The 57,671-nt window shown below is 42.2% G+C and carries 52 protein-coding genes and 1 tRNA gene (2 of these 53 running past the window's edge); 20 read left to right on the forward strand and 33 right to left on the reverse strand.

Features of this window, described 5'->3' with window-relative positions:
• The 10 genes from EWE74_RS03890 to EWE74_RS03935 form a co-directional block, all read right to left on the reverse strand.
• Positions 1 to 463, reverse strand: the 5' end (the start) of a protein-coding gene (locus tag EWE74_RS03890) for a sugar porter family MFS transporter (RefSeq protein ID WP_130140197.1). Its footprint begins 863 nt before the window's first position; 463 of the gene's 1,326 nt are visible here — the first part of the coding sequence; it begins with the start codon at positions 461 to 463; its stop codon lies off the left edge, out of view.
• A complete protein-coding gene (locus EWE74_RS03895; RefSeq protein WP_130140198.1) occupies positions 463 to 1,356 on the reverse strand; it encodes an ROK family protein in 894 nt (297 codons plus the stop codon). Before EWE74_RS03895 ends, EWE74_RS03890 begins: the two co-directional genes overlap by 1 nt.
• Positions 1,357 to 1,373: 17 nt before the next feature.
• Positions 1,374 to 2,522 (reverse strand): glycoside hydrolase family 130 protein, encoded by a 1,149-nt coding sequence (locus EWE74_RS03900; protein ID WP_130140199.1) that lies wholly within the window; start codon positions 2,520 to 2,522, stop codon positions 1,374 to 1,376.
• Between the two features lie 39 nt (positions 2,523 to 2,561).
• Entirely contained in the window at positions 2,562 to 3,983 is a 1,422-nt protein-coding gene (locus EWE74_RS03905; RefSeq protein ID WP_239018549.1) for a RagB/SusD family nutrient uptake outer membrane protein, read from the reverse strand.
• Between the two features lie 86 nt (positions 3,984 to 4,069).
• Complete coding sequence (locus EWE74_RS03910) at positions 4,070 to 7,183, reverse strand: SusC/RagA family TonB-linked outer membrane protein (protein ID WP_130140201.1); 3,114 nt, start codon at positions 7,181 to 7,183, stop codon at positions 4,070 to 4,072.
• Positions 7,184 to 7,332: 149 nt separating this feature from the next.
• The gene (locus EWE74_RS03915; protein ID WP_130140202.1) at positions 7,333 to 8,361 is read right to left on the reverse strand and encodes a LacI family DNA-binding transcriptional regulator; all 1,029 of its coding nucleotides are present in this window, start codon (positions 8,359 to 8,361) and stop codon (positions 7,333 to 7,335) included.
• A gap of 107 nt (positions 8,362 to 8,468) precedes the next feature.
• Positions 8,469 to 9,821 carry a sulfatase family protein gene (locus tag EWE74_RS03920; protein WP_130140203.1) on the reverse strand — a complete coding sequence of 451 codons (1,353 nt, stop codon included), beginning with the start codon at positions 9,819 to 9,821 and terminating at the stop codon, positions 8,469 to 8,471.
• A 127-nt stretch (positions 9,822 to 9,948) separates the two neighbouring features.
• Positions 9,949 to 10,410, reverse strand: a complete 462-nt coding sequence (gene coaD, locus EWE74_RS03925; protein ID WP_130140204.1) for a pantetheine-phosphate adenylyltransferase — start codon at positions 10,408 to 10,410, stop codon at positions 9,949 to 9,951.
• A gap of 20 nt (positions 10,411 to 10,430) precedes the next feature.
• Complete coding sequence (gene rsmD / locus EWE74_RS03930; protein WP_130140205.1) at positions 10,431 to 10,970, reverse strand: 16S rRNA (guanine(966)-N(2))-methyltransferase RsmD; 540 nt, start codon at positions 10,968 to 10,970, stop codon at positions 10,431 to 10,433.
• Positions 10,958 to 11,755: a DUF3822 family protein gene (locus EWE74_RS03935; RefSeq protein ID WP_130140206.1), complete on the reverse strand. Its 798-nt coding sequence runs from the start codon at positions 11,753 to 11,755 to the stop codon at positions 10,958 to 10,960. Before EWE74_RS03935 ends, rsmD begins: the two co-directional genes overlap by 13 nt.
• Positions 11,756 to 11,831: 76 nt before the next feature.
• On the opposite strand from EWE74_RS03935, the gene EWE74_RS03940 reads away from it, so the two are divergent.
• Together EWE74_RS03940 and EWE74_RS03945 are read left to right on the forward strand one after the other, a co-directional pair.
• Positions 11,832 to 13,256 (forward strand): ATP-dependent DNA helicase, encoded by a 1,425-nt coding sequence (locus tag EWE74_RS03940; protein ID WP_130140207.1) that lies wholly within the window; start codon positions 11,832 to 11,834, stop codon positions 13,254 to 13,256.
• Positions 13,246 to 13,800: a hypothetical protein gene (locus EWE74_RS03945; RefSeq protein ID WP_130140208.1), complete on the forward strand. Its 555-nt coding sequence runs from the start codon at positions 13,246 to 13,248 to the stop codon at positions 13,798 to 13,800. Before EWE74_RS03940 ends, EWE74_RS03945 begins: the two co-directional genes overlap by 11 nt.
• Here EWE74_RS03945 and ruvB read toward each other — a convergent pair.
• From ruvB to EWE74_RS03995, 10 genes are all read right to left on the reverse strand, one after another.
• On the reverse strand, positions 13,797 to 14,819 hold the full coding sequence (ruvB, locus tag EWE74_RS03950; protein ID WP_130140209.1) for a Holliday junction branch migration DNA helicase RuvB: 1,023 nt from the start codon (positions 14,817 to 14,819) through the stop codon (positions 13,797 to 13,799). The two genes, EWE74_RS03945 and ruvB, sit on opposite strands and share 4 nt — an antisense overlap.
• A gap of 16 nt (positions 14,820 to 14,835) precedes the next feature.
• On the reverse strand, positions 14,836 to 15,561 hold the full coding sequence (locus EWE74_RS03955; RefSeq protein WP_130140210.1) for a polyprenol monophosphomannose synthase: 726 nt from the start codon (positions 15,559 to 15,561) through the stop codon (positions 14,836 to 14,838).
• Positions 15,562 to 15,575: 14 nt separating this feature from the next.
• The gene (locus EWE74_RS03960) at positions 15,576 to 17,159 is read right to left on the reverse strand and encodes a peptide MFS transporter (protein WP_130140211.1); all 1,584 of its coding nucleotides are present in this window, start codon (positions 17,157 to 17,159) and stop codon (positions 15,576 to 15,578) included.
• 153 nt (positions 17,160 to 17,312) lie between these two features.
• On the reverse strand, positions 17,313 to 18,197 hold the full coding sequence (locus tag EWE74_RS03965) for a sugar phosphate isomerase/epimerase family protein (RefSeq protein WP_130140212.1): 885 nt from the start codon (positions 18,195 to 18,197) through the stop codon (positions 17,313 to 17,315).
• A 19-nt stretch (positions 18,198 to 18,216) separates the two neighbouring features.
• Complete coding sequence (locus EWE74_RS03970) at positions 18,217 to 18,945, reverse strand: (Fe-S)-binding protein (RefSeq protein WP_130140213.1); 729 nt, start codon at positions 18,943 to 18,945, stop codon at positions 18,217 to 18,219.
• Entirely contained in the window at positions 18,942 to 20,249 is a 1,308-nt protein-coding gene (locus EWE74_RS03975; protein ID WP_130140214.1) for an MFS transporter, read from the reverse strand. The genes EWE74_RS03970 and EWE74_RS03975 overlap by 4 nt, the downstream gene beginning before the upstream one ends.
• 34 nt (positions 20,250 to 20,283) lie before the next feature.
• Entirely contained in the window at positions 20,284 to 21,594 is a 1,311-nt protein-coding gene (locus EWE74_RS03980; RefSeq protein WP_130140215.1) for a D-alanyl-D-alanine carboxypeptidase/D-alanyl-D-alanine-endopeptidase, read from the reverse strand.
• Positions 21,595 to 21,614: 20 nt separating this feature from the next.
• Complete coding sequence (locus EWE74_RS03985) at positions 21,615 to 22,328, reverse strand: ThuA domain-containing protein (protein WP_130140216.1); 714 nt, start codon at positions 22,326 to 22,328, stop codon at positions 21,615 to 21,617.
• Positions 22,328 to 23,398: a 3-dehydroquinate synthase gene (gene aroB / locus EWE74_RS03990; RefSeq protein WP_130140217.1), complete on the reverse strand. Its 1,071-nt coding sequence runs from the start codon at positions 23,396 to 23,398 to the stop codon at positions 22,328 to 22,330. Before aroB ends, EWE74_RS03985 begins: the two co-directional genes overlap by 1 nt.
• Before the next feature lie 33 nt (positions 23,399 to 23,431).
• Positions 23,432 to 23,638 carry an RNA-binding S4 domain-containing protein gene (locus EWE74_RS03995; protein ID WP_130140218.1) on the reverse strand — a complete coding sequence of 69 codons (207 nt, stop codon included), beginning with the start codon at positions 23,636 to 23,638 and terminating at the stop codon, positions 23,432 to 23,434.
• Between the two features lie 180 nt (positions 23,639 to 23,818).
• On the opposite strand from EWE74_RS03995, the gene EWE74_RS04000 reads away from it, so the two are divergent.
• The gene (locus tag EWE74_RS04000) at positions 23,819 to 25,006 is read left to right on the forward strand and encodes a proline dehydrogenase family protein (RefSeq protein ID WP_130140219.1); all 1,188 of its coding nucleotides are present in this window, start codon (positions 23,819 to 23,821) and stop codon (positions 25,004 to 25,006) included.
• A gap of 9 nt (positions 25,007 to 25,015) precedes the next feature.
• On the forward strand, positions 25,016 to 25,627 hold the full coding sequence (locus tag EWE74_RS04005; RefSeq protein WP_130140220.1) for an HAD family hydrolase: 612 nt from the start codon (positions 25,016 to 25,018) through the stop codon (positions 25,625 to 25,627).
• A gap of 24 nt (positions 25,628 to 25,651) precedes the next feature.
• Here EWE74_RS04005 and EWE74_RS04010 read toward each other — a convergent pair whose 3' ends face one another.
• Both EWE74_RS04010 and EWE74_RS04015 read right to left on the reverse strand, forming a co-directional pair.
• Positions 25,652 to 26,941, reverse strand: coding sequence for a porin family protein (locus tag EWE74_RS04010; RefSeq protein WP_130140221.1), 1,290 nt, complete (start codon positions 26,939 to 26,941; stop codon positions 25,652 to 25,654).
• Positions 26,942 to 26,955: 14 nt separating this feature from the next.
• Positions 26,956 to 27,567 carry an RNA polymerase sigma factor gene (locus EWE74_RS04015; protein WP_130140222.1) on the reverse strand — a complete coding sequence of 204 codons (612 nt, stop codon included), beginning with the start codon at positions 27,565 to 27,567 and terminating at the stop codon, positions 26,956 to 26,958.
• 315 nt (positions 27,568 to 27,882) lie between these two features.
• Between EWE74_RS04015 and EWE74_RS04020 the strand changes: the two genes are divergently transcribed.
• A complete protein-coding gene (locus EWE74_RS04020) occupies positions 27,883 to 28,743 on the forward strand; it encodes a universal stress protein (RefSeq protein WP_130140223.1) in 861 nt (286 codons plus the stop codon).
• Here the strand turns inward: EWE74_RS04020 and cmk are convergent.
• The 3 genes from cmk to EWE74_RS04035 all read right to left on the reverse strand — a co-directional run bounded on the left by cmk (position 28,740) and on the right by EWE74_RS04035 (position 33,269).
• Positions 28,740 to 29,426, reverse strand: coding sequence for a (d)CMP kinase (cmk, locus tag EWE74_RS04025; RefSeq protein WP_130140224.1), 687 nt, complete (start codon positions 29,424 to 29,426; stop codon positions 28,740 to 28,742). The two genes, EWE74_RS04020 and cmk, sit on opposite strands and share 4 nt — an antisense overlap.
• A 15-nt stretch (positions 29,427 to 29,441) precedes the next feature.
• Entirely contained in the window at positions 29,442 to 31,820 is a 2,379-nt protein-coding gene (gene topA / locus EWE74_RS04030) for a type I DNA topoisomerase (protein ID WP_130140225.1), read from the reverse strand.
• A gap of 111 nt (positions 31,821 to 31,931) precedes the next feature.
• Positions 31,932 to 33,269, reverse strand: coding sequence for a PDZ domain-containing protein (locus EWE74_RS04035; RefSeq protein ID WP_130140226.1), 1,338 nt, complete (start codon positions 33,267 to 33,269; stop codon positions 31,932 to 31,934).
• Between the two features lie 222 nt (positions 33,270 to 33,491).
• Here EWE74_RS04035 and EWE74_RS04040 point away from each other — a divergent pair, with 222 nt between their 5' ends.
• Positions 33,492 to 34,526: a L,D-transpeptidase gene (locus tag EWE74_RS04040; RefSeq protein WP_130140227.1), complete on the forward strand. Its 1,035-nt coding sequence runs from the start codon at positions 33,492 to 33,494 to the stop codon at positions 34,524 to 34,526.
• Positions 34,527 to 34,601: 75 nt separating this feature from the next.
• Positions 34,602 to 35,375, forward strand: coding sequence for a murein L,D-transpeptidase catalytic domain family protein (locus tag EWE74_RS04045; protein ID WP_239018550.1), 774 nt, complete (start codon positions 34,602 to 34,604; stop codon positions 35,373 to 35,375).
• A 56-nt stretch (positions 35,376 to 35,431) separates the two neighbouring features.
• On the opposite strand, the gene EWE74_RS04050 is transcribed toward EWE74_RS04045, so the two are convergent.
• The 6 genes from EWE74_RS04050 to EWE74_RS04075 form a co-directional block, all read right to left on the reverse strand.
• Entirely contained in the window at positions 35,432 to 38,572 is a 3,141-nt protein-coding gene (locus EWE74_RS04050; protein WP_130140228.1) for an error-prone DNA polymerase, read from the reverse strand.
• An 8-nt stretch (positions 38,573 to 38,580) separates the two neighbouring features.
• Complete coding sequence (locus EWE74_RS04055; RefSeq protein ID WP_130140229.1) at positions 38,581 to 40,083, reverse strand: Y-family DNA polymerase; 1,503 nt, start codon at positions 40,081 to 40,083, stop codon at positions 38,581 to 38,583.
• A 2-nt stretch (positions 40,084 to 40,085) separates the two neighbouring features.
• Complete coding sequence (locus EWE74_RS04060) at positions 40,086 to 40,823, reverse strand: ImuA family protein (protein ID WP_130140230.1); 738 nt, start codon at positions 40,821 to 40,823, stop codon at positions 40,086 to 40,088.
• Positions 40,824 to 40,886: 63 nt separating this feature from the next.
• The gene (locus tag EWE74_RS04065; RefSeq protein WP_130140231.1) at positions 40,887 to 41,585 is read right to left on the reverse strand and encodes a porin family protein; all 699 of its coding nucleotides are present in this window, start codon (positions 41,583 to 41,585) and stop codon (positions 40,887 to 40,889) included.
• 115 nt (positions 41,586 to 41,700) lie between these two features.
• Positions 41,701 to 43,146, reverse strand: a complete 1,446-nt coding sequence (locus EWE74_RS04070) for a dicarboxylate/amino acid:cation symporter (RefSeq protein WP_130140232.1) — start codon at positions 43,144 to 43,146, stop codon at positions 41,701 to 41,703.
• A 124-nt stretch (positions 43,147 to 43,270) separates the two neighbouring features.
• The gene (locus EWE74_RS04075) at positions 43,271 to 43,621 is read right to left on the reverse strand and encodes a 4Fe-4S dicluster domain-containing protein (protein WP_130140233.1); all 351 of its coding nucleotides are present in this window, start codon (positions 43,619 to 43,621) and stop codon (positions 43,271 to 43,273) included.
• Between the two features lie 134 nt (positions 43,622 to 43,755).
• Between EWE74_RS04075 and EWE74_RS04080 the strand changes: the two genes are divergently transcribed.
• From EWE74_RS04080 to EWE74_RS04115, 8 genes are all read left to right on the forward strand, one after another.
• Positions 43,756 to 44,769: an acyl-CoA reductase gene (locus tag EWE74_RS04080; protein WP_130140234.1), complete on the forward strand. Its 1,014-nt coding sequence runs from the start codon at positions 43,756 to 43,758 to the stop codon at positions 44,767 to 44,769.
• Positions 44,770 to 44,782: 13 nt separating this feature from the next.
• Positions 44,783 to 44,986: a fructose-6-phosphate aldolase gene (locus tag EWE74_RS04085; protein ID WP_130141123.1), complete on the forward strand. Its 204-nt coding sequence runs from the start codon at positions 44,783 to 44,785 to the stop codon at positions 44,984 to 44,986.
• Between the two features lie 5 nt (positions 44,987 to 44,991).
• Complete coding sequence (locus EWE74_RS04090) at positions 44,992 to 45,678, forward strand: cell division ATP-binding protein FtsE (protein ID WP_130140235.1); 687 nt, start codon at positions 44,992 to 44,994, stop codon at positions 45,676 to 45,678.
• Positions 45,679 to 45,819: 141 nt separating this feature from the next.
• Positions 45,820 to 46,362, forward strand: a complete 543-nt coding sequence (locus EWE74_RS04095) for a nucleotide exchange factor GrpE (RefSeq protein WP_394343213.1) — start codon at positions 45,820 to 45,822, stop codon at positions 46,360 to 46,362.
• 4 nt (positions 46,363 to 46,366) lie between these two features.
• On the forward strand, positions 46,367 to 47,515 hold the full coding sequence (gene dnaJ, locus EWE74_RS04100; protein WP_130140236.1) for a molecular chaperone DnaJ: 1,149 nt from the start codon (positions 46,367 to 46,369) through the stop codon (positions 47,513 to 47,515).
• Positions 47,516 to 47,641: 126 nt separating this feature from the next.
• On the forward strand, positions 47,642 to 48,385 hold the full coding sequence (locus EWE74_RS04105; RefSeq protein ID WP_130140237.1) for a nucleotidyltransferase: 744 nt from the start codon (positions 47,642 to 47,644) through the stop codon (positions 48,383 to 48,385).
• Between the two features lie 4 nt (positions 48,386 to 48,389).
• Positions 48,390 to 49,124 (forward strand): metallophosphoesterase family protein, encoded by a 735-nt coding sequence (locus EWE74_RS04110; protein WP_130140238.1) that lies wholly within the window; start codon positions 48,390 to 48,392, stop codon positions 49,122 to 49,124.
• 266 nt (positions 49,125 to 49,390) lie between these two features.
• A complete protein-coding gene (locus EWE74_RS04115; protein ID WP_130140239.1) occupies positions 49,391 to 49,975 on the forward strand; it encodes an outer membrane beta-barrel protein in 585 nt (194 codons plus the stop codon).
• A gap of 91 nt (positions 49,976 to 50,066) precedes the next feature.
• Here the strand turns inward: EWE74_RS04115 and EWE74_RS04120 are convergent, their stop codons facing one another.
• Complete coding sequence (locus tag EWE74_RS04120) at positions 50,067 to 52,283, reverse strand: NADP-dependent isocitrate dehydrogenase (protein ID WP_130140240.1); 2,217 nt, start codon at positions 52,281 to 52,283, stop codon at positions 50,067 to 50,069.
• A 211-nt stretch (positions 52,284 to 52,494) separates the two neighbouring features.
• Between EWE74_RS04120 and EWE74_RS04125 the strand changes: the two genes are divergently transcribed.
• The 5 genes from EWE74_RS04125 to EWE74_RS04145 all read left to right on the forward strand — a co-directional run bounded on the left by EWE74_RS04125 (position 52,495) and on the right by EWE74_RS04145 (position 55,846).
• Positions 52,495 to 53,433 (forward strand): ABC transporter ATP-binding protein, encoded by a 939-nt coding sequence (locus EWE74_RS04125; protein WP_130140241.1) that lies wholly within the window; start codon positions 52,495 to 52,497, stop codon positions 53,431 to 53,433.
• Positions 53,426 to 54,745: an ABC transporter permease gene (locus tag EWE74_RS04130; protein WP_130140242.1), complete on the forward strand. Its 1,320-nt coding sequence runs from the start codon at positions 53,426 to 53,428 to the stop codon at positions 54,743 to 54,745. Before EWE74_RS04125 ends, EWE74_RS04130 begins: the two co-directional genes overlap by 8 nt.
• A gap of 69 nt (positions 54,746 to 54,814) precedes the next feature.
• Entirely contained in the window at positions 54,815 to 55,222 is a 408-nt protein-coding gene (locus tag EWE74_RS04135; RefSeq protein WP_130140243.1) for a hypothetical protein, read from the forward strand.
• A 132-nt stretch (positions 55,223 to 55,354) separates the two neighbouring features.
• A tRNA-His gene (locus EWE74_RS04140) sits at positions 55,355 to 55,428 on the forward strand.
• 166 nt (positions 55,429 to 55,594) lie between these two features.
• Positions 55,595 to 55,846 carry a hypothetical protein gene (locus tag EWE74_RS04145; protein ID WP_206365130.1) on the forward strand — a complete coding sequence of 84 codons (252 nt, stop codon included), beginning with the start codon at positions 55,595 to 55,597 and terminating at the stop codon, positions 55,844 to 55,846.
• Between the two features lie 157 nt (positions 55,847 to 56,003).
• Here EWE74_RS04145 and EWE74_RS04150 read toward each other — a convergent pair whose 3' ends face one another.
• Positions 56,004 to 57,671: the 3' portion of a glycoside hydrolase family 32 protein gene (locus tag EWE74_RS04150; protein WP_130140244.1), read on the reverse strand. The gene runs 6 nt beyond the window's last position; only the last 1,668 of its 1,674 coding nucleotides appear in the window; the start codon falls outside the window, past its right edge — the gene reads right to left on this strand; it ends in the stop codon at positions 56,004 to 56,006.

Consider the following 57,671-nt stretch of genomic DNA (forward strand, 5'->3'; position numbering starts at 1 on the left):
AAGCAATAAAAATGCCCAGTACAATCATGAATTGAAAAGAGCTCGTTAAACGACCCCGGATATTTGCAGGTGCGATCTCGGAGATATAGATCGGACCAACCACAGACGACATACCTACGGCGAGACCGCCGATAAAACGCGATAAAATAAATAACGACCAATTACTGGACAACGCACAGCCAACTGCAGAGCATAAATAAGCCAATGCGATCACAATCAATACTTTCTTACGTCCAAATTTTTGTGCCGGTATACTGGCCACCAATGCGCCAATAACCGTTCCTATAAGACTTGAAGAAACAGTAAACCCTTGCCAGAATGAATTAAGTGCCCAAAGTTGCTGAATATTCTTCTCGGCACCGGAGATTACTGCTGTTTCAAACCCAAAAAGAAACCCGCCCAGAGATGCGATAAGTGCGCACCGGATGGCAAAACCACGTTTAGAATTAGATATTGAATCCATTATGAATTCATTTTTTTAAATTTAATAAATGAAGCAGCACCCAACATAGCGGCCTGCTCTCCCATTGCAGCAACTTTCGCTGGAATACGGATACCATAATCCTCTAAAATGTGTGAAACCTGAGGTAAAAAAAGCGCCTGTGCCTTGCTGATGTTTCCGCCGACAATAATTATATCTGGATTTAATTCCGGTATATGTTCCAGAAGAAAATCTGCTAGCCAAATCGCCAGCTGTTGCATGGCCTCCGCTGCCCTGCCGTCCTCACCTGCCCCTTTTACGAGTGTCTTGACATCTGTTGTGTCTTTTCCTCCAAGAGCGCGATAATAGGCCAGAATACCGCGGCTGGAAATATAATCTTCCGCCATACCGCTCAAATATGGTGATGAACCAAGGTTCAAGTCCCTTACCTCATCCTGTTGAAAGAATGCGGAACCTAACCCCGTTCCAAGGGTCAATCCCAAAACTCTTTTGAAATACTTATTACTGTCTTGGCACATCTCGCCGCGTAAAAACGCTTCCGCATCATTCATGAACCAAATACGATCCATCGGGAGCGCCATTCTATCGGCAAACTCCCGCTTAATATCCATTCCGAACAGCGCATCGTATTTATCCATATCCTTGATTAACGAAATACCTCTTTCGTAATCGAAAGGTCCGGGCATCGATACGGCTAGGCAATCGCATTTGTTTCCCCAGATTTCTTGGGCAGCGACCAATGTCGCTGTCCAAGTTGCCAAAATGACCTCGGCGGTAGCATGCGCATCAATTTTTTGGCGGACGATGGTGTCGGAAATCACCGTTTGGCTCGTGCCATTAACTACTGCCGCTGTGATATGCGAACCTCCGATGTCCGCACACAGAATACCTTCTTCTATAAAGCTATTAACCATTACTATACAAACAGCTTTTATGGCAATGGATCTGGGTGCGCCGGGTTGCTCGGATCATATACGGCTACCGCTACTTCGGAATCAGCACATCCATAATATAAAAACCATTTGTTATGGAAATATACCAGTCCTTCTATAAAAACAGTTCCATCTCTATATTGACCGCTTTTTTCAAAATCTTCCATAGGTCTTAAAAACGGTACATCCAAGCGACCGATCACTTTCGTGGGATCATCTGCATCGAATAAGACCTGGCCTGCACTGTATGTTCCCCTGTTGAATCGCTTATCTCCGTGCTGTGGATTATTTTTACCATTGTATAGCAACAGGATACCATGTTCCGTCAATATAGCCGGTGGACCGCATTCTGTTAGATCGCTATCAAAGAATCCTTTTCGCGGCGAGATAAAGGCCTTTATCTTTCGGTTTTCGTCTACTACAGGCTCCCAATCGATTAGGTTATCCGAAGTAGCACCATATACACCATGTTCTCCCCAATACATCCAATATTTACCATTCACTTTCGTAATCACCTGCTTTCCATCTTTTACCTGTGTAACGATAGAAGCAGACTTATGGAATTTATCGAAGATAAGATCGGCATTTTTAGCTTTCGCAAAAATTTGCCCATGTTTTTCCCAGTTTATCAAATCTTTCGAAGTGGCTACGCCCAACCTAGCAGTCTTCCTGTTCCATTGGGTGTAAAACATGACGTAAAGACCATCTTCTGTCACAGCTATACGAGGATCCTCCGTTCCTCCAGGCCATTCAAAATCTTTCTGTGCGTCATCGGCCGGATAAAAAACAGGCTTTTCTTTACGCGTAAAGGAAATACCATCATCGCTCAGTGCATAACCTAAGCGTGACGTACGGTGACCTATGCCTACACCCGACTTATCTTCCGCTCGATACAGCACAACAATTTTACCGTCCTTTACCGTAGCCGCAGGATTGAATGTATCGTTGGATTCCCAGGCGACTTTTTTACCGCTCATCGGATCCATAAACTGGGTATGTTCCAAAGGGGATATAACCGGATTTACCCCCTGTGGTCTGACAAAACCACCAAATGCCCATTCCGGCAGTTTATTCGTTTGCTTCTGCGCCTGAACTGTTCCTACAGCCGTGACTAACAAAAAAAGTATCTTTAACAACTGATTATTCATGTTTTAAAATTTAAATAATTAGAAAATATATACGTTTTATTAATAATCCGGATTCTGGGTAAGCGATCCTCCCGATAAATCAATCTCCCGTTGAGGTATCGGATATAGATAATGATGGGGCCTAAAACTTTTTCCCATGTTTCGCAATACCTCGGCAGCGACTTTCCACCTCCTTAAATCACTAAATCGGTGGCTTTCGAAACCCAATTCCGAGCGTCTTTCCTGCATGAGCCAAGTTTTGATGACACTCGGATCCGATTCCTGTACATTCCGGTCCGGAAGTGTACCTGTCGGCGCTTTGCCACCATCTACCTTAACCGTGTTACGGGCACGATTTCGTACCTTGTTAATCAGGCCAATGGCTTGCGGATAATTTCCTGTTTCCAGATAAGCTTCCGCTTTCCAGAGGAGTACATCTGCCCACCGTATCAAGATTTTATTTGCCGGTGAATCACCATTTCCACGGTTAGCCGCATTTAAGTCGCCCATTAGCTTATAGACCAACCTGTCACCTACATTAACGGTATATTCCAACCGAGGGTCGTTCTCTTCAAACGAAGCTAAAAAATCATCTGTAGGTGCCAGGAAACCCCACCCCAGCAGAGCTCCAATACTATTCCCATTCTTAGGCAACGTCCCTTGCGTATGGTTGTAAGCGAAAATCACCTCTTGATCTTTAAACTTTTTGCTATTGCTGAAACTGTCAAAATAGTTATCATTCAAAGAAAAATAACCCTTTTGTTCCAATGCTTCCACTTTACTGATTACCTGTTCCCATTTTTCTGCAAATAAAGCTACCTTGGCCTCCAGGGCTAATACCGCCGCGGCAGAAACCCGCCAAGGTTCCGTATCCACGGGATGCTTAGCATCCGGTAATAATTGTAAGGCTTGCTGTAAGTCCGTATTTATCTGCTGCCAGATTTGATCCTGCGGAACTCTTTTGGCCACTTCATACGCTTCCTCAAAGCTCGTCAGCGGTTTGGTGAGTAGCGCTACATCGCCAAAATTCGTAACGAGCTCGATGTAATAATACGCACGCAAAAACAGCACTTCTCCCAGCATCCTTTCTGCAAGGGCTGTTGGGATGCCAGCCTGTTCGATGGTCGCTGGATTGCCGAGCTTGTCAATTGCTAAATTCGCGCGGGAGACCCCTTCGTATGCATAGGTCCAAATTCCATTAAACGCGGGATTTTCCGATGTAAACGAAAAACGGCTCACCTCATCTATCCAAGCTTGATCCCCATCGGAAACCCATTTTTTATTCATATCACCTCCGGCGATATCCTCTATCACAAAATCTGGCCGAATATACAATCCTTGCGCCCATGCTCCGCTTCCAAGAAAACCGTTGGTATTTCGCAGTGGTTCATAAGCACTGTTTACGGCAGATTTCAACGTCGATTCCGACGGACTTTCATTAATTTGATCTGGAGTAAGCAATCCAATCGGATCCTTCTCCATATTGCAGCTAGTCATTACGAAAAGTAGGCTGCATACACTGCTAAAAATCGATAGTCTCATTTCTATATATTTTTTCACACACGTAATTAAAAAGTAACATTGACACCAAACAGGAATGTTCTGGACGAAGGATATGTCCCCATATCAATCAAATCCGTCGATTCGGGATCGAGCCCCTTATAATTTGTGAGCGTTAACAAATTTTGGCCAGAGACATAAACGCGCATATTTTTCAACACATTCGTTTTTTTAACCAACGAGCCAAAGGAATAACCCAGTTCCAAATTTTTTAGACGAGCATAGGAAGCATCCTCAAGCACGATGGTCGAAATCCGGCTACTTCCATTATCGTTAAAAGTTACCCGCGGAATGCTGTTGCTGCTCCCTTCACCGTTCCAGGCGTCTAGTACATCCGTCGTATAGTTAAATGGCCGGGTATCAAAATCCAGAATCTTCCGTCCGTCGTTAAAACGGTCAACTCCTTGAACACCTTGAATTAAGACCGCAAAATCAAAGCCTTTATAAGCTGCCGAAAGATTTAGGCCATACGTTAATTTCGGAATCGGGCTCCCCATAAAATTCCGATCCTGATCGTTGATTATACCATCTCCGTTGAGGTCTTTAAAGCGGATGTCTCCCGGTTTCTGCGGTGGATTTTCTACACCGAATAAATGGGAGTCGATTTCGGCCTGATTCTGGTATATTCCTTCCTGCAAATAACCGAAATAGGCATTGAGCGGATTCCCGACCTCTGTCCGTGTGGCTCTATCGCTGATATAAGGCACATTGGGATGCAGTTTTACCACCTCATTGGATAGGGTTGCCAAATTTCCATTTATACCATACCGGAAGCCGCCTTCTGTTGTCCGGCGGTAGCCCAACGAAAATTCAAAACCTTTATTTTTTACCCGACCGGCGTTGACAATGGTTGGCTGTACATCTCCCACCAAGGCGGGCATAGAGATAGGCAATAGAATATCGCGGGTATCTTTTATAAAATAGTCTGCCGTAAAGGTTACCCTATTTTGAAAAAGAGCCATATCCAATCCCACATTATGTTGTATGGTTGTTTCCCATTTCAGATCGGGATTCCCATAGCGGTCAATCAGGTAGTTTTCTCCTGCTCTTTTCATGAGCGTCAGGAAAGCATAGTTATCAATTTCTTGATTCCCTAAAGTACCCGTACTCGCGCGCAAACGTAAATCGCTGATCCAATTAATATCTTGCATAAACTGTTCTCGGCTCATGGTCCAGCCTACCGAAACAGAAGGGAAATATCCCCATCGGTTGTTCTCTCCAAAACGTGACGATTCATCGGCCCGTAAGTTAGCCGTCACCATATATTTGCCATCAAATTCGTAGGTAGCCGACCCAAATAAACTAAACAACGCATATTCTGATCCGGATCCTCCGTTCCATAAATCTAGGAGCGTACTGCCGTAATCTAAGTACCGGAAAGTCGGCATGGTGTAATCGTAACGTCGGCGGGAACCACTTATAGCCGAAGCATTATTATTAATATACTCGGTTCCCGCTAAGGCACTGATTTGATGTAGACCAACTGTTTTTTCGTATGACAACACATTATTCCAGGTCAGTGTAAAGTCTGTTCCACGATTTTCATTCAGACCTTCCGGACGGTTTAGACGTCCCTTCCCACGATCGTTAGCACTAGCACTTCCGTCGTCATCACCATAATTTTCGGAGAATGCCTTCGTATGGTTTACATTTAGGTCTATACCTACATTTGTTCGGAATTTAAGGGACTTGTCCGCAAGAAGCGCATACTCTCCATATACATTACCAAACGTCTTAATCCGCGAAAAAACATTATCGGTAAAATACGCCGCCGCAACAGGATTCCGCGTAACCTCGTATTTACCACTTTCATAACCTCCGTTCACGGAATTGTAGCGATAAAACGGCAGGTCGGTAAAGGGATCACTTTCAGACCAAGTCGGATCTGACGGATCTTTATATACACTTAGAAGAGGAGGTCTCAACATAGCGTGCCGGATAATACCGGGGGCGTCACCTTTCGCCGAAATCTGATCACGTTTGGAATACATAAGCTGCAGGTTGGTGCCGATTTTTAAACGTTCCGTCAACGCGCTGTTTACATTTGTCCGGAAGTTTATCCGCTCATATTTATCATTGTCATAAACAACGATACCATTTTGCCGATAGTAACCGCCAGATATTAAATATTGCGTTTGCTCACTTCCGCCACTTGCCGCGAGTTCTACACTGTTGGTCTTTCCGGTTTCGAACAGTTCATCTAACCAATCCGTATTTGCGAGGTCGGTACGTGATTTATCTTTAGTATAGGGATTCTCTCCGGTATTACCCGAATTATTCCAGGAGGTTTCCAATACGTCCAGATATTGTGTCGTGTTCAGTAATTTGGGCAGGTTGTTTACTTGTTGTAAGCCACCAAAATAATTGATGTTCAGCGACGACTTACCCGCCCCGCCCTGTTTAGTCGTAATGACGACGACGCCGGCAGAAGCACGCGATCCGTAAATAGCGGCTGCGGAAGCATCCTTTAAAACCGACATGGACTCAATATCAGATGGATTCAGAAAAGTAATATCTCTTGAAGGCACCCCATCAACAACATATAGTGGATTATTGTTTCCAATGGTACCCTCTCCGCGGATCCTGACGTTGATACCATCGCCAGGAGCTCCACTGGTTTGCGTAATCTGTACACCTGCAACCTGTCCTTGTAAAGACTGTGCCACATTTGGCACCCGTCTCGTCTCTAGATCAGACATATTAACCGATGCTACAGCACCTGTTACCGAGGATCTCCGTTGTGCCGAATAACCCACAACAACGACTTCATCTAGTGCTGCTGCATCCTCCATTAAGGTGATAAGCATATTCTGTCCTGGTGTCGCTTCCACTTCCTTGGAATGGTAACCCGTATAAGAAATGGACAGTACCTGCCCTTCACTTACCGCCAGTACGAAATGTCCATTAGCATCTGTGGACGTCATTGTTTCCTGTCTCGCGACGCGGATTGTCGCGCCAGCCAAAGGCCTTCCACCTGGATCCACAACGGTTCCTTCTACATTCGTTTGCGGTATTTCCAGCATTACCTTTCCTTTTACAGGAGAGGCAATTGAAAAAGCAGGTGAAAATAGGCAAGGAAGTGCAAGCAGGTAAAATTTGAACCATAAGTTTCTCTTGTTCATCGCTCTTTTAGTTAGGTTTATAAACTATAATTTTATTAGCGTAATAATATTCCTGAAAGTAGAAAAACCGCTTTTGCAAATCATGCAAAAAAAATGATTTTTATGCTTTTCAGTTCAAAACTAAATTAAAAAAACCAGTTTAGCAACATTTATTTTAACTTTTTTTTAACACTGGATTCCCGAATGACTAATGTGGAAGGCACCGTAATATACTGGTAGGGTTCTATCGTTCCTTTGTCGATACGATTCAGTAAAATTTTAACAATCGTCGCACTTAATTGTTCCAGCGGTTGGACGATAGCTGTAATGGATGGTGAAAATAGCCGGAACAAGTCGTGTTCATCAAACGCAATAATGCCAATCTCGTCCGGTATCTTTTTACCTATTTCACGGATCGCTTCCAGACCACTTATACACAAATAGTTTGTTGCAAAAAAAACAGCATCGACATCCGGATTGTTTTGTAAGAAATGGATGATCTCGTTCCTGTAGCCTTCTCTATCGACATCATACCGCATCTGAAGCACGATGGGGGTCTGTTTTTTCTTTCGCATCGTATGGAGATAGCCATCCAGACGTTCCTGCATCTGGCTTTGAGGAGAGGCTAGCGAAATGAAGGCGATGCGCTTAAATTTTTGTTCCAGCAGATGTGCACAAGCCTCTTCTACAACTTCACGGTTATTCGTTCCCACATAATCTGTCTTCACCCCTTCCAACATCCTATCAAAAATAACGACCGGCACCTTATCGTTTATAACTTTTTTAACTCCTTCTTCCATCTTAACGGGTGGAGCGATGATAAAACCGTCGACGTGAGTATCTTTAAACAACTGCAATACGGACAGTGCATCGTTTGTATTATTTCGAGTACTACTGTAAATAATCCGATAACCACTTTTCTTCGCCCGCTCTTCGATCATCAGTGCAATCGGCCCGAAAAAAGAGTCCCCTATATTTTCTACAATCAGGCCAATACTATTGGTCTTTCCCGTCGCAAGACTTTTTGCCATATAATTCGGCTTATACCCGATTTCCTTAATGTACTCGAGCACACGCTGTTCCTGCTTTTTGCTAATTCTGTGGGCCTCGGCTTTTCCATTGATGATGAAGGATACCGTGGATTTGGCCACATTCAAGTGTTTCGCTATATCATTAATAGAAGGTTTTTTGTTTGTCATAACAGTCTAGTGTACGCTGATGTATGTTTTGTTATATTATTGTACGCTTTACTAAGGTCTTAATTTTTATCTAACTTTCCTACATTTATTATGTTAGTGCATGTTGCCTACTGTTCTTCCTGCTTTTGCCATGGAACACTCCCACCTTTTTGCATTTGTTTCATTAGCAAGCGGTGTAGTGTAACTCGTTTAGCCTCCTCGGTTTTGATAACATTATTTTGCTCTAGAGGGTCTTTCGTTAGGTCGTATAACTCAAATGGAGATGTCGGAGTGTTTTGCAATAGTTTAAAGTTATCATTTACCACTGCATTTGATATTTTTCCGCCATAACTGCCACCCTCTCGCCGAATAAAAAATATAGGACGTGGAGCCATTTTTGAACCACTATTTTTAAGTATCGATGCAAAGCTGACCCCATCAATTTTGTGGTCCACGGACAACCCCGCGAGTTCTGCTAACGTTGGATAAATATCCATCAATAACAATTTCTCTGTTGACTGTGTGCCAGGTTTTATATGCTCAGGCCAACTGATGCATGCCGGAATCCGGATGCCACCCTCATACATGGTTCCTTTACCATCGCGCACATTTCCGTTATTAGCGCCTAAATCAAGTTGGCCTCCGTTATCACTTAAAAACACAATTAAGGTATTTTTAAACTGTCCGTTGGCTTTTAGGGTGCTAATAACTTTGCCAATACCATCATCCATTTGTTCAATAAGAGCTACCAATTTAGCTCTTTTGTCAGTAATGTTAGGCTCGCGGGCTTTTACTTTAGCAAGAAATTCTGCGTCGGGTTGTATGGGCGCATGGGGAGCGGTGTAGGCAAGATAAAGGAAAAAAGGGTTTTCACTGCCAATCTGAGTATTAAGATAGTCAACAGCCCAACTCGTAAATAGATCAGTAGCGTGTCCTTCCGCAATAATTGGCTTACCATTTTCACGCAAAAAATTGATACCATTTCGGGTGTGTTTCCAATAATCATCCAGCATATCGTCTAACCAGCCATGGAAATAATCAAAGCCTTTTTGATTAGGTAAATTGGGCATATCCAAACCCAGGTTCCATTTACCCACAATCGCAGTTTTATATCCTGCTTGTTTCATTAACGCCGGCAATAATTGCGAACCCGGTGTCAAATACCCAAAAGTATCTGTTACTTGATTACGGATTAGTCCCGGCACCCCAACCATTTCCGGGTACCTGCCTGTTAGCAAAGAAGCACGGCTGGGAGAACACACAGGTGAGTTCGCATAAAAGTTATCAAAACGAATGCCCTGTCTGGCTATTTCATCAATATTTGGGGTGCGGATATCAGGGGTGTTATAATAAGAAACATCGTGATAACCTAGATCGTCAGCTAATATAATCAATACATTAGGATAAGATTTTTCTTGAGCTGATGAAAGTATAGGAAAGAGCAGAAATAATAAAATTAAATAGGTTGGTTGTCTTTTCATTGTAATAGCGTATTTCCGGAGGATAAATGTAAACATTTTTTTTATATCAGAAAATACTGTCTACTTCTACGGGCAATGTCCATGTTCTTGGCAATGTTGGTCTGCGCCGTGGTGCTGATTATTTCTATTATATATACTTCAAAACCTCCTTTGGCACCAACGCCGATACATCACCGTGGTGATGTAAAATATCCCGGACAATGGTCGACGAAATATGCGCCAACCCAGATTTTGCCATCAGAAAATACGTTTCGATCTCCGGTGCAAGCAAGAGGTTGTTTTGTGCGATGGCATTCTCAAATTCAAAATCGGCAGTATTCCGTAACCCACGAAGCAGATACTTCGCTCCTATTTCCTGGCAAAAATCAATCGTAAGACCCGAAAACTGCGTCACCTCTACCCTTTCATTCGATGCGAATAAATCCGAAATACCATTTACCCGATCATCAAAAGACATCAGCCCTTTTTTAGTACTATTTATCCCCACGGCGATGACGACCTTGTCGAATAAAGATAGTCCCCTCTCCACGATATTTTGGTGAGCATACGTAAACGGATCAAATGATCCGGCAAAAACAGCAGTGTTCATATCTGATGAGCGTTAAAGGTTTACGAATCCAATTTATAAAAGCTAAACGAAGAATAGCCATACTTCCTTGTTTCTATATAAAACGACGATTCATCCATTTTTCGTGTAGAAGGATGTTCAACCACCATCATTCCCCCCGGCTTCAATAAGCCTTTTTCAAGCATCAGGCTTGCCAATTGCGGTAAAGATGGTAGATCGTACGGTGGATCGGCAAAAATGAAATCATATTGACTTTTACACGCCGCGATAAACTTCAGGACATCCGCTTTACGGGTGCGAATAACCTCGATATGCAGTTTCTTCGTGGTATCCTTAATAAACTGCAAACATTTAAAGTGAATGTCTACAGCCTCTACCGAAAGCGCTCCCCGCGAAGCCAATTCAAAACTGATATTGCCCGTTCCGGCGAAAAGATCAAGGCAATCGCATTCATCTATTGCGATCCGATTATCCAATATATTGAACAGTGCCTCTTTGGCGATATCCGTTGTCGGGCGAACAGGTAAGTTGCTTGGTGGAGATAATCGAAGTCCGCCATATTTTCCGCCTATGATACGCATAAGGGAGCATCTGCTATGAAGTTCAACTTGCCGACTTCTTGCTGTACACCCTCATCATCGGCATGCAAATCTGTCCGGCCTTGGATAAACTCTACACGATGGGCAAAGTGGGTAAGTGCCGTGCTATAAGCATGCTGGGCATTAATGCCGGAAATCAATATCTTATGCAGTTTAATATGTAAATCAAAAGCCTGACACGTAGTCAGTACAAAATAATTTAAATCGTCTACATGCTGTATATCGAGCACATTATAAAACAGGAATTTACCATTTTTGAAAGCAAACAGTTCGACCTGCGTATTATTGAAATGTGCACCCAATACCTCGCCCTGCATGGGGATATAAGATTGTACCTCGTCTAAAAGGAGCTGAAAATCAGCCACAAATTTTGCATGGGGAAAGATAGCACGCCAGCGATTGTGCAAGAGCATATCATATTGATAACAAGCGGTGATGGCTAGGTTATCCAAGCTATGAATTTGTGTGCGGTCAACGTGGTCATCCAGTAAAAACTCCTGATATAACGGGTGGTTTTCCGATTGATACACCTCAGCGGGAATAAACACTAAACTTTGCACCGGTAAACTGATGAACACATACTGAAACGGTAATCCCAATAACTTAATGGCCTCCGTGTCGGGTTCATTTGCGGGATAACGGAACATTGCCTGAACCTGACCAGATTCATCGACAACGATTAATGTATCTTCTAAAAAATCTGCCTTTACGAACAGCTTATACTGTGGTATATAATGTAAGTGGAAATTCTTTGATGTATATTTCATACGCTGGGTTGTTGAAGTCCCTCAACAAAATTAGCTTTTCCAATCGATATGACCAACCTTTTGCATAACTTTGATTATGTATATTCAGAACCTGCTTACCCAACAGTTTGTATGGCAACCTACCTCGCAACAGCAGGAATCGTTTTTGCTTTTAGATGAGTTCTTAACGACATTTCAGCCAAGCACGTGCTTTCTGTTAAAGGGTTATGCCGGCACCGGAAAGACCACGATTATAAGCGCATTGGTGAAGATTTTGCCGACACTTCAGAAAAAGTCCGTTTTACTGGCGCCTACCGGGCGGGCCGCAAAGGTTATGCGGCACTATTCTGGGAGAAAAGCATTTACTATCCATAAAAAGATATACCGTAAAAAATCTGCCGCTACACTCGATATGGATTTTACCTTAGCGGAAAATCTACATGAAAACACCTTGTTTATTGTAGATGAGTCTTCTATGATTTCGGATGCCGGCGAGCAATTCTTTTCCCGAAGTTTACTGGATGATTTGATTCGCTATGTGCAATCAGGCGAAAACTGCTGTCTTTTATTTGTTGGAGACACCGCACAATTGCCACCTGTGGGCATGTTGGAAAGCCCAGCTCTGGATCCGAATTACCTCGAAGCGAACTACCACTTACGGGTTTTTCATTATGAGCTTCGCGAGGTTGTACGGCAGCAAAAAGCATCGGGTATACTTTATAATGCTACCAAAGTACGTAACGATATCCATTGGGAAGATCAGGGGGGCGCACTCCCTTTTCCACAATTCCATACCAAAGGGTTTACGGATATCTTTCGCATGAACGGTGATCGACTATTGGAGGGACTACACTATAGCTATGACCATTTTGATATCGAAAACACCATCGTGATCTGCCGGTCCAATAAATCTGCCAATTTATATAACCAGCATATCCGGAATCAGATTCTCTTTCGCGACGAAGAAATTACTGGAGGCGATTTGGTGATGGTCGTACGGAATAATTACTATTGGCTTCAGCAACATGACGAGAAAAACACGGGGTTCATCGCCAATGGCGATCTGGCGAAAGTTCGGAAGGTCAGTAATATACACGATCAACATGGTTTCCGCTTCGCGGATGTATCGCTGGAATTTATAGATGATGACGAGCTGGAACCCGTAGTATGCCGTGTTCTGCTCGATAGTTTACACGTAGATGCGCCCAATATGCCACGCGACCAACAGCAGCAATTATATGAGTCGATTGCACTGGACTATGAGGATATACCGACCAGAAAAGATCGCTTGGAGGCGATAAAAAAAGATCCTTATTATAATGCTTTACAGATGAAGTTTGCTTACGCGATCACCTGCCATAAAGCACAAGGTGGACAATGGCCCTGTGTGTTTGTCGATCAGGGTTATTTAAATGACGAGATGCTCAATATGGAGTTTTTACGTTGGCTTTACACCGCTATTACCCGGGCCACAACACAATTATTTTTGGTTAACTTTAACCCTAAATTTTATGGAGAATAAGGATTTTGAGCCGCAACTTGTTCAATTTCTAAAAGTCGATATCCGACAATATCCGGCAAAATCATTTAATCTGGATTTTATCCAGATACAGGGTTTCACCGTAGCCAGCCTGCTGGCGTATTCTTACCATCCCGACAACCAAGTTTCTTTTCGGGCGGCATGGTTGCTCGAACATGTTTGTATACAACAACCTGCGCTCATTGCTCCCCTATATGACACTTTCCTTATCGGATTATCAAAGCAGATGCATTGGGGAACCATACGGAGCTACACGAAAATAGCGATGCTGGCTACTGATTTTAAAACAGCCGTCCCGCAAACCCGCGATCAGGAGGAAATTTTAATAGAACAAGCATTTAATTGGTTAATCCATCGGGAGTGCCCGGTGGCGGTTCTCGTTAATTGTCTTGATATATTGTGTAATTTACGGAAGAACAATCCTTGGATCTCTACAGAATTGAAAGAACAGATTCATCACTTGCTCAAAAATCCGACTCCGGCATTAGCGAGCAGAGCAAAAAGGGTATTGAAGAAAATAGCTTAAAATAACGTATTTCCTCGATGGAAGGTGTTTCTCCCCAGGTGTTTGAACGCCAGTTCGGTACATTCACGACCGCGGGATGTACGCATCAGGTAACCTTCTTGAATCAAAAACGGTTCATATACTTCCTCTATCGTTCCTTCATCTTCTCCTACGGCTGTAGCGATCGTTTTCAGTCCGACAGGCCCACCTTTGAATTTATCGATAATGGTGGTCAGAATCCGATTATCCATCTCGTCCAGCCCATTTTCATCTACATTCAGGGCATTCAGGGCATATTGCGCGATAGCTCTATCAACGGAACCGTTGCCCTTAATCTGCGCGAAGTCCCGCGTTCGACGCAACAGGGCGTTAGCAATACGAGGTGTTCCCCGGCTTCGTCGCGCAATCTCATACGCACCTTCTTCCGTAATCGGTGTGTTTAAGATATGAGCCGACCTTAATACAATTGTAGTCAATAGCTTAGCATCATAGTATTGAAGTCGTGAGTTAATTCCAAAACGGGCGCGAAGCGGAGCTGTTAACAGTCCAGATCGGGTCGTTGCACCAATAAGCGTAAAGGGATTCAACGAAATCTGAACGGAACGGGCGTTGGGCCCGGTTTCCAACATAATGTCAATTTTGAAATCCTCCATCGCCGAATACAAGTATTCCTCGACCAGCGGACTTAAACGGTGAATTTCATCGATGAACAACACATCACCTTCTTCCAGATTCGTTAGTAAACCCGCTAAATCCCCCGGCTTATCCAATACCGGACCGGATGTGATTTTGATGTTCACGCCCATTTCATTCGCGATAATATGGGATAACGTGGTCTTACCCAAGCCAGGAGGGCCATGTAACAATACATGATCCAATGCCTCGCTGCGCAGTTTTGCAGCTCTGACAAAAATAGAGAGGTTTTCTAAAATTTTCTCCTGCCCCGTGAAATCCTCGAAGACCTGCGGACGCAATGCCCTTTCTATATCCCTATCAATGGGATTTAGTCTTTCTGGATTCGGATCAAGATATTCATTCATATATACGCGAAGTTAACTATTTATATTTCTTAAACCAACTCTCTATTTTTAGCTGGATAACCCCGAAAAATGCTTCTCTGAATATGCGCGTACTCATTTTAGAAACTCCCTCGGTGCGATCGGTAAATATAATAGGCACTTCTACTAGTTTGAAACCATATTGGATGGCGGTAAACTTCATTTCAATCTGGAAAGCATAACCGATAAACTTAATATTGTCCAATGGAATTTTTTCCAGGACGGACCGAGAAAAGCAGACAAAACCGGCTGTAGCGTCCTGGATCGGTATACGCGTGATAAGTCGCACATACGCGGATGCGAAATACGACATTAGCACACGGCTCATCGGCCAGTTCACCACATTGACGCCTTTTATGTAACGGGAGCCAATTGCCATATCTGCACCCTCCAGACACGCCTGACGTAGACGGATTAAATCCTCGGGATTGTGGCTAAAATCCGCATCCATTTCGTATATATAGCCGTAATGGCGCTGCAAAGCCCACCGAAATCCATGGATGTACGCTGTTCCCAAACCCAGCTTTCCTATCCTTTCCTCGATAAACAAGCGGCCGGGATATTCCTGTTGGATAGTTTTGACGATGGCAGCTGTACCGTCCGGTGATCCGTCGTCAACAATCAGAATATCAAAAGGAATTGGAAGCGAAAAAACCTTGCGGATGATTTTCGCTATATTCTCTTTTTCGTTATATGTCGGAATAATGACTAGACTGTCTACCACGGGTAAATTATAGGCTAATTAATACCATGCATCATTTTCTTCAGTTTCGGATTGAATAGCAATAAAAATACGGCCACCACGATCGGTATAGCAGCGATGATGTAGAAGAATACCGACATGGAGTAAGTCTGTGAGATTTTATCAATATAAGATCCCGTCATACCGGCAATAAAGTTCGCTATAGCAGAGGCCGTAAACCAAAGTCCAAATAGTAGTCCGGCTAATTTCTTCGGCGAGAGCTTGCTTACATAAGATAGCCCTACCGGCGATAAACAAAGTTCACCTGTGGTGTGGAAGAAATATGCAAGGATCAGCCAAATCATACTGACGGAAGCTGTTGTAGCTCCCTGTGGAATACTGCTCGCACCAAACGCTAGCGCTATAAAACCAATCCCCACTAACAGCAATCCCATCGCAAATTTCACCGGACCGGACGGATTCCATACTTTCTCCCACATTTTACTGAAAGAAGACGCTAAGGTAATGATGAAGAAAGAGTTTAGAATCTGGAACCAGGACACGGTCACCTCGGTTTGTTCGGCACTGAATTCGCGATATACTTTCCAGATACCCAGTCCCCATATAATGGCAAACGATAACGCAGTAAAGAAAATAGTTAACGGATACGCAGCTGCGATTCTTTTTGCCAAGCTATACAGTACCCAGGTTACGATCATAATCGGGAAAATCGTTAAAGCCGCATCAACCCATTTAAATGTTAACCCTGCATTTCCTTCTAAAACACGTTGTGTATAATCTTTGGCAAAGATAGACATCGAACCACCAGCCTGCTCAAATGCAAAAAAGAAAAATAAACTAGCAAACATCAATACCGCTACTACAATCAGCCTATCGCGTACCACATGCTTAGGTGTATCCTCGTCTGTCACTTTCTCTACATGTTCGTCTGGTTGATGTATTTTGTTGGGTTTTTCGCCAATGATACCGAAGATCTTCTGTGCAAAGAAGAACTGCAACATACCAAAAAACATAAATACACCGGCAAGACCAAAGCCATAATGCCATCCTATTTTTTCGCCAATATACCCACATAGCAACATCCCTAAAAAGGCACCGGCATTAATCCCCATATAGAAAATGGTATAACCTGCATCTTTCTTCGAGCTGGTGTCTGGATAAAGTTGACCAACCATAGAGGAAATATTCGGTTTAAATAAACCGTTCCCCAGAATCATCAAGACTAAACCCAGGTAAAAAAAACTAGTCCCAAACGTTTCAAACGCCATCGAGAGATGACCCAAGGTCATAATCAAAGCGCCTAACGTAATAGCTTGACGATATCCTGTAAGTTTATCCGCGATCATTCCTCCGATCAACGGTGTAAGATAAACTAAGCCGGTATACCAGGCATAAAGCTGCATAGCGTCCGCATTTGTCCATCCCCATCCACCTTTGGCAATTTCTGTAATGAGGAACACGGTCAATAGGGCGCGCATTCCATAATAGCTAAAACGCTCCCACATTTCTGTAAAAAACAGCACAAATAAACTTGCGGGATGCCCCATTACCATTTTGTTGTCAATGCCCTGCTTAGCGAGGTGGTTTACCAGGACTTCGTCTTCTTTTTGTTGAATCATCTTTTAAAGTTATTGTCATGAAAACCAAAATCAAACAGGGGTATTCACCTAATTGATTTTGGCAACTTTGCTACAAAGAAAATAAAAATTCTAGTTTTTCCCGTAATATCCATTTTATATTTTGTAAAAATTCAATTACGGGTTAATCCGAATTTACAACGTCTTAAATCGCTCCAGCAATTTTTTAGTCGCGAGAATACCGTCTAATTCGGCAAGTTTACTACCTTCATACTCAATGCCCACATATCCCTTAAAACCAGCCTCTTTCACAATTTGCATCATGCGGTGATAGTCAATAGCCGTTTCGTTACCATTTGCGTCAAAATCGTGAGACTTGGCACTTACTCCTTTCGCATAGGGCATTAGATCTTGTACACCTTGATAGCGATCGTATTCATAGAAATTACCGAAATCAGGTAAACTTCCACAGTTTTTCTTACCGACTGCTTTCAACACGCCTGCCAACCAATCACCATGGGAAGAGATACCGCCGTGATTTTCTACAATGACGTTAATTTTTGCTTTTTTACCATAGTCCGCTAATGTGCCTAAGCTGTCGACGACACGTTGTGCCACCTCTTCCGGCGTACCTTTTCCGGCTGCATTTACGCGGATGGATTTACATCCTAAAAAGGCTGCTGCATCGATCCACTTATAATGATTGTCAACAGCTTGTAAACGCTTCGCATTATCTTCGTCTCCTAGATTCCCTTCCCCATCGATCATGATCAACACATTTTTGACACCATTATCTTTAGCCCTATTGTTCAAGTCTTTCAAATAAGCCATATCTTTAGCTTTATCTTTAAAGAACTGATTGACATATTCCACCCCGTAGATACCACATTTTTTTGCGGCAAATTCCGGAAAATCAATATTCTTTAAATCTCCTGCAAATAGTGTTTTGTGAAGAGACCATTGCGCTAACGAAATGTCAAACCATGCTTTTTTTGCGGCAAACACATCTAACGAAGGAGCTATTACCACTCCTGCTGTTGCCAATCCTAAGTTTTTTAAAAACGTTCTTCTAGAGTTCATTGGATTTTTATAGGTTTTATTAAATATTTGCCCACCCAGAGGTTAATACATCCGCGATATGTTTGGTCTTGATGGGGAGTTGATGTTTATCAATATATCCTTGTATTTGAAATAAACATGAACTATCTGTTGAAATAATATAGTCAGCTTTAACGGCCATGGCCTTTTGTACTTTTTGTTCAGCAATCGCCGCCGATATGCCTTCAAATTTCACAGAAAAAGTGCCACCAAACCCATAACATGCGTCTTGCTCATGCATAGAAACAATCTCAAGACCGCCCACTTGCGCTAATAGCTGTCGGGGTTCTTCTTTCATTTTATATTCCCCTAACGCGGCACAGGAGTCATGATAGATCGCCGTACCCACTAATTCTGCTCCAAAATAATCTTTTTTAAGCACATTTACCAAAAAATCGGTCAATTCGTAGATGTTTGATTGGATATTGCGACAGCGGTTATGAACCGTAGAATTGGTAAACAAATCATCATATCCATTTTTTATCATCTCGGTACAAGAGGCCGACGGCGACACGATATAATGATCTTCCGAAAAATCACGCAGAAATTTAAGACCGATTTTCTTGGCCTCATCCCAGAAGCCCGCATGATACGCCGGTTGCCCGCAGCAGGTTTGTTTCGGATTATAGATAACTTCGCAACCTGCTTTTTGCAACAGCTTCACCGTGCTAAAGGCCGTTTCCGGATAAATCTGATCTATGAAACAGGGTATAAATAGTTCTACTTTCATGACGTCATTGCCTTATTAAATCGCAGTAAGCGAAAGAGTAAACCACATCCAATGATAAAAAATACAGAAAGAAACAGTGCGGAGTAACGTATGTTGTGGGTGAACTGTTCTATCAACCCAAAAGAAAATAACCCTAATACAATAGCTAATTTTTCGGTGATATCATAAAAGCTAAAAAAGGATGTCGTATCCTTGATGTTTTCGGGAAGGAATTTAGAATAGGTAGAGCGGGAGAGCGATTGAATACCGCCCATCACTAATCCAACCAGACACGCTAAAACGTAAAATGCTGTTTCTGTTTTTATGAAGAATGCGGATACACACACACCTATCCACACCAATACGACGACGATCAAAATCTTAATATTACCGAACTTTGCAGAAAGCTTGGACATCAAAAAAGCACCGAATATGGCAACCAGCTGAATTAACAGTATGGTTATAATGAGTTTAGAGCTCTCGAGTTGAAGCTCTTTGGCGCCAAATGCAGCCGCTACAATCATCACAGTTTGCACCCCGGCAGAATAAAAAAAGTAAGCCGGTAAAAATCGACGAATACGTTCCATCTTCTGTATACGGCGTAATACGATACGGTATTCTATAATAACCGTACGGAATACTTTTTTGGAGGCCCGTATCACTGATTTTTGGTTGTTCGGAAGTGCAAAAAACGGAATGATCGAAAAACTAGCCCACCACACACCGACCAACAAAAAGGATAACCGCGGTCCAAACGAGGCATCGATAATACCGAACCATTCTGGTTTTAAAATAAACACCAAACAAATAAGCTGGAGGGTAACGCAGCCTACGTAACCATAGGCAAAACCTTGTGCACTCACGCTGTCCTGCTTATCTACCGTAGCTATTTCGGGTAAATAGGAATTGTTAAATAATACACCTCCGATATAGCCCATAGCGGCCAATCCGAATAATATTACGCTCATTTCTAATGTTTCTAGCCGAAAAAAGAAAAGCCCCATACAAGCTACCGCGCCAAAATAGGTAAAGAACATCATCATGCTTTTCTTTTTTCCCTGCACATCGGCATAAGACGAAAGAAACGGCAATACAAAAGCCATGAAGAGATAAGAAAAAGCCAACGCAAAGTTAGAGAGAGCAGTATTAACGACCTCGAATCCGAAAAAACTGACAACATCGCCTTTTTCCGCAGTCTGCGTAATCGCCGTGTAATAAGCTGGAAAAATGGTCGATGTAATGACCAGATTATAAGCAGAGTTCGCCCAGTCAAACATCGACCAGGAACGAATTAAGCGTTTGTTGTTTTTTTCAATAACACGCATTTGTGAAGCGAATATAACAGATTTTAATAATTCATTAAAAATATTCCCAGATAAAAGTCATGATACGTGCGACTTCCTTACGCACCGGTTTCGCTGAACCCACGAAATTGTTATGGAGAAAAGAAAACACAAGATTTCGTCCACTACGGGTCCGGATATATCCGCTTTGACAATATACACTTTTTAGGGTGCCTGTTTTTGCCCAAACAAACGGGATCCCACTATCCAGCTGATAAGTCGCTTTTAACGTACCTTCTAAGCCTCCCGCAGCAAACAAATAATGAAGTGCATTTGCTTCCGGAATCTCTTGTGCTATCATCAACAACAGTTCCACCAAACTCCTCGCCGTAACTTTATTATAAGGTGATAAACCACTGCCATCGTATAAGTCTATCTTATCTGTAAAAAAAGCATAATGTGCGGCCTCCATATCTTTTCTTAACCGAGCGGTATGAAAATCACCATATCTATTCATCGCTGCAACCATCATCAGCTGCTCCGCTAAAAAATTATCACTGACCAACATCATCTCCCGTAGTACATCACGTGTAGTAACAGAATATAAAGTATTCACTTCTGTGGGCTTAGGGTATTGAATTAATTCTACTTGTTTCTGTAGCGTATCCTGCAGAAGCTGTATAAATAGCTCATCAGAATATTTAAAAGGTTTCTGGTTTACGTAGTTATTCGGAATTCTTGCGTTATTGATCAAAAAGGTGTTTTCCGCAAATTTTCGATGGATCCGGAATCGGTCTGGTTTCCCGATGGTCTCGTCTGTAGCCACACCAAATTGGAAATGTACAGGAAAAACGGTCAACCTGTTCCGAATACTCCCAAAGGTCACGACATTGCCGTAAATAGGAAATGGTGTTATCTCTGGCTGATAGTATTCCTCATAATCTTCCATAGCCCATCCCAGGCGATAAAAAGGCTCTTCTGTTGATATGCTTCCTACGTAAAATAACTTCTTATCTGTCGCTTTTAAAAAATTATAGACTGTACCTGCATCCAACTTCGGATGTAGAAAGGTGGGATCACCTGTTCCCCAGAATAACAAAGAATCTCCCTTTTCTGTATACTGTAACGCAGGAATGGAATCTCCAATATTTTTAAGGACTGTAAATAATGTGAATATTTTGGCATTGGATGCCGGCGTAAAATATTTATCTTCATTCAATCCCAAGAGGAATTGATGCTCCTCCACATCATAAAGACTAAAGCCAAAGAAATGATTTTTTAATATAGGTGATTGCTCTAACGATCTCTGAATTAAACCTATATCTTGTGATCTTGCTTGATAAGCAGAAAGGAATAAAACAAATATAGAAAACAGCAATTTATTCATAAACGAGAAGTCAACTATACCTAACGCCTTAACACATACTTGATACCACCGACAATATGCTGTTGAAAAGGAATCTCGTCGAAAGACTCATCCGTATGCCCAAGCCCCGTATAGAATGTACGTCCACCGTCGAACTCCCGAAACCAGGCTATCGGATGAAATTTCCCCATCGTTCCGCCCTTGTAGGTTCGCTCATCGAGGGTCATCAGGATATGTAATCCAGGCTGTATATCTCTAAAATCATACCATTCATCTTTATGCCACCAAACCTTTTGTAGGTGTTTCGTTGCCAAGTGCTTACGATCAACAACATCTATTTTAGCTTCTTGCACCGGCGGATGTTGCGTAAAATAGCCTCCTACCAATTCGCCGTACCAGGGCCACTCAAACTCCGTATCAGATGCAGCATGTATACCGACAAATCCATTGCCGGAGCGTATGAAGTGCTGAAAGGCAGCTTTCTGCTCGTCATTAAATATATTTCCGGTGGTGCTTAAGAAAATGACAGCACCGAATTGGCTTAAACTATCCGCACAAAAATAGCGGGCATCTTCGGTATGTACGGCTGCGATATCTTCCGATTGCAGTATTCTTTTTACCGTTTCTACCCCTTTGGGAATACTTTTATGCCTAAAGCCTGTTGTTTTGGTAAAGACCAATACCCGTTCCTGACTATAAGCCGTAAATATCTGGCCGAAGAAGAGCAGGTTTATAAAGAGTAAAAGATGTTTCATTATGTATTTTTATTTCTGTAAAAATCTAGACTTTCCATAATCAGCTCTTCTTTTACATACCTATCGTAATCGCATTTTCCGATTTCAGACAGTAGAGCAAATCCCAGTTTTTTTCCGTCGTTCTTTTTATCATTTTGCATCAAGGCTATAAGTTCCGGATATATTTCTTCCGAAAAGGCGTACCGTACGAAACGGTTATCGAACGCAGCCATTATTTCCGACAAATCCGTTGTGGAAAGGCCATTTATTTTATGCGCAATGTAAGCTTCACAAATCATGCCCAATGCAATAGCTTCGCCGTGTAACAGCGGATCGGCATCGTGTATCAAAGAATACCCTTCCACAGCATGTCCGATGGTGTGGCCGAAGTTTAAGATTTTTCGAAGGCCCTTTTCGGTTGGATCTTGTGTAATCACGTCATTTTTTATTTCCACGGAACGAAAAACAATATCATCTAAACCATCACTATTCAAATCAACATCTTTCGTTCTGAAGAACAACTCTCTATCATAAATTAAACCATGTTTAATAACCTCTGCAAAACCTGAGCGCATTTGACGTTCATCCAACGTATCCAAAAACTGTCCGCTGATAAAAACTGCTTGGGGCTGCGTAAACGTACCAATGATATTTTTTACGTTGTCTAGATCTATCCCCGTTTTTCCACCCACCGAGGCGTCGACCTGTGATAGTAGGGTTGTCGGAATCTGAATAAAATCAATACCTCTTTTATAAGTAGAGGCTGCAAACCCTCCCATATCCGTCACTACTCCACCACCCAAATTGATCATTAACGCTTTTCGATCAGCTCCAAAATCGAGCATAGTTTTCCAAACACCAATACAGAAATCAATATTTTTGTTTTCTTCTCCCGGATCGACTTCAATAATATCGTAATCCGTTATCTCGGAAAGAGCGGATTGTAGTATCGGTAAACAATGATCATTGGTATTTCTATCCACCAACACCAAAATTTGGGAATAGTTGCGTGAAGTAATAAATGTGGCTAAAGATTCGAGATTGTTTTCGAAGAATACCGTATAACCAAGACTGGCGATCTGTTTTGTCATGTATTGTGCTGTTTGAAATATGAAAGCACTAAATTACACAATTTTTACTTGCTGTCCATCAAATTCAATGATGTCTCCTACTTTTACTTTTAATCTTTTTCTAAAATCTACCTGACCGTTATATTTAACCAATCCTTCTTCCACAACAAACTGTGCCATCGCACCGTGTTCGACCCAATTCATCGCTTTTAATAGCTGGATTAACTGAATATATTCTCCCTTTAATGAAAATGTTTGCATAACGCTTCTCTATTATTATTTTAATGGTTTTGTAAAGATACGGGATCGCAAATCAAGTGATCAATAATATCCGTAAAAAAAAGGATAATTCCTGTTAAACATAAAAGGCTTATCGGCTATCGAAAAGATATAAAGAGATGAAAATAAATATTTAATTTTGACCGTTATTATTTTACACGTATGATATCTGTGCATCATTTGGCTAAACTGGATTTTAACAACACGGAAATTGCTTTTCGGAATAAATCCGATGAAGATTTGGAAAAAGCGTACTGGCTTTTTAAAATAGTAGCCAGCAATACCCTTATCAAAATTGGCACGCCTCTTACAAACTTTGCTTTAAAAATAGGGTTACCCATCCAAGGTATTATCCGCAACACGATCTACAAACAGTTTTGTGGTGGAGAATCCATCGAAGGGTGTGAGCCCGCTATTGCCGAACTGGGGCAAGCCAAGGTAACTACCATCTTGGATTACTCGGTAGAAGGAGAAGAATCGGAAGAGAGCTTTAACCACACTTGTGCTGAAATTTTACGTACGGTAGCTTATGCACAAAAAAATAAACTCATATCATTTTGTGTTTTCAAACCTACAGGCTTGGGAAGATTTGATCTATTTGCCAAAGTGGATGCAAAACAGCCACTTTCTGATCAGGAGAAAATGGAGTTTGCACGCGTTTATGAGCGTATAGATGCTATTTGCGGCGCTTGTTATAAAGCGGATATACGGGTGTTGATAGACGCCGAGCATTCTTGGATACAAGATACTATCGATGACTTTGCTCGGGAAATGATGGAGAAATACAATAAAGAGCGTGTCATCGTATATAACACATATCAATTGTACCGCCATGATAAATTCGCCTCCCTACAGGCTGATTTCGCGTATGCACAGACCCAAAACTTTTATTTGGGTGCCAAAATTGTACGAGGTGCTTATATGGAAATAGAACGCGATCGTGCGACCGAACATGGCTACCCTTCACCTATCCAACCCAATAAAGAAGCAAGCGATCGGGATTATAATGAATCGATCCGATTTTGTCTAAACCACATTAACCGTATCGGCTTGATGGCCGGCACGCATAATGAAGAGAGCGCTAGATTGTTGACAGACGAAATGGCCTTACGCGGAATCTCTCCGGCCAACGATCATATTTTCTTCGCTCAATTATTAGGTATGTCTGATAATTTATCATTCAATTTAGCAGACGCGGGTTTTCACGTCGCTAAATATATGCCTTACGGACCAGTAAAAGCCGTTATGCCATATTTATTCCGTCGCGCGCAGGAAAATACTTCCGTAGGTGGCCAGACAAGCCGCGAATTAAGTCTAATAGTAAAAGAGAAAGCGAGAAGAAAATCGTAATTTTGCGGCATGAATGCTGAATCACAGAAAAAATTTAACATCTTACAGGAAAAATCCAAACCATTTAAAGCGTTATTATACGATGTAGACGGCACGCTTGCCGATAACATGCCAGCGCATAAAGCTGCTTATGTAGCTGCCGCTGCAGCCTACGGAATTGAGTTGGATGACCATATTGTGGAGGAACTGGCAGGCTGGCCAACGGTAGACGTTGCAGCAGAAATTGGCAAACGATACCAGCGGGATATAGATACTTTAGATTTTGCCCGGACAAAATCCCGCATTTTCATGGAGCAGTTTATCCGCCAGACTAAACCATTGGACTACGTGCTACAACATCTTCTGGAAAACGTAGGAAAAAAGAAAATTGGACTTGTTTCAGGTGGGTCACGTTCGACCTTAAACGTTACTTTAGAGGTTATCAACGTAACCGGAAAATTCGAAACATTAGTATGTGCGGGCGACACACCAGAAGGAAAACCTTCCCCGCAACCCTTCCTTTTAGCCGCTGAACAACTTGATGTTGCTCCTGCGGATTGTCTTGTTTTTGAGGACGGTGATCCAGGCGTTCAGGGAGCGATTGCTGCGGGTATGAGCTGGGTACGTGTAGACAAAATATAATATGCGTCTTCCTTCGTATTCGTACTAGAAGCTCGTCATTATACGTATTCCACCGTTTGTGTAATTCATGTCGGCACGCTTAAATTGGCCTACGGGGAATTTCACAAACGGTTCAATCGAAACTTTCATCGTTTTACCCATATTAACTTTTCGGCCAACCGAAAAGTTCACAAACCCACCAAAACCATTGGTGTTTATATTTTCATCACTACTTATTTGGGTTGTTTCAATGGTCGTCACCGGATTTTCAGCGGGCTTCTCCGAATCGGAGGCACTGGAATAGGTCGGTATACCAGCGGATTCTTCATAATGATCAAAACGCTCCTGAGATAGTACCGCCGCATAAGAAACGCCGCCCGTGGCATAAAACTCTTTTGTTAGATTATAGCGTATATCTAGCGGAATATCCAACGTCTGTACCTTTCCAGTTACGGCATTCAAATTAGGAATAAAAAAATTGTTGGTTCGAAGGGAAGCAGCCTCTTTAGAGATTAGCTTATCCGTATTTTTTATAGCTGCTGCTGCTTGTTTCTTCTCTTCTCCTATTTCCTGTACATGTGATTTCAACATACCAACTTCATATTGGTTAAACGAAGCCCCAGTACGAATAGCGATCTTATCATTAAATCTATAGGCAAAAACAAGTCCGCCGCCAAGATCGAAACTTCGGTCTGTAGTTGATGGACTCACAAAGGCTCCTAATTCAAATCGATCGGTAAGACGCAATTTCTTAGGTGATAAATGACGGGCAGCTTCGCTTTGATAAGCAAAATTTGGATCTATTTGCTCTCCAGCTATTAAATCATCGTTCCAGGGCAATGCCACAGGCGGTTTGCCTCCCTCCGTGACGGACAGCAAGATAGGTTTTTCCACTTTAGCGGTCAGCATAGGCTTGCTCGTCAAATGCACCACATGAAGTGGCGGTAAGTCTATTTCATCCAATGTCACCCTATTTCGCGTACTTTCCTTTATCTTATCAGCTGGTATCTTATCAGCCGGCACGTTAATCGAAGCTAAGCGTTCCGATCCTGGTGCTGTCGTCATAGGTTTGTCTGTCGTTTCCCCGACAGACATTGGTATGGTAGGTAAAGGTTGTTCAGTAGAATCTGTCCAGTCATGAAGAAACAAGAAAGTAAATCCTGCCAACGCCATAACCGCTGCTGCCACCCAAGGTAGCGCGAAATATCTTACCTTCCGAGTGGGCTCATATTTAGCTTTATAGGCTTCCCAAGCCCCCTCTTTATAAGGAAGTTCCTCTACATTTTTAAGCCCTTCTTTGATGAGCTCTATAAGTTCCTTATTACGATCTTTCATGTTTCCCTTCGCATTTATGAATGTATATTGTGCGAAACACTAAATTCTTCCATATATAATTTACGTAGACGCTGTTTAGCGCGTGTTAAATATGTTCTCGATGTGCTTTCCGGAATGTGGAGCATGGCTCCTATCTCTTCGTGCGAATATCCTTCAATTTCGAATAGATTAAAAATAGAACGTTGGATATCAGGTAGCCGTGTCAGCAGCTTCATAATATCCTCTACACCTAATCTGTCCGTCATCACTACGGTGTGCGATTTCATCTCTTCGTCTGAGGTATCTTCCAAAAAGCTGGTCGGTTTTCGTGTGCGCAGTAAGTCTATGGATGTATTCACCGCGATACGCGCCAACCAAGAACGAAATGTTTTCTCCAATGCGTCCTCCTCGGCATGCATTTCGAAAGATCCAATCTTTCTAAAAACTTTTACAAAACTTTCGTTAACAGCCTCTTCTGCCTCCATTTCTACCGTAATGTAACGAAGTACTACGGCCATGACATATCCATAATATTTTTTGTAAACAAACGATTTTCCGCGCTCACTTTTATCCACAACGCAATCTTCCAAAGCCTCTCGTAAGGTCAATGGTCTCGCCTTCTTCCAATATTGCTGAACAACTTTCACTTAAAACCGTCTGTTCGGGTATGCCAATTTAACGAATTAATTCTCATTTACCAGAACAGCGCCCTAACATTCTGCCATATACCTTTATTTTTTAACTAAACGTAACATCATTTCCAAATGCTACACCTCTATCAAAAATGATTCATCTTATAAAAAAATGATTCATATGCAAAATAATCTGTTTTTTAAAGGCCATATGGAATATCCAGATTATGATTCGTTCCCGTGTTTAACAATCGTGGATATTTCGCATCACAATGCTTGTAAAAATCAAGGAAATACCTTAACTTGCTATATAATATAAAACTTAGAGTTATGAGAAAGATATTATTCCCCACAGACTTCTCCAACGCTGCCAATAATGCGTTTGCATACGCCTTACATTTGGCAAAGGAAATGGACGCTAGCTTATACGTCCTCAATACTTATATGCAGCCGGTATTGTCTGCTACCCATGCTGGACAGCCAGAGCTGGTACCCGAGGTATATGAGAATTATGAACTGCATCAATTCGAGAATTTTAAAAAGCACACTGCAGATCTTCATCAGATGGCAGATGATTATAATTTGTCCAACGTGCCGTTGACCTTTCTCTTTGAAGAAGGTACCGTTGTCGCGAACGCACAGCGCATTATTGAAAACGAAGGGATTCATTTAATTGTCATGGGTACAAATCGGGCAGATGGCGTGATCGATAAGATTTTTGGGTCGAATACCTTAGGCGTCATCCGTGGTGTAAAAGTCCCCGTCTTATCGGTTCCAAAGGAAGCAAAATACGATGGCATTAAGGAAATTTTGTTCACAACACTTTTCCGGGAAAAAGATGAAGCAGCTCTACGTCATATCATGGAAATTGCGGATAAATTTGCGGTGAAAGTTAAATGCGCCCATGTTTTGAAGGATAAAAACATCGATATTATTGCAATGACCGATCGTTGGCAAAAAATGTTTCCGCAAGACAATCTAGAATTTGTGTTGCTGGATATGGATCAGTCTATCGAACATACCTTAAACAAATACATCGAACAACACCGCGTCGACCTGTTATGTGTAGTAAAAAGGAACAAGAGCCTCTTAGAACGGTTATTCAAGTCTAGTATGAGCAACCGGCTTCGCATGCACGCAAATACAGCAACATTGGTATTGCAAGAGGGAGATGATCCAGGGGCCTTTTAATAATGCCCCTTCTTTTTCTTCTCGTATTCGTTCAGTACAATCTCTAGTTGCTCTTCTTGCGTTAAGTCAGAGTTGTCCAAAACAATAGCATCTTCTGCCTGCCGCAATGGGCTTTCTTCACGCGTACTGTCGATATGATCCCGGTGGGCTAGATTTTGTTTTATCTCTTCCATCGACACCTCTTCTCCCTTAGCCAGCAGTTCTGCCAATCGTCTTTCTGCACGCACATCGGGACTAGCTGTCATAAATATTTTCAGATCCGCATCGGGAAATACCGTCGTACCGATATCCCGTCCATCCATCACAATATTTCGGCGTTTTCCTAAATTTTGTTGTTGCCTGACCAAGGCCTGTCGTACTTCCTTAATGGCGCTTACTTCGCTCACTTTCTCGGAAACATGCATTTGGCGAATTTCTTCTGATACATCTTCTCCGTTCAAGAGCATACACATTTTATCAGCATGCGGTACAAAATCGATATGAATATGCTCCAAAGCTGCATTAATTTTTTCCGTATCGTCCAGATTGACGTGATGTCTTAAAAAATACAAGGTGACGGCACGATACATAGCGCCACTATCTATGAATACGAACTGGAGCTTCTTTGCCACCGCTTTCGCAACAGTACTTTTCCCACAAGACGAAAATCCATCAATTGCAATGATAAAATTCTCTCGTTCCATTAATTGCTGCCTTTTTTATTTCTTTGATTTACTTGCACTTGTTTTTTTCGTCGTCTTTTTAGCCGTAGTGGTTTTTGCGGCCGCCTTTGCTTTACCTTTCGGATCTGCTTCCGCCCACTTCAACACGTCTTCATAGGTGATTTTTTCGATATCTGTACCTTTCGGAATTTTAACATTTTGCTTACCAAAGCGGATAAAGGGTCCCCAACGACCGTTTTCGATTTGTGCATCGGGATTTTCCGTGAACACGCGAATAACCTTTTCCTTATCTTTTTGTCGCTTTTCCTGAATAATCTGAATAGCTTCTTCTTCTGTCACGTCCATGGGATCCATTCCCTTCGGCAAGGAATAAAAAGCACTTGCATGGCGAATGTAGGGTCCGAATCGTCCGATAGCAACGGTCATCTCCTTTTCTTCAAAGACCCCCACCTTTTTAGGAAGCTTAAATAGATCCATGGCTTCTTCAAACGTAATGGTTTCAATCATTTGTCCTTTACGTAACGAGGCAAAACGCGGCTTTTCTTCATCGTCTGCGGAACCAATCTGTACCAATGGTCCAAATCGACCAACACGTACACTCACCGGTTTTCCAGTTGCGGGATCCATTCCCAACTGTCGTTCGTGGCTCGCGCGGTCAGCATGTTCCAACGTATCTTGAATACCCTGATGGAACGGCCCATAGAAATCCTTCAACATCATTGTCCACTCTTTACCACCATGGGCAATTTCGTCAAATTCCTTTTCTACTTTAGCCGTAAAATTATAATCGATAATATCGTGGAAATGCTCTACTAAAAAGTCATTTACCAAAACACCGATATCGGTAGGAAACATCTTCGATCGCTCCGCGCCGGTCATTTCTGTTTTTCTTTCTTCTACGACTTTATCGTCTACGATCTGCAATACGGTATATTGTCTTTCCCTCCCATCTCGATCTTCTTTAATGACATAGCCTCTATTTTGTATAGTAGAAATTGTGGGTGCATAGGTAGACGGGCGTCCGATACCCAATTCTTCCAGTTTTTTTACCAGCGAAGCTTCGGTATAGCGAGCTGGCGGACGAGAAAAACGTTCAGTTGCATGCATAGCCTTCAACTCCAAGTTTTGGTTTTTCTCTAATGGGGGCAACAATGCGTTGTCACCGCTTTGCTCATGGGTATTATCGGATTCCTCATCAGTAGATTCCATATAAACTTTTAGAAAACCATCGAACCGCATTATTTCTCCTGTCGCCACTAGTTCCTCTTTCCGGGTGGATACAGCTATTTTAGCCGTTGTTTTCTCAAACTCCGCCTCACTCATCTGAGATGCGATAGCGCGCTTCCAGATCAATTCATATAAGCGACGTTCTGCCGGATCACCTTCAATCGTATGGTGCGAAAAATAGGTGGGGCGGATCGCCTCGTGCGCTTCCTGAGCGCCTGCAGATTTGGTTTTATAGCGACGTAGCTTATGGTATTTTTCACCGTAAGCGTTCACAATCTCCTGCTGTGCGGCCTGGATAGCCGTGTCGCTTAAGTTCACGGAGTCGGTACGCATATACGTGATACGTCCCGCTTCGTATAGTCTTTGTGCCACCTGCATTGTCCGTGCGACAGAGAAACCCAGTTTTCGACTGGCCTCCTGTTGCAATGTGGACGTCGTAAACGGAGCAGCCGGCGAACGTTTTGCCGGTTTCTTTTCCAGTGAGCTAACGGCAAAAGTCGCTTGAATACTATCTTTTAAAAATGCTTCGGCATCGCTTTTTTGTTCAAAGCGTTGTGGCAGTTCTGCTTTAAACTGTTCTTTTCCCTTTCCGGTCGTAAATTGCGCGACAATCTTAAAGGAAGCCTCTGCCGTAAATTTATTGATTTCGCGTTCGCGTTCTACAATAAGTCGTACAGCGACAGACTGGACACGACCGGCAGATAACGACGGCTTAACTTTCTTCCACAATACCGGAGAAAGTTCAAAACCTACCAAACGATCCAAGACACGGCGCGCCTGTTGCGCATTTACCAAATTATAATCAATTTTGCGTGGCTCTTCAATGGCCCGCATAATCGCCGGTTTGGTAATTTCATGAAAAACAATACGTTTTGTTTTATCGTCTTTTAACGATAGCGTTTCATATAAATGCCAAGATATAGCTTCTCCCTCCCGGTCTTCATCGGATGCAAGCCAAACGGTTTCCGCATCTTTAGCTAATTTCTTTAACTCGCTGACAACTGCCTTTTTATCAGAGGGAACTTCATATTTTTGTTCAAAGTTATTTTCTACGTCAATCGCATCATCCGTCTTCACTAAATCACGGATATGACCGTAGCTGGATTTTACCAAAAAATCCTTTCCTAAATATCCTTCTATCGTTTTTGCTTTCGCGGGTGACTCTACAATCAGTAAATTTTTTGCCATTTATAATGAATGATTTTTGCAAATAAAGGGATTTCAAAATGGAATGCCAATAATTCTGCAAAAAAAACATAAAGTTGCCTTTTATCAAGTTGCTTTTCTCGGTAAGCGAATTCAAAAAGGAATAGGGTCGACAAGCGGAAATCGGGTATCATATTGTTCATCGCCACGCTGTAAAGTGAGCCGGAGGGTCTCTCCCGGGCGAGACTGCAATGCCGACATAATTTTCGGTAAGGTTAATCGGCCTACTGGTTTTCCATTTACCTTAAGTAACATATCACCGGCTTGAATGCCGGCTGCAGCCGCCGGCGAGTTTTTTCGGACCCCGGCTATACGATAGCTAGGTTGTAAGACAAAAGTATATTGGAAGACATCATTTGCCAGATTAATCGTTATTCCTTGATCGGGTTTCATTTGATGTTCTTGCTTTTTGGGTAAGCCTGTTTTTACCAATTCTCGCCGCCAGATCATGCCATCGTGCCGCACCTCGATTCCAGCCATATTTACTAGAAAAGGTTTGGCAAATTTTCGATTTTTACGAAGATATAATGCCTTTTTTCGATAATCTATCAACAAATGAAACCGTTGTAATATTTGGTTCCCAACCGAGCCTATTCTATTTTCCGCTAATTTACTCATAAATAGCGCATTCGAATCCGGATAAACGACGATGGGATAATCTAACGTAAAATCTGCTAATGTAACTTTTCTGATCCGGTTCCGCTTTCCATAAACGGCACCGTTAAATCCCCGACCGATATATTCTTCCACGTAAGGTTCCTTGAGATGGAATTGTGGTAGTAAAAAAGCAAATAACATCAAAGGAGCCGTATTGCCCATATCCAGCAGCATCTTGCCGCCAGTCCACACGGTATCGACTAACATATTAGCTGTTATATATGGTCTTTCGTTTTCTATCATTAAGGGAACATAATTATATCTCCGAATGGATTTTTTATAATCATAATCGTGTGGGAATAACGTCAAACGTTGCTTTTGATAATCGACCTTTACCGCGAAGCTATCGAAAAATTTAGATCCCAGTATACCATTGATAGCTACACCGACATCACTTGAAATATCCAATTCCGCACCTTGTATCACATAAAGCCAATGAAGGGAATCTACGGCGACACCTCCTACCTCAATTACATTTTCGGTAGAAAGGATCCCTTCCACTCCATCTTCGATACCGATACCACGAAACATCATCTTGTTTTGGTTCTTTAGGTAAATCGAGTCTTCTGCATTGGCAAATAAAATGGTTTCTTTTACACCGGTATCCAGCAAAAAGGAAAATGGCATTCCATTTATGGTCAATGGCACCAATACCACATTGTTTATTAATTCAAATTTAAAAGAAGCCGGTTTATCATCAGATAACTGGAATACACCTTGCGATTTGGCTACACAAGAAATACAGATCGTTACTATACAGATAAACCATTTCATTTTTCTACTTACCTCCACTCCCTATGTACGAAGATAAAAGATTGTTGGTATAATTTGTGCATGCAATTCAGAAAGAAAAGTAACATTTTCCATTAGCATAATTTATTTTTTCCTAATGGAAATGAAGCTTGCATGAATTATTTATATCTTTTTCTAAATAAAAATTCACGCAGGTTACATATATTTGGAACAATCACTATCAGCAAACTGTTAACTCTGTACATGAGAATATATTTTAGGTTATCATTTTTAATCTTTGCGGCAGCCATATGGTCGTGTAACCGCAATCAGCAAACAGAAACAATCGATCCTGCGGAGCAACGAAAAGCAGACTCGTTAGAGACGATTCGGAAAGCCGAAGAAGAGGCGCGAAAAAGGCCGAGAACAGCAGATGATATCCAACTCTCCAAAGAGTTGTCATATGATAAGCATACATTGGAAGAAACCTATCCTTATCAGGATACAACGCGACGGTTTCAACTGGACAAAATCAAAGAAAAGCTGGCGTATGTAGAAAATTTTCAGCGCACCCCCGCTTCTTATGCGATTTTACAGAACCGGAAAAATAAAAACCGGGAAGCGCCCTTGGTAAAGAATTATCACCGTAATGAATACAAACTCATTTCTGATTCCCTAGGTACAGAACGCTATCAGGCAGCTCCTCTATATGTTGTTGGCGAGACAGAAGCTCCCACTATTTACGGTCGAGATGGTGCACTGGCAAAATTGCTGACCAGCGATACGTTGGATATGGTGCAACTGGAAGGAGTATCATTCGAGGGAACCTGGGAAACCCCAAAACGGTATGTAAAAGCTATCGGCGACTCTGTTACATTCCATCATATAGCTTTTGTGGATGTAACCAATCAGAATATCCTCACCGCAGAACGTACCGGTGATTGCGAATGGGTAATCCGAAGCATGAACCCCGCGACATCTGGCGTTCACAAACCTCCCTATGCGCATGAAACACCATTGGGAATATTTGTAGTGCAGGAAAAGAAAAACAAAATGTTTTATCTGAAAGACGGCACCAATACCATTCACGGTTATGCCCCTTATGCAAGCCGTTTTACCAATGGTGCGTATATACACGGCATCCCAACACAAAGTGTGAATGCGTCTATCATAGAACACAGCTGGTCGTTGGGAACTACACCACGATCGCATATGTGTGTACGAAATGCTTCTTCTCATGCCAAATTTGTATATGATTGGGCGAAGACGTTTAACGCCTTGGTCATCGTTATTGAGTGATATTTACATTAATTTAACATTTTGAAAATCAAATTAATACTACCTTTGCATCTGGATTAAATAATTTTTTTGCCTATGCGTAGTTTAATATTAGTGCTGTTGACGTCGTTTTTAGTGAGTTATATACCGACTAGGCTAACAGAATATCTCCCGAAAGAAAAAGCAGTTGAAACTGTAGTAGAAAAAGAACCTATTCCAAAAATTGACGAAATCAAACTCCTTTATCGTAAGATGAATTTGGAGTTTGTATTACAATATGAAGCCTTTGAACAGGCAATGCAAGGATATCGGACCTTGCAACCGAGACGAGATCATATACTCACCGTCATTGATTTTACGTTGCCCTCAACGGAAAAAAGAATGGTGGTATTGGATATGAAAAACGAAAAGGTACTATATCATACCATTGTATCCCACGGGCGTAACTCCGGCGATAAATATGCACGTTCTTTTTCAAACCGTCATGGTTCTTATCAGAGTTCACTCGGTTTTTATGAAACGGAAAACACCTATCAAGGAGGGAACGGCTATTCCTTAGTCCTTAACGGGCTTGAAAAAGGTATCAACGATCAAGCTAAATCCAGAGCTGTCGTTATTCACGGCGCCGATTATTGCAGTGAATCGTTTATAAAATCTACCGGCCGCTTAGGACGAAGCTATGGTTGTCCGGCTTTACCTCGAAATGTCAATAAACCCATTATCAATACGATAAAAGAGGGTACGTTGCTCTATATCTATGCGGATAACCCGGAATATATGGCAAGTACAAAAATTGTACATGCTGTAGATGAGCGAGGTCTTCTTGCCCAAAACGATGTGGGTATCGATAGCTTAGGAACGTTGAATTAAAGCGGCTATTTTAATGTAGATGGTGGCTACACGGCTATTTAATCAGGGGATTGGGATTACTTAAAATTTCGTCCTTTATAAAAGATGGTATCTGTTGAAGCATCCGAGTTATTCTCTAATTCCAACAACCAACTGTTTAGGTTGAAACACTGTTGCACGACAACATGAATAACCCGTTCTTCTACCTGTATATAACCAGTTACCATCAATAGCTTAGCTTGCAATATCTCCCGACGATACTTTTCAAATACCTTGCTCCATAGCACCAAATTGGCAAAACCTGTTTCGTCTTCAATAGTTACGAACAGTACACCTTTGGCCGTGCCCGGTCGCTGTCGTACGGTAATAAGTCCACATACTTTAACCGGTATTCCGTTTTCCATAAACGATAATTTAGCGGTGGGTAGTACGTTTAACAAATCCAGCTTTTTTCTTAAAAAGGATACCGGATGCGCCTTAATAGAAAGTCCGGTCGTCGCATAATCCTGCACCACATGCTCACTTTCGCTCATTAATGGCAAACGAATCTGCTTTTCTTGCAGGCTTCCTGTATCCTGGCCTTTAAACAGGGCAACTTGCCTATCTTGTATCGCGGCAACTTCCCATAACGCTTGCCGTCGGTCCAAGCCGATAGACCGAAAAGCATCGGCATCCGCCAATCTTTCCAACGTAAAAACAGACAACATGTCCGCCAGTTCATCTACACGCGTATAATGCTTATGACGGCACAGCATTAATTTCTCGATGTTTTCTTCTTTCAATCCTTTAACTTGCCGGAAACCTAACCGTAGTTTATGTGGTTTCACCTCAAACTCTCCTTCCAATGTATTGTCCCACGCCGAATAATTGATATCCACGGGTAATACCTCAACCCCATGCCGACGTGCATCGATAATTAACTGAGCCGGTTGATAAAATCCCATGGGTTGGCTATTTAACAAAGCGGCAGCAAACACATCGGGGTAGTGGCATTTTATCCAACTGGACACGTACACTAATAAAGCAAAAGAAGCCGCATGGCTTTCTGGGAAACCATAGCTACCAAACCCTTCCAACTGACGAAAAACACGCTGGGCAAATTCTTCCTTGTATCCATTAGCCAGCATGCCATTTACCATTTTATCACGGAAGTAGCTCACTTCTCCTTTGGCCTTAAAGGTCGCCATACTGCGTCGGAGTGCATCGGCTTCAGCCGGCGTAAAACCGGCGGCTACAATGGCAATTTCCATCGCTTGCTCCTGAAATAAAGGAACGCCTAATGTTCGTTCTAAAATGCCTTTAATCTCGTCGGAAGGATAATCTATTGGTTCTTCCTTTTTTCGTCTTCGCAGATAAGGGTGTACCATATCGCCCTGGATAGGCCCCGGACGGACAATGGCTACCTCGATGACCAGATCATAAAATGTTTCCGGTTTCAAACGAGGAAGCATGGACATTTGTGCCCGGCTTTCGATTTGGAACACCCCCAAGGTGTCCGCTAGGCTGATCATATCATAGACTTTTTTGTCTTTCGTGCCCATGCTCGTTAGTTCGAGTTCCTGGCCATAATGTTTTTTAATTAGGTCAAACCCTTTGCGGATACAGGTCAGCATGCCCAATCCCAACACATCCACTTTTAGAAACCCTAACGCTTCCAAATCATCTTTATCCCATTCCAGGTTGGTGCGATCCTCCATACGAGCCGGAATAATAGGACATAACTCATGAATTTTGCCTTGTGTAATCACAAAACCACCAGTATGCTGGCCCAGCTGACGTGGAAATCCAATCAGTTGCTCCGCCAATTCCAATATTTTGCGGAAGTGCGGATCTTCGATATGAAAACCATGCTCTTTAAACCGATCAGGTTCCAACCTGCTATCCCAATGTGACCCAATCGTTTGGGATAACCGATTAAGTGCATCCATAGACAAGCCCATGGCTTTTCCCACATCCCGCAAAGCCCCTTTTACCCTTTCCTGCGTCACAGTTGCAACAATAGCCGCTCTATCCCGGCCGTATTTTTCGTAGATATATTGAATAACTTCCTCGCGACGTTCATGTTCAAAATCGACATCAATATCGGGCGGTTCATCGCGCGCGTCCGACATAAACCGGGCAAACAACAGCTTTATATCGGTAGGATTAACTGATGTGATTTCCAGACAGTAACATACAATAGAATTTGCCGCCGAACCCCGTCCCTGACACAAAATCCCGCGCTCACGGGCAAAACGTACGTAATCATATACGGTCAAGAAGTAGGATGCGTAGTTTTTTCGCCGAATGAAGTCAAGTTCCATCTGTATGGTGGGGGTATGCTTCTCTAACTCCTCTTCATTAAATCGCTTTTTTGCACCCTGCCATACCCACATTTCTAATTCTTCCTGTGGCGAACGCCCCTCTTGGGTAAGCTCTTCGGGATACACATATTCCAGTTCATCTAACGAAAAACGACAGGCATCGGCTATTTGGATCGTATGTTCCAATGCTTCTGGATAGGAAGCAAACAAGCGCTCCATCTCTTCCTGTGGTTTCAGATAGCGTTCAGCATTTGGATGCAAACGAAATCCTGCCGTATAGATCGTACATTTCTCCCGGACACAAGTCAGGATATCCTGTAAAGCACGACGCTCTGGGATGTGGTAATGTACATCGCCTAATGCAACCACAGGAATATGAAGTCGTTCCGCTAAATCATAAAGACGAAACAACCGTTTAGTATCATCCCCTTGGTAGATGCGGGATAATCCTAAATAAACTTGTCCACCCAAATGTGCGGCATACTCCGTAGCATTTTCTATAAAAATGGTATCCAACTCAAAATCTGCCGAAAGTGTGTCCGGCGGCACCACCACAAATATGATATCTTGTTTATAAGCATATACATCTTTTTTGTAAAGATGACATTTCCCCTTCTCTGCCCGCAAATTTCCAGTACTGAGCAAACTGCACAATTGACTGTAGCCTTTCTTGTTTTTCGGATACGCCAATAAGCTGGAGCCATCCAATAAATCCAAGCGGCAACCTAGAATAAAACGTATCCGATATTTTCGTGCGGCCACATGCGCACGCACGACGCCTGCCAAGCTGTTTCTATCTACAATGCCTATAGCTTCATAGCCTAAAGATGCAGCTTGTTCCACGAGCTCTTCCGGATGCGAAGCACCCCGAAGAAAACTAAAATTACTGGTTACCTGTAGCTCTATATATCCCATTTCTCCCCCTACGCAAAAAATCCATGTAAATACCAATTGGCAGAGCGATCCCCTTGATAATGTCCCAAACGAAATAACCAATACCTTCTTCCCTGATCATCCTCTACATAGTAATAATCCCGATGCTCCCCCTGCTCAATCCACCACGCACGTTCTATCCGTTCAGGGCCATCTGCCTTTTTGATAAGATGCACCTCTCCTTTGTAACGGAATAACATCGGAGGATAATCCGGAATAGGTGCCGTCACCTCAATAGGATGCGGCGGATTCAACAAGCGTGTTGGACGAGGGCGATCTGTACGCCAGGTAGTGGTTCGTTTCTCTGTTAAGGAAGTCGCTAGCTTTATAGACCGTTCCGGCCAATAGTGTTCATCCGGTAAAAAACGCCTTATACGGCAATGGACATCCCGTCCTTTAAACCGATCTAGTAATTCGGCCAATGCGGCATTCTCCAAGCTTCCCTCTCCACTCCATAGCAGTTCCTGTGTGGGTATCGCTTCCTCTACTTTAAGGGCTTCTAAGACAAAAACCTCAATTCCCCAACCAGGTGTTATATTGCCGATCCGCTGCCTAAACAAAACCAAAAGGTGCTGTACATGTGCTGAAGCCCGGCTGGTTCCTATTTCAACAGCACCTGTTTTTCCATCGATACGATAATAGGTCAGTTTGGCCTTCCGTAGTCCCTTCTGCTCCCCTGCCAAACGCTGGCAAAGCGTCTCTAGAAGCTTTTCGACCGCTATTTCAATCCCTTTTGCCGTTTTAATAGGTTCTAGGCAAGGGAGTCGTTCTGTATACGGAAGAACCGGTTTCAGGGGACTCATAAACTCCTCTTCTTTCCCTATCGTCTGTGCCAAACGCTGCACGAATTCGTTTCCAAAGCGTCTCTTCAATACCCGATCGGGCATGCCCGTCACATTACCCACTGTGCGGAGTCCGAGCTTCAATAACTTTTCGATCAAGCTGGACTCTAAACGCAAGCAAGCAACAGGCAACAAAGATACGGCCTTTTCCTGTCCACCTTCCGGCACAATAGCTCCAGAGGGACCATAACGGGCTATTGCCCAGGCCGCCCCTATGGTTGAGGCTATAGCCGAACGGAGGTCATAGCCCCGCTGGCGGAGCTGACGGTCAATTTCCTGAAGATAAGCTGCTTCTCCGCCCCAAAGATGAGCACAGCCCGATATATCTAAAATCAGGCAGCCTGTCGCATCCACAGCAACTATCGGAGTATAACGTATGCACCACAGCCCGATAGCCTGTAACAGTTTCGCTTTGCGTGCCGGTTTATCCGGCAATACTTTTAAATGAGGAACAGCTGCACGGGCGTCTGCCAATAGCATCTCGGGTACAATTCCCGACTGCGCTGCACGTGGGTTGACGGCAGACACAGACATTCTCCCCCGTACAGGGACAGTAAATACAAAGGGCTCATCGGCGCAATCCGGATGACGCCTCGTGTACCAATCCGTCAACAGGAAAGGTAACCACAGTACAGCATACCGTTTTCCCATCGCTAACCTACCTTTCTCTTGCTAGAGGAAGCTGTTCTTTCCGCCTTCAGTTGCTCCACCTGCAAGCCTCTCGGCGTCCAAGCTAGCTGCCAACAGCTGGATTGCCCATTCTTGACTTTCAGGAGCTCAACCTTCCAAGTGGGGAAACCCACACCGGGCATATCGCCTTCTACATGGCTCATCTGGGTGCGAATATGCCATCGGGCGGCGCAGGTTGTTGCGCCCAGCATCCGGGGCTGCAAACGCAGCAGCAGACCGGTAACCCGGCTCTTCTCTACCACCAGCTGTAACCTCCTCGATTGCACAAAATTGATTTCTTGTAATTCGGCAACAACAACTTTTACGGCCGTACACTTCAAGCCTTCTTCCAATGCCCATAGGATGTCGACTTGCTTCTGCATCTGTACAAAAATGATACGCTCTGGTTCTAGACCAAAGTAGGTCATAGCGGGCGCAAAGGGTTGATCCGAACTACTGATCCATAGCGCTACGCCGTCTTTCTTCATCAGAAAGGACAATAAACCAGCCAGAAAACCGCTCGAAGCAGCTTCCTCTTCTTTGTTGTCACTGATAAATTCATGTAGGGTTCCCATCGGGAAAACATTTCCCGGAAAGGCTCGCTCCAACGTACCCAAACCTAAACCGGTTTCTTTTCTTTCAACTTGTTTAAAGCCCTGCCATTGCAATATTTGATGCTGCAGATCGGCTATCAACATCGATTTTTCGATAGATGTTTTCATCGTGCCTCCTTTCTACAGGACAAATGTAATACTAATATTTTTAGCAAGAAAGAATTAAAGGCGTTAAAAACTATATCCGGCTGTTATGCCTAAAGATTTGTTACGGACTGTACTTTCTGGTTTAAAATCCCCCCATCTGGGTTGTAGATCAGCTATGCCTCGCTGTACATCGAGCGAAACTGAATATTGGCCAAAAAGTGCGTAGCCTATTCTGAAATGTAAGCCGTAGTCCCAGGGTTTAGCGTAGGTGTGGCTGTTGGTGCCCTTCCCGCTAATTATTGCATCATTTTGAAACGCAATATCGCCCTGACCATCAAATGCAATATCGCCAACTACTACCGTCTGGCTCGTAGTCCATCGACCGCCAGTCCCATACCCTACATACGGCCCGACCGCCAGTAACAAGTTACCCGGGCCGATTGTAGGACTGTACAAAAAGTCTACTGGTAACTCTATGTAAGACGTCTTTGCCTCGAAATCCTTTCCCCATCCGATGTGTGACGATCCCGGTTGTTTAAATCCTCTTTTCGCGTATACGATGGCTGGTCGGACTGCGAATAGCTGCGAAAATGGAAGGTCTATTCCTAGCCCCAGATAAATTCCCGGCACGCTAGAGGTATTAGCCGTGTTACCATCACGATCTTTAGCAACGACGTTGGAGTATGTGAGTCCGGCGTTTGCATTCCACTTGATCTGTGCAATACATGAATAATTGGCAACAGTAATAAAAGCAAATGTTGCCAATAGTTTTTTTAGATTCATATAAAATAGAATTAAAGGTTTGCTGTTATAACGATGTTAGATGGTCAAACGCAACATAAGATGCAAGATCTTTCTTGGGGGAAATAATAGGCAGGTACGGCAAACTCACAAAACCTTAAAGGCTGTCGTCAACGGTATCTTCTCGAAACGGAGCCTCTTCATCAAACTCTCCCTCCCATTTCGCAACTACAACGGTCGCTAAACAATTCCCGATCACATTGACGGAAGTACGTGCCATATCCATTAGCTCGTCTATTCCTAAAATTGCTGCAATAACAAAAGTCGGTAGTCCAAATTGGTCAGCCGTAGCAATCAATACGATTAAAGAAGCCCGCGGTACAGCAGCCACACCTTTGGAGGTAATCATCAAGGTAAAGGCAATCAACAATTGTTGCCCAATGGTTAAGGGTATACCGGCCGCCTGTGCGACAAAAATAGAAGCTAAAGAAAGATAAAGAGATGTACCATCCAGATTAAAGCTATATCCTGTTGGGATAACAAAGGAAACAATCTTGCGAGGAACACCAAATTTCTCCATGGCGTTCATGGCTTTCGGCAAAGCAGCATCTGAACTCGTAGTAGCAAATGCAATCGAAACCGGTTCTTTGACCGCATTCATAAAACGTTTTACCGGAATTTTTAAGAATAAAGCAATCGGAAGTAGGATACCGCCCAAAAAGAGCAATAAAGCCAGATATAGGCTACCGAGCAGCATAAAGAGATTTTTAAGAATATCCACACCGAGATGCCCGACAGTATACGCCATGGCAGCTCCTACACCAATTGGCGCAAAGAGCATCACGATATTCGTAAACTTAAACATCGCTTCAGAGAGACTTTCTGTAAAATTGACCAATGGTTTCCGCTTCTTTTCCTCTACTAATGCCAATCCAATACCGAATATTACGCCAAACACCACAATTTGGAGTACTTGGTTTTCGTATACAGCTTTAACAATATTTTCGGGGAAGGTATCCCGTATAAATGCATTAAACTTATATACGCCGTGGACATTGTTCGATATATGCGACATAGCCGCACTGTCGGCAACACTCGTCGTCGCAGTTTTCGGAAGTTCTTCGTGTGGCATATTTTCCACATCGACCCCCACCCCTGCTTGGGTTATATTAATGACGATTAACCCAATAAATATCGCGCAGGTAGTCGCCGACACAAAATATAGCATAGATTTCCATGCCATTCGTCCTACCGATTTCAAATCAGAATGCCCTGCAATACCAAAAACCAATGTAGCAAACAGAATGGGACCAACAATGGTTTTTACTAATTTAATAAAAGCTTGTGATAAGGGTTGTAAAGCACGGGCAAAATTCGGAAAATCCAGCCCGATAAAAACGCCCAGAACTAAGCAAGTTAATATCCAAGTCGTTAAGTTCTTACGGACAATCGCATTCAGTGTTAAAACAGAAGCTACTATCCACCGCACCCACATCATGAAATCCGGATGGATCGCAAACCAATTAAATTCATATATTAAAGTGAGAAGGAGAGCAACCGAAACAGTAAAGAGGGTGATAACAGCAACTTGTTTTTTCAACATTTAGTTTTATATTTTATCTTCGAAAGAAACAAAAATATAAAAATTGTACTGTATACCAAACAAAAAGCATCACCTTGCAGGGTAATGCTTTTTATATCTTTGCAATAAAAAAATCTTCTTTTGCTTACTCAGCGTGCAGCCATGCTTTCTTAGCCAGAAGCTCTTCTTCTGTCTCTACAATCTCTTCATCTTCCACACAACAATCTACCGGACAAACCGCCGCACACTGTGGCTCATCATGGAAACCTTTACATTCTGTACATTTATCAGAAACGATATAATATACTTCATTGGAAATAGCTTCTTGGGATTCATTCGCATCCAGTGTTACACCATCTCCAAAATCAATCACACCGTCCAGCGCTGTTCCTTCTGAAAATTTCCAAGTTACACCTGCATCATATATAGCGTTGTTCGGGCATTCCGGCTCGCATGCACCGCAATTTATACACTCGTCTGTAATTTTAATTGCCATTTATCACCTCACAATTATAATAAATAAACTAATTTTGTCTCGTCCTAAAAATAATACTACAAAGTTAGTAGTTATTTTTAAAGACACGCAAAGATACTTTAAAAAAAAATCAGAACGATTCTAAATTAAAAGATTTGACACAGAAACAACGAATAGATGCCTTTGTCGCATTGGGTAAGGTACTCACCACCGACCAAGAAAAGGTAGACAACATTTTGCGGCAGGCATCCGTCAAAAACCCATGGTATACCATGGAAAACACAAAAAAGCAGCTTCAAGCGTTGTCTTCCAATTTAACATCTGAAAAACTCACACCATGGGTAGCGAGCTACCCGATCGTACAAACCGACCAAACCGTCGGGCTTATATTAGCCGGTAACATCCCTTTAGTTGGTTTTCACGATATCCTGTGTGTACTTATAGTAGGTTTCCGTGCCCAGATTAAATTATCTTCTGACGATGCCGGACTAACAGCCTTTGTGCTCCATGAGCTTATCGACATAGAACCTGCATTTGCCGAGAAAATCCAAATCGTAGATCGATTGCAACAATATGATTTGATCATAGCTACTGGAAGCGACAATAGCTCCCGCTATTTCAATTATTATTTTGGGAAAAAGCCCCATATTATCCGTAAAAACCGAAATTCCCTAGCTATTCTGACAGGCACAGAATCACCCGAGCAATTAAAAGCATTAGGGTCTGATATTTTCGATTATTTTGGACTTGGGTGTCGCTCCGTTTCAAAATTGTTTATCCCCCGCGGTTATAATTTTAACTTATTTTTTGAAGCGATTGAATACTTTAGCCCTATTAAAACGCATTATAAATATGTCAACAATTATGATTATAATAAATCCATCTATTTAATTAATGGCGACAAGCACCTGGATAATGGCTTCCTGTTACTCAAAGAAGACAAAAGATTTGCATCTCCGCTAGCTACGGTATTTTATGAAGAATACGAGCAGCTTCCTCAACTGGTTGCCCAGTTGGAAACACAAGCTGACAAAATACAATGTATCGTTACCGAAGCCACAATAGAAACAAGTATTCCGACGTTTTCTTTAGGAGGTAGTCAATGCCCCTCTTTAACAGATTATGCTGACGGGGTAGATGTACTGGAATTTCTTTCAGAAAAAAAATGATAACTTTGTTATGATGTATGTTATTAAAGTGAAAGGTGTAGCTAAAATTCCCGATTATGTCCAACTACGGGACGAAGCTTTCACCTTGTTAGCCTATTTCCGAGTAGATAGACCAGACAAATCGCTGGAAAAGATAGGTTTAGGTGATAAAACCGACTATATCATGCAAATTGTAGCGGAAATGCCTTTCGGCCAAATAAAAAAAATTGATGTATAAACAGTATGACAACAGCGAACAATACAGTTATTAAATTAAAAAACGTAGATATATACCAACAAAAACATTTGGTACTCTCTCATGTCAATCTAGATATTAGCCTCGGAGAGTTTATCTATTTGATCGGTCAATCGGGAACGGGGAAAAGTAGTTTGTTGAAAATAATATATGGCGACCTCTATATTACCAGTGGTGAAGGAATGGTAGCAGGTTTCGACCTTAAAAAACTTCATGAAAACGATGTTCCTTACCTGCGTAGAAAATTAGGTATTGTCTTTCAGGATTTCCACTTATTGAATGACCGAACGGTAGAAAAGAATTTGGAATTTGCTTTGAAAGCGACAGGCTGGACAGACAAAGGACTAATAGAAAGCCGGATGTTGGATGTATTGGAAAAAGTAGGTTTACGATCTAAATTGCGTAAAATGCCCCACGAGCTGTCTGGCGGTGAACAACAAAGGGTGGTTATTGCACGTGCATTACTAAACAATCCGGAAATTATCCTCGCCGATGAGCCAACAGGAAACCTGGACCCTGCTACATCGGAAGAGATTGTACTTTTATTAAGAGATATCGCGGCCTCAGGTACAGCTGTATTAATGGCTACGCACGATTATCAGATTATTAAAAATATGCCCGCCCGCATTATCAAAACGGCAGATACGGCTTTGTATGACAATGCAACGATATAAATAGTAACACTGACAGAACATCACGAAACCGACATTTTGATAGTTTATTTTTGAATAGACTGACAGGGTGTCGGTTTTCTGTGTGTTGGCAATATTATTGAGCGCCAACAAAAGGATATTAATGTAGGCTATAATATAGATATGATGAACGAACAGGAAAACAATATTCAAGACGAAAATTTAGCGTCTGCTGACCCCATTTCGGAAGAAAATACCGTCCAATCTGAAGAGACAACGGAAGGACGTTTACAACAAGAATTAGCGAATGCGAACGATAAATACACACGTCTGTTTGCTGAATTCGACAATTATAAAAAAAGAACGTCTAAAGAACGTGTAGAGCTTATACAATCGGCGAGTAAAGACGTTTTGGCTAAGCTTTTACCTATTCTAGACGATTTCGACCGCGCGCTGACAGCTATGCAAACGGCCCACGATATAGCAGCAGTAAAAGAAGGTATTGAGCTCGTAAACCAAAAGTTTAGAAAAACATTGGAAAATGAGGGCTTAAAAGAGATGGAAAATCTTATCGGCCAACCTTTTGATGCGGAATATCAAGAAGCCATTACGGCCATCCCTGCTCCCTCAGAAGAATTAAAAAATAAAGTTATAGATGTAGTGGAAAAAGGTTACTTTCTCAATGATAAAGTAATCCGTTTCGCAAAGGTGGTAATAGGTCAATAAGAAGATGGCTAAGAGAGATTATTACGATATATTAGGTGTTTCAAAATCTGCAGAAGCGTCCGAAATTAAGTCTGCATATCGCAAATTGGCGATAAAATATCACCCAGATAAAAATCCAGACGACAAAGAAGCAGAAGAGAAATTCAAAGAAGCTGCGGAAGCTTATGAAATATTAAGCAATCCGGAGAAGCGGCAACGGTATGATCAGTTTGGTCATGCAGGGAATTCAGCTTCTGGCTTTGGTGGCGGCGGGATGAACATGGAAGATATATTCAGTCAGTTTGGTGATATCTTCGGTGGTGGACACCCTTTCGAGAGTTTCTTCGGTGGCGGAAGCCGCAGCGGAGGAGGCAGACGTGTACAACGCGGCACCAATCTTCGCATTAAAGTGAAGCTGACATTAGAAGAGATTGCCAAAGGTGTAGAAAAGAAAGTTAAAGTAAACAAGCAGGTACAATGTCATACCTGTGGCGGTACTGGAGCGAAAGACAAGTCATCTTACCATACTTGTAAAACCTGTGGTGGAGCGGGATCTGTCCGACGTGTAACGAACACCATTCTAGGGCAAATGCAAACAACAAGCACCTGTCCTACTTGTAATGGTGAAGGGGTTGAAATTACATCCAAATGTACAACCTGTCGTGGCGAAGGCCTAGAAAGAGGCGAAGAGACAATTGCGATCAACATCCCTGCTGGTGTAAGTGAGGGTATGCAATTGTCTATGAGCGGAAAAGGAAACGCCGCACCAAGAGGCGGTATTCCGGGAGATTTGATCATCCTTATCGAAGAGATACCACACGAGACACTGAAACGCGATGGTATTAACGTGATTTACGATTTGTATATTAATTTTGCCGATGCAGCATTGGGTACCAGTGTCGAAATTCCAACGATTGACGGAAAAGCAAAAATCAAGATTGACCCGGGGACACAAGGGGGAAAAATTCTGCGCTTAAAAGGTAAAGGGGTGCCAGAAGTCAACTCTTATCACAAAGGAGATCAACTGGTATACGTTAATGTATGGACGCCTAAAGCGGTTTCTCCAGAGGAGCGCTCTGTGCTGGAAAAATTGAAAGCTTCGGCAAACTTTAAACCTCAGCCAGGTAAAAGTGAAAAATCATTTTTCGAACGAATCAAAGAATATTTTGAATAAATAAATTTTCTTTTTTTATGTAGAACCTCGGCGAAATTCCGAGGTTTTTCTGTTTATATAATATGTGTGTTTGTTGCAAACTGGAACAAAAACGTATGTGGATTGTTCAACTATAAAGTATTACATATGATAACAACCCAGGAACAGAAACAAGCTTCGGAAGCATTCTATCGAGATGCCCTCCAATTACTGCGTGACAGCGAATGCCAATTTATGTTGGGCGGAGCTTTTGCGATGTTCCACTATACGGGTATATTCCGCGATACAAAAGATTTAGATATCTTTTGTAAGAGTAGCGAATACCCTAAAATATTGAAATATTTCGCCGCGCAAGGTTACGAGACCCAATTAACCGATGCCCGTTGGCTCGCAAAAGTTTTTCATGGTGAATATTTCATCGACATCATTTTTGATACGGTCAGTAATATTTGCACCGTAGATGATTCCTGGCATGAAAGAGCGTCTGCAGGTACATTTGCGGATGTACCGGTACAATTTATACCGGTAGAAGAGCTGATTTGGTGTAAAATATACGTACAGAATCGGGAACGCAATGACAGCGCAGATATCAACCACATTCTTTTAAAATATGGCAAAAACGTAAATTGGGAATTGTTATTACAACGCTTGAGTCCGCACTGGCACCTATTATTAGCGCAGCTTCTGATTTTTCAGTTTGTATATCCCGCCGATTATCGCGAGATCATTCCCAAATGGCTTTTCGACGAGCTTATGGCCCGCGCAGCCGAACAATATGATCTTCCACCTCCATTAGAAAAGGTATGCCGGGGTCCGTTAATTGATCAGACTCAATACCAAGTAGATATTAAGGAATGGGATTATAAATCTTGTACAATAACAACAATTTAATAGCATGCGTGAGAAAAAAACAAAAATTGCCGCCATGGCCGATATTCATACCAAAATAACCGACCATGGCAGTTTGCGATCGACCTTTGAACAAGCATCCGAAGAAGCAGATGTTTTACTTATTTGTGGTGACCTGACAGATACCGGCGATGAGGACGAAGCAAAGATTCTCGGCGAGCAATTGGATATCTTAAAAATTCCAGTAATAGGTGTTTTAGGAAACCATGATTATGAAAAGGGCAGGCAAAAAATTATCAAACAAATTCTCGCGGAACATAATATGATTATTTTAGATGGCGAATCTACGGTTGTAGAGAACGTGGGTTTCGCGGGCGTAAAAGGATTTGGTGGAGGATTTGACCAATATATGCTTTCGATATTTGGAGAAGATATGATGAAACAATATGTACACGAAGTCGTCAATGAATCGCTGCAATTAGATCGTGCACTTACGCGGTTGGAACAAGAACACCCTGAGTTGCCCAAGGTTGCTATTTTACATTATGCTCCGATTAAAGAAACGATTGAAGGTGAACCAGAGCAGCTATTTCCTTTTTTAGGATCCACCCATCTTGTCGAGCCTCTTATTCGACGTCAAGTTTCTGCCGCTTTTCATGGACACGCCCATTCAGGCAAATTATACGGATCTACAACAACACAGATACCTGTATATAACGTTGCTCTCCCTGTATTAAGAAGAGAACACGCCAACACCTCTTATTTGCTTGTGGACGTGTAGTTGTTCAAACACAATTCCTGCCATTCTTACACTGTCAATCTAACCTACTTCCTGCCAAAATATCTGCAGAACTCTATTTGGATAAAATAAAAACATTTTATTAGCCTTATTTTAATATTTAATTAAAATTAACTTCATCAAAACCAATTGGTTGTACAAACAAACAATTCGGTGACATTCGCTATGCCCGACTGGCATAGCTATTGAATAAACTGAATTAAATTGACAAAAAGTCAAATAAAAAGAACAAATTAAATTAAAGTAACATGAAAAAGTTTTACTTAACATTAGCAGCCGTAGCGGCTTTAACATTTGCTTCACAAGCACAAACTGAAAAAGGTAAATTTATCGTGGGTGGCGGACTAGGATTCGATACCGAATCGGTGAAAGATGCAGACGATAAATCTACCAGTTTCAATATCATGCCTTCGGCTGGTTATTTTGTATCTGACAATATTGCCGTTGGTCTTGGTTTAGGATATCAATGGAACAAAATTGAAAATGGAACGGATGAGGCTACAACCGGTGCATTCGCTGTTGCTCCTTTTGGTAGATGGTATTCTACAAATGGCCCGGTAAGATTCTTCGGACAAGTTTCCGTTCCTATGGGCTGGGGTAACATGAAAGAAAATGGTGATAAAGTAGCCGACGTTTCTAGCTACGGTGTAGAATTGGCTCCCGGTATCGCGTATTTCCCTACATCAAAAATTGGTTTAGAGTTTAAAGTAAGAGGTTTGTATTATAACTCCAGCAATGTAGAACCTACAGGCGGGGAAAAAACCACTGTTAATACGTTTGGTTTAAATGCTAATTCATTGGCTCCAACAGTAGGTGTACAGTTTTATTTCTAATACAAATCATTAATACTACAATAACACCATTGAAAAAGCCGGTTTTATATGAACCGGCTTTTTTTGTTGTTATATATTTTAATATGACGTGCTATTCAAACGAATCTATCACTGTATTGAATGTCACCGAAGGGCGCATCGCTTTGGAAGCCAATGCATCGTCTGGGAAATAATATCCACCAATATCCTGCGGTTGACCTTGCGCACCAATTAATTCCTCATTGATCTCAGTTTCACTTTCCGCTAATGTCTTAGCTAAACTACTAAACTTAGACGCTAGTTCCGCATCTTTCGTTTGATTAGCTAATGTTTCAGCCCAATATAGCGCTAAATAGAAATGTGAACCTCTATTATCAATTTGTCCTACTTTACGCGCAGGCGATTTGTCGTTCGCAAGAAATTTTTCGGTTGCCACATCTAAAGCATCAGCCAGCACCTGTGCTTTCGCATTTTGCTGTGTTTGAGACAAGTGTTCAAATGAAGCACCTAATGCCAAAAATTCGCCCAATGAATCCCAACGAAGATAGCCCTCTCCTACAAATTGCTCCACATGCTTAGGGGCAGATCCTCCTGCACCCGTCTCGAACAAACCTCCACCATTCATTAACGGAACAATAGATAACATTTTTGCCGAAGTTCCCAGCTCTAGAATCGGGAACAAATCTGTTAAGTAATCACGCAATACGTTTCCGGTTACGGAAATCGTATCCAAACCTTTACGAATACGTTCTACGGAAAATTTAGCAGCTTCTATCGGTGATAATATATGGATATCTAAACCTGTTGTATCAAAATCCGCCAAGTATTTATTTACCTTCTTAATGATTTCACGGTCATGTGCACGGTTTTCATCTAACCAGAATACCGCAGGTGTATCTGACAGACGCGCGCGGTTTACGGCTAATTTCACCCAATCCTGGATAGGAGCATCTTTGGTTTGGCACATGCGGAATATATCACCCTCTTCTACCGGCTGTTCCATAAATACATTTTCCGAAGCGTCCACTACCCGGATAATGCCTTTAGCCGTCGCTTGGAAAGTCTTGTCATGCGAACCGTATTCCTCTGCTTTTTGTGCCATCAGTCCTACATTCGGAACGGATCCCATTGTTTTTGGATCATACGCACCATTCGCTTTACAGTCCTCAATGACAGCTGCGTAAACACCTGCATACGAACGATCGGGAATAAGGGCAAACGTATCTTGTTGTTTACCTTCTTTATTCCACATCTGACCGGATGTACGGATCATCGCCGGCATAGACGCATCAACAATCACATCGGAAGGTACATGTAGATTGGTAATCCCTTTATCAGAATTAACCATCGCTAAGTCCGGCCCATTCGCAATTGCCGCTTCAATAGCTTCTTTCACGTCTGCTTCCTGCGGCTGTCCGGCAATCTTGGCATATACCTCTCCTAACCCGTTGTTTTTATTGATACCTAAATCAGCAAACAAGTCAGCATATTTTGCAAATACATCTTTAAAATAGACTTCAACGATAGCACCAAATATAATAGGATCCGATACCTTCATCATCGTCGCTTTTAAATGCGCAGAAAACAATACACCTGCAGCTTTAGCTTCTTCGATTGTTTTGGCTACGAAAGCTTTTAATTTAGCCAAATTCATAACGGATGAGTCTATAACCTCCCCTGCTTTCAGGTTTGCTAAACCTTTTAATTCTTTTACACTTCCATCTGCTGCTACAAATTCAATTTTGAATTTTGTATCGTTATCAACCGTTACCGATTTTTCTGTCGCATAAAAATCACCATCAGACATGGATGCCACTTTTGTTTTACTATCTGCTGCCCAAGCGCCCATACTGTGTGGATTTGCCTTGGCGTAGTTTTTCACGGCTTTGGGCGCTCTACGGTCTGAGTTCCCCTCCCGCAATACGGGATTCACCGCCGAGCCTAAAACTTTCGCATAAGTAGCTTTTATTTCTTCTTCTTCTGCGTTTGCCGGTGTATCCGGATAGTTAGGTACATTATAACCTGCTTTTTGCAGCTCCGCAATCGCTCCTTTTAATTGCGGGATAGATGCCGAAATATTCGGTAATTTAATGATATTAGCCTCTGGCGTGGTTGCTAATTGTCCCAATTCCGCCAGCGCATCAGATACTTTTTGTGCCGGTGCTAAATATTCGGAAAAGTTAGCCAATATACGTCCGGCCAATGAAATGTCTCTTAACTCTACTTCTATACCGGCAGTTTTTGCAAACGCCTGAACAATGGGTAAAAACGAATAGGTTGCCAGTAAAGGCGCCTCATCTGTCTTTGTGTAAATAATTTTGGATGACATAATTTTCTGTTGAAATAAAAATTCGCCTAAAGGTACGCATTTGCATGCAAAAATGGAAGCGTGTATTTCTCCCCAAACACATTTCTTTGCAAGCATATGATCATGCATAATTCATTGCATATATGAATGAATTATGTATGAATATTTTTTTTCATTAGTATTCGTGAATGCAGCGCATTTTATTTAGGTTTAGGAACAAATTATATATTCTATGCTAGACATCCGTCACATCGTTAAGCAGTATAGCCATCACCGTGCCTTGGACGATGTATCCTTACATGTACCGAAAGGCAGTATCTTTGGTCTTTTGGGACCTAATGGTGCTGGAAAGACCTCTCTTATCCGTATCATCAACCAGATTACCGCTCCGGATAGTGGTGAAATCTATTTTGATGGTGAGCTCCTTCAACCCAAACATATCGAACGCATAGGTTATCTGCCGGAAGAACGTGGATTATATAAAAAGATGAAAATAGGCGAACAGATGCTTTATCTGGCGCAACTTAAAGGACTGTCTAAAAGTGATGCTGTGCAACGTATCCGGAAGTGGTTTGAAAAATTGCAGATTGAAAGTTGGTGGGATAAAAAAGTGGAGGACCTCAGTAAAGGTATGCAACAAAAAGTGCAATTTGTGGCTACCGTCGTGCATGAACCGGATCTCATTATCCTCGATGAACCTTTTTCCGGTTTTGATCCTGTCAATGCGCAAGTGATACAAGAAGAAATCCTGGAACTGAACAAAAAAGGAGCTACCATTATCTATTCTACACATCGGATGGAATCGGTCGAAGAACTTTGTGACTACATCGCACTGATCAATAAATCGAAAAAAGTGTTGGATGGCCCGGTTCGCGAAATAAAACGTTCTTACCAAAACCAGCAATATATCATTGAATTTAAAAAACAAGAAGGTATTATTCCGCGCTTTATAGAAACGCCCTTATTCGAGGTGATAGAGGAGAAAAAAGCAATCGATAACTATGAAGTTACTATTCGCTTACAAAATGACAATTCCTTGAATGACATATTACTATACCTTATACCTCAAGTTGAAATACACCAAGTAAGGGAAGTTATTCCATCTATGCACGATATTTTTATTGCCAACGTTACAGATCCTTCCACCAATAAACCTACCCGTCATGCATAAGATATTATTAATTATCAACCGAGAATACATAAGCCGCGTAAAGAAAAAGTCCTTTCTACTCGTGACTTTTCTTGTTCCGATGCTTTTTATCGGTATGTATGCGGCTATATTTTTTCTGACCAAACAAAGCTATGAAGACACACATGCAGTTGTTCATGTCGTTGATGAAGAAGGATCTATATCCAGCCAGCTAAAGAACAACAAGAATATTACCTACTCGTTTTCAAATACAGACCTCCAGAAGCAAATCAGTAATTTAAAGAACGGCGCAAAGAATACAAACCTACTGATCATACCGGGCGATTTTTATACATCCAGAAAGATTGAACTGCTATCTTCCGGAAAACCCAATATAGGCACACAAAATGAAGTTAAGTCGCAGCTACGGGAAATTATCCGTAACGAGCAGTATCGCAAAATGGGATTGAATATCGATAGTATCCGTAATATCAATGATAGTATCCATATTGCTGCAAAGGAGGTTACCGAAACCGGCGATGCTAAAGACAGCCACACGGAAGTTGCTATGGGTATAGCCATGGGGTTGTGTTTTCTGATTTATCTATCGCTTGTACTGTTTGGTACACAAGTTATGCGGGGTGTCATAGAAGAAAAAACCAATCGCATTGTGGAAGTCGTCATTTCTTCGGTGAAGCCATTTCAGCTAATGATGGGAAAAATTATTGGAATTGGTATGGTCGGCATCACCCAATTTGTGCTTTGGATTATTCTCTCCTTAACGTTGATGACGGTATTTTCTACCACTTTGTTTGGTAATAAAGAGATGACGCAACAGGCTATAGGACGTAGTATGACGGAAGTACCGGGAGAACACGTTAACACGGGAAATACAGATTTGGATTGGACGGCAGCGCTCGACTCGGTAAATTTCACCGAACTTACGATCTGCTTTTTTGTTTTCTTTCTTGGAGGATATCTCCTATATAGCGCTTTGTTCGCTGCAGTAGGCTCTGCCGTAGATAATGAAACGGAAGCAGGACAATTTACCATGCCGATAACCATGCCCCTATTGATACCCTATGTCCTATCATTTGGGGTTCTGATTAACGATCCGCATGGAAGCATCGCTACCTGGCTAAGTATGATTCCGTTTACATCGCCTGTGGCGATGTTGGTTCGTATTCCTTTTGGCGTACCTACCTGGCAGATTGTGCTATCGGCCTTTTTACTCATTGGCGGATTTATCGTAACAACTTGGTTTGCCTCGCGTATATACCGGGTGGGTATCTTGATGTATGGAAAAAAAGCGAGTCTGAAAGAGCTTCTGAAATGGTTCAATTATAGGAATTAGGCGTATTAAGAGTTAGAAAGTTAGAATAGGTTAGAAAATTTTAACAAACTAGAAAAACTAGATAATTATATGACAACATCTCAAAACACAGAAAAGAAAAAGTCGGGAGTTTTCGGAAAAATCCTGGCTTGGCTGCTTATCATCGTATTTCTTGCAGTAGGTGGCCTCGTTTATTATAAATACTATTTTGTATTTGGGGAGGGTGTGAAATCGGGTTACCTCAATTTTGCGGTTAAAAAAGGCAATCTTTTTAAAACGTATGAAGGGAAATTGATTCAAGAAGGATTAAGGACGCAAACCGGTAGTGGCGTATCGAGCAACGAGTTTGAATTTTCGGTGGAAAATGATTCGATCTTTAGGATACTGGAATTAAATAGCGGCAAATATTTTGACCTGCACTACAAGGAATATCATGGTGTTCTACCTTGGCGTGGTAACACGCGGTATATCGTAGACGAGGTCATTAATATGAAGTAATTCTTGTCTATTTTTGATTAATAAAAATTATCTCATTATAAATGAACTTATTCGCCTTACGCCTATGTTTTTTGTTTAAAAATATTTGGAGTATATGGGGAATTGTCCTACTTTTGTGTCATCAAAATCACGGTGGGTATAGCTCAGTTGGTTAGAGCACTAGATTGTGGTTCTAGGGGTCGTGGGTTCGAGCCCCATTACTCACCCGAAAGCTTCTCTGAAAAGAGAGGCTTTTTTGTTTTTAGTGGTTTTAGGAAACTCATGCTCAGCCGCACCTCTTGTGTGTATTCTTAGAAAATTTGCGCTGTTTTTATTATCTTAGTGGTAAACCGATAATAAGCATGTTTAAAACCAGTTTCGTACAATTTTCAGATGAGCATATTATATAAACAGCAGGCGTACTTTTTGCCTGTAAGCCTTATAAGTGTTGTAGGGTACTATGTCAAAGGGCTTATTACGCCACAAGTGAATACATATTTTTTGATTTCCCTGATAACGACTATTCCCGCAATTTTTTTAGGCAGGTATCTAAACCACCAGTTGAAAGATGGTTCATTCTTCAGATATGTATATTGGGGGCTGATAGTCATTAGCTTAATTTTGATTATTAGCACGTTGGCATAGGAACAATGTTACGATGTAATTTACTATCCTGTATAAAACAAAAAATCGGATAACCTTTGAGGCTATCCGATTACGTAAAATTGGGGTAATTAATTAGTTGAATTTTGAAAACCTGCTGACACACCATAGCGGCGGCACGAACAGCATAGTCGTGGGTCTAAGGTTTCCAGATTGATTTCACTTCGTAAATTTCCAATTCTTCAACTTGTATATTATTGCCCCAAAAATGAAACCCTTTTCTCTCGTTCATGTTGGTCTTACGTTCCTGATACGAGGTATAGATTCCGTCATCGAAGAAAACCTCTACAGATGTTCGGTCGATAAAGATGTCTGCGGAAAGTGCCATACTTGTACGCTCTTCAGGCGAATAGAACATCCCATTTAGCATGTTGCCGTTCATGTCATAGTTTACAATTCGTTGTCCATCCAAGTTAAGTCCAGCATCTGTTGCATGAGAAAGTTTAATTTTAGCCTTTATGCGAATCCTATCTGTATCGTTATATTGTTCTACTTGTTTGTTCGCATCTTCCGCCGTCAAGTTTTTCCATGAGCCACGCTTATTGAACAACTGTTCTACCTCCTTTATGGGTGTACTAATAAGACGTGGTCCTTCTTTGGTTGTCCGCAAACTAAGTTCGGTTGGGAGCATCATCATGCCATTGAAGGCGCCATCCCCCTGTGGGATACGCCCCCAGCCAATTTGGATACGTCTACCATCCGTTTGCGGGATATTGTTAAATGTCTGTGCAGCATACTGTGCACCCGAACAATAGTAATACTTCCCAGCCTCAGGTGTAAATGTCCGACCGTCAAAAGAACCGATCATATAGGTTCCGGTTGCGCCATACATGACCCACTTCTTCTTGCTTTCATCACCGTCAAGGGGTAACTCAAAAAGTTCCGGACATTCCCAAAATCCGGTAACATGACTTTGATATTCCCAGTTTTTTAAGTTTTCAGAAGTATAAATAGAATGTCCATCGCGTTCATTCAACACCATAACCCAATGTGCCGACGGTGAATGCCAAAATACTTTGGGATCACGCGTATCCACGCTATTCCATTTTTCTTTCGAATCAATAAGCGGGTTGTCGTCGTATTTCGTCCACGATCTCCCCCTGTCTAGGCTGTATGCCATACATTGAACTTGGCGGTCAGGACTCGCTACGGTATAAAAGGCGATCATCGCGACGGTATCTCCACGGTTAAAATCAGCTGTATTGTCGTGATCCATCACAGCCGATCCGGAAAACATGGTACCCAAGTTATCGGGATACAGGGCTATCGGCAATTCTTCCCAATGGATCAAATCTTTGCTTACGGCGTGCCCCCAATGCATATTTTCCCACTCGCGTTCCATAGGGTTGTGCTGGTAAAAAAGGTGATACTCATCATCGTGAAAGATTAACCCGTTTGGATCGTTGATCCAGCCGCGTTTGGTGGTAAAATGAAATTGAGGTCTGTTCGCTTCTTTATAAAGGCTATCTTGTGCATGAATCCGGTCTGCCTGATAGATTTTTGCCAAACCCATTGCATCGCCCTCATAGCTTATGGTTAGGGTTTGGCCCTGTAGATGTGATACGTCATAGAATACCCAGTAGTCTGGTTCTCCCGCCGCCAGGCGCACCACCACAGACCATGTGGATCCTTGGTCAGTAGCGAATGTCATTTTGGAACGCTCTGTTTGTTGTGCAATTGGAAAATTGAGATACTGCTTCTCAATCTTGATGGATATCTCTGCAGCCCGTAACGGTGTAGTCAGCGTTAATAATGACAGCACTGCCACCAAGAGAAGGATTATATTTTTTGTGTGTTTATTCTTACC

It is taken from the genome of Sphingobacterium corticibacterium, assembly GCF_004208525.1.
Lineage (GTDB): Bacteria > Bacteroidota > Bacteroidia > Sphingobacteriales > Sphingobacteriaceae > Sphingobacterium > Sphingobacterium corticibacterium.

Coding starts and splice junctions, on each gene's coding strand:
- EWE74_RS04005 (WP_130140220.1), top strand. CDS start 25,016: ATGAATGCTGAATCACAGAAAAAATTTAACATCTTACAGGAAAAATCC.
- EWE74_RS03905 (WP_239018549.1), bottom strand. CDS start 3,983: ATGGAGAAGGATCCGATTGGATTGCTTACTCCAGATCAAATTAATGAA.
- EWE74_RS04045 (WP_239018550.1), top strand. CDS start 34,602: ATGCGTAGTTTAATATTAGTGCTGTTGACGTCGTTTTTAGTGAGTTAT.
- EWE74_RS04090 (WP_130140235.1), top strand. CDS start 44,992: ATGACAACAGCGAACAATACAGTTATTAAATTAAAAAACGTAGATATA.
- EWE74_RS04115 (WP_130140239.1), top strand. CDS start 49,391: ATGAAAAAGTTTTACTTAACATTAGCAGCCGTAGCGGCTTTAACATTT.
- EWE74_RS03965 (WP_130140212.1), bottom strand. CDS start 18,197: ATGAACTCTAGAAGAACGTTTTTAAAAAACTTAGGATTGGCAACAGCA.
- EWE74_RS04125 (WP_130140241.1), top strand. CDS start 52,495: ATGCTAGACATCCGTCACATCGTTAAGCAGTATAGCCATCACCGTGCC.
- EWE74_RS04055 (WP_130140229.1), bottom strand. CDS start 40,083: ATGGGAAAACGGTATGCTGTACTGTGGTTACCTTTCCTGTTGACGGAT.
- EWE74_RS03940 (WP_130140207.1), top strand. CDS start 11,832: ATGTATATTCAGAACCTGCTTACCCAACAGTTTGTATGGCAACCTACC.
- EWE74_RS03945 (WP_130140208.1), top strand. CDS start 13,246: ATGGAGAATAAGGATTTTGAGCCGCAACTTGTTCAATTTCTAAAAGTC.
- EWE74_RS04105 (WP_130140237.1), top strand. CDS start 47,642: ATGATAACAACCCAGGAACAGAAACAAGCTTCGGAAGCATTCTATCGA.
- EWE74_RS04070 (WP_130140232.1), bottom strand. CDS start 43,146: ATGTTGAAAAAACAAGTTGCTGTTATCACCCTCTTTACTGTTTCGGTT.
- dnaJ (WP_130140236.1), top strand. CDS start 46,367: ATGGCTAAGAGAGATTATTACGATATATTAGGTGTTTCAAAATCTGCA.
- EWE74_RS04120 (WP_130140240.1), bottom strand. CDS start 52,283: ATGTCATCCAAAATTATTTACACAAAGACAGATGAGGCGCCTTTACTG.
- EWE74_RS03915 (WP_130140202.1), bottom strand. CDS start 8,361: ATGACAAACAAAAAACCTTCTATTAATGATATAGCGAAACACTTGAAT.
- EWE74_RS04145 (WP_206365130.1), top strand. CDS start 55,595: ATGAGCATATTATATAAACAGCAGGCGTACTTTTTGCCTGTAAGCCTT.
- EWE74_RS04110 (WP_130140238.1), top strand. CDS start 48,390: ATGCGTGAGAAAAAAACAAAAATTGCCGCCATGGCCGATATTCATACC.
- cmk (WP_130140224.1), bottom strand. CDS start 29,426: ATGGAACGAGAGAATTTTATCATTGCAATTGATGGATTTTCGTCTTGT.
- EWE74_RS04060 (WP_130140230.1), bottom strand. CDS start 40,823: ATGAAAACATCTATCGAAAAATCGATGTTGATAGCCGATCTGCAGCAT.
- EWE74_RS04000 (WP_130140219.1), top strand. CDS start 23,819: ATGATATCTGTGCATCATTTGGCTAAACTGGATTTTAACAACACGGAA.
- EWE74_RS04135 (WP_130140243.1), top strand. CDS start 54,815: ATGACAACATCTCAAAACACAGAAAAGAAAAAGTCGGGAGTTTTCGGA.
- EWE74_RS03980 (WP_130140215.1), bottom strand. CDS start 21,594: ATGAATAAATTGCTGTTTTCTATATTTGTTTTATTCCTTTCTGCTTAT.
- EWE74_RS04095 (WP_394343213.1), top strand. CDS start 45,820: ATGATGAACGAACAGGAAAACAATATTCAAGACGAAAATTTAGCGTCT.
- aroB (WP_130140217.1), bottom strand. CDS start 23,398: ATGACAAAACAGATCGCCAGTCTTGGTTATACGGTATTCTTCGAAAAC.
- EWE74_RS04075 (WP_130140233.1), bottom strand. CDS start 43,621: ATGGCAATTAAAATTACAGACGAGTGTATAAATTGCGGTGCATGCGAG.
- ruvB (WP_130140209.1), bottom strand. CDS start 14,819: ATGAATGAATATCTTGATCCGAATCCAGAAAGACTAAATCCCATTGAT.
- EWE74_RS04035 (WP_130140226.1), bottom strand. CDS start 33,269: ATGAAATGGTTTATCTGTATAGTAACGATCTGTATTTCTTGTGTAGCC.
- EWE74_RS04050 (WP_130140228.1), bottom strand. CDS start 38,572: ATGGGATATATAGAGCTACAGGTAACCAGTAATTTTAGTTTTCTTCGG.
- EWE74_RS03985 (WP_130140216.1), bottom strand. CDS start 22,328: ATGAAACATCTTTTACTCTTTATAAACCTGCTCTTCTTCGGCCAGATA.
- coaD (WP_130140204.1), bottom strand. CDS start 10,410: ATGAACACTGCTGTTTTTGCCGGATCATTTGATCCGTTTACGTATGCT.
- rsmD (WP_130140205.1), bottom strand. CDS start 10,970: ATGCGTATCATAGGCGGAAAATATGGCGGACTTCGATTATCTCCACCA.
- EWE74_RS03960 (WP_130140211.1), bottom strand. CDS start 17,159: ATGATTCAACAAAAAGAAGACGAAGTCCTGGTAAACCACCTCGCTAAG.
- EWE74_RS03970 (WP_130140213.1), bottom strand. CDS start 18,945: ATGAAAGTAGAACTATTTATACCCTGTTTCATAGATCAGATTTATCCG.
- EWE74_RS03895 (WP_130140198.1), bottom strand. CDS start 1,356: ATGGTTAATAGCTTTATAGAAGAAGGTATTCTGTGTGCGGACATCGGA.
- EWE74_RS04020 (WP_130140223.1), top strand. CDS start 27,883: ATGAGAAAGATATTATTCCCCACAGACTTCTCCAACGCTGCCAATAAT.
- EWE74_RS03920 (WP_130140203.1), bottom strand. CDS start 9,821: ATGAAAAGACAACCAACCTATTTAATTTTATTATTTCTGCTCTTTCCT.
- EWE74_RS04085 (WP_130141123.1), top strand. CDS start 44,783: ATGTATGTTATTAAAGTGAAAGGTGTAGCTAAAATTCCCGATTATGTC.
- EWE74_RS03995 (WP_130140218.1), bottom strand. CDS start 23,638: ATGCAAACATTTTCATTAAAGGGAGAATATATTCAGTTAATCCAGCTA.
- EWE74_RS03900 (WP_130140199.1), bottom strand. CDS start 2,522: ATGAATAATCAGTTGTTAAAGATACTTTTTTTGTTAGTCACGGCTGTA.
- EWE74_RS03910 (WP_130140201.1), bottom strand. CDS start 7,183: ATGAACAAGAGAAACTTATGGTTCAAATTTTACCTGCTTGCACTTCCT.
- EWE74_RS04065 (WP_130140231.1), bottom strand. CDS start 41,585: ATGAATCTAAAAAAACTATTGGCAACATTTGCTTTTATTACTGTTGCC.
- EWE74_RS04130 (WP_130140242.1), top strand. CDS start 53,426: ATGCATAAGATATTATTAATTATCAACCGAGAATACATAAGCCGCGTA.
- EWE74_RS04010 (WP_130140221.1), bottom strand. CDS start 26,941: ATGAAAGATCGTAATAAGGAACTTATAGAGCTCATCAAAGAAGGGCTT.
- EWE74_RS04040 (WP_130140227.1), top strand. CDS start 33,492: ATGAGAATATATTTTAGGTTATCATTTTTAATCTTTGCGGCAGCCATA.
- topA (WP_130140225.1), bottom strand. CDS start 31,820: ATGGCAAAAAATTTACTGATTGTAGAGTCACCCGCGAAAGCAAAAACG.
- EWE74_RS03935 (WP_130140206.1), bottom strand. CDS start 11,755: ATGAAATATACATCAAAGAATTTCCACTTACATTATATACCACAGTAT.
- EWE74_RS03975 (WP_130140214.1), bottom strand. CDS start 20,249: ATGCGTGTTATTGAAAAAAACAACAAACGCTTAATTCGTTCCTGGTCG.